Source organism: Streptomyces sp. H51, assembly GCF_035656535.1.
Lineage (GTDB): Bacteria > Actinomycetota > Actinomycetes > Streptomycetales > Streptomycetaceae > Streptomyces.
The window spans coordinates 282,733-340,403 of record NZ_JAYMHD010000015.1 but is presented as its reverse complement, the minus strand read 5'-3'; the positions used below and the strand labels follow the sequence as shown (position 1 = coordinate 340,403).

Genomic DNA, 57,671 nt, shown 5'->3' with positions numbered 1-57,671 from the left:
GAGTCGGAACGGCTGCCGCGCGGCGCCGACCCGAAGCTGCACACCAAGCTGGGACCGGGCGGCCTGTCGGACGTGGAGTGGACCGTCCAGCTGCTGCAGATGCGGCACGGGGCTACCGAGCCGGGCCTGCGCACCACCCGCACCCGCGAGGCGCTCGCGGCCGCGGCCGCCGCCGGCCTGATCGCGCAGGAGGACGCCGCCGTCCTCGACGAGGCCTGGGTGCTGGCGACCCGGGTGCGCAACGCGGTGATGCTCGTGCGGGGACGGGCCGGCGACACCTTCCCGTCGAACGCGCGGGAGCTGGCCGCGGTGGGGCGCTACCTGGGATACGGCCCCGGGCACGTCGGCGACATGCTCGACGCGTACCGGCGCACCGCCCGCCGTGCCCGGGGCGTGGCGGAGACGCTGTTCTACGGGGCGTGAGGAGCCGCGGACCCGCCCTCCGAGAACCCGCCCTCCGACACGACCCTGCCCTCCGACACGACCCTGCCCTCCGAGAACCCGTCCGAAGCCCCCGCCGAAGCCCCCCGCGAAGCCACCACCGCTCCCGCCGAGGCCCCCCGCGAAGCCACCACCGCTGCCGCGGGTACCGCCCCCGCCTCCGTTGGCACCACCCCCGCCGGTTCCGCCCCCGCCGGCACCCGCGAGAGCGCGTACGGCACGCTGCCGTACCACACCCACGCCACCGCGAAGCCGAACGTGAGGCACAGCAGGCCGCCCACCGCGTCGAGCCAGAAGTGGTTGGCGGTGGCGACGATGACCACCAGCGTCGCCGCCGGGTAGAGCAGACCCAGCACCCGCACCCACGGCAGCCGGGCCAGCGCGAAGATCGTCAGTCCGCACCACAGGGACCAGCCGATGTGCATCGACGGCATCGCGGCGTACTGGTTCGACATGTGCTTCAGGTCGCCGGAGGCCATCGAGCCCCACGTCTCGTGGACCATGACCGTGTCGACGAAGCCGTCGCCGCGCATCAGACGCGGAGGCGCCAGCGGATACAGGTAGTAACCGACCAGGGCCACACCCGTCGTCGCGAACAGGGCCAGCCGGGTCGCCGCGTACCGGCCCGGGTGACTGCGGTACAGCCACACCAGCACACCCAGCGTCACCACGAAGTGCAGTGTCGCGTAGTAGTAGTTCATGCCGACGATCAGCCAGGTCACCGAGTTGAGGCCGTGGTTGACGGAGTCCTCGACGGCGATGCCCAGCTGACGCTCCGTCTGCCAGATCCAGTCGGCGTTGCGCAGCGCCTCGGTCCGCTGCTCCGGGACGGCGTTGCGGATCAGCGAGTACGTCCAGTAACTCACCGCGATCAGCAGGATCTCGATCCAGATGCGGGGCCGGCCCGGAGAACGCAGCCGGCGCAGCCGGCCCGCCCGGTCGTCGCCCGTGACGGCCTGCGGAACGGCCACTTGCCCGCGGTCTTCCGGCCTGGTCACGAACGAGTCACCCATAGGCACAAAGTCTGCCAGAAACGCCTTCTGCCCCGATCATCCACCGGTCGGGTCCGCACCGCACGTTCTCCGCCCTGAGCACGATTCCGCCCTGAGACAGACCAAGGACCACCTGACGCATGCCAAGGACCACCTGACGCATGCCAAGGACCTGAGACACGCGCTACGAACGGTTCCGCTCCCCGGGCGCCGAAGCGGTCGAACCGCGCACCACCAGCTCCGGCATGAACACGAACTCGCTGTGCGGCGCCGGCGTCCCGCCGATCTCCTCCAGCAGCGTGCGCACCGCCGCCTGCCCCATCGCCGGGACCGGCTTGCGGATCGTGGTCAGCGGCGGGTCGGTGAAGGCGATCAGCGGGGAGTCGTCGAAGCCGACGACGGAGAAGTCCTTCGGGACCTCCAGGCCGCGCTGCCGGGCGGCCCGTATCGCGCCGAGCGCCATCATGTCGCTCGCGCACACCACCGCCGTGCAGTTCCGGTCGATCAGCGCGGTCGCGGCGGCCTGGCCGCCCTCCAGGGTGTAGAGCGAGTGCTGGACCAGCTCCGACTCGACCGTCTCCGCGCTCAGCCCCAGCTGGTCCTGCACGGCGCGCACGAACCCCTCGATCTTGCGCTGCACGGGCACGAACCGCTTCGGACCCAGGGCCAGGCCGATCCGGGTGTGCCCCAGCGACACCAGGTGCGTGACCGCCAGCGTCATCGCCGCGCGGTCGTCGGGCGAGATGAACGGCGCCTGCACCTTCGGCGAGAAGCCGTCCACCAGCACGTACGGCACGCCCTGGGCGCGCAGCCGGTCGTAGCGCTCCATGTCGGCGGTGGTGTCGGCGTGCAGTCCGGAGACGTAGATGATCCCGGCGACCCCGCGGTCGACGAGCATCTCCGTCAGCTCGTCCTCCGTCGAGCCGCCCGGGGTCTGGGTGGCCAGCACCGGGGTGTAGCCCTGCCGCGTCAGTGCCTGGCCGATGACCTGGGCGAGCGCCGGAAAAATGGGGTTCTCCAGCTCCGGGGTGATCAGGCCCACCAGGCCCTCGCTGCGCTGCCGCAGGCGCACCGGGCGTTCGTAGCCCAGGACGTCGAGCGCGGCCAGCACGGACTGGCGCGTGGTGGCGGCGACCCCCGGCTTCCCGTTGAGGACGCGGCTGACGGTCGCTTCGCTCACCCCCGCCTGAGCAGCGATATCGGCAAGCCGTGTGGTCACAGGACTCGACTGTAGCGGGCGCATGTCGCTCTGCGCGCCAATCGGACGCCGTGCGCGGCCGGTTGCACGGCTCGCTGCGGGCTGCTGCGTCATCGCGGTCCCTCGTGTTCGTCTTCGGCGTCCGTCTTCGGCGTCCGTCCGCAAGGGATGATTCCCCCGTCGGCAACATATGGCAAGAGCTTGCAGAGTCTTGCACAGGTGCCCCGCACCGCGCTCAACGGCGTCGATGGGGGGTTTCAAGGGGGTCGAGAGCAGGTCACGGGCGGGTAACTCTCGAATCGTCTTGCAGTTTTTTGCAGCAAGGTCTTTCGCTGCGCTTACATCGCTGTTACGTTCCCTGTCGCCCGGCCGCGGCAACGGCGCAGTCGGCAACACGGCAGGGAGCGGCAGACGGGGCCGCCCCCCGCACCACACGGGCTTTCACCCTCAAGGAGAACTCATGCGGCGTGGCATAGCGGCCACCGCGCTGGTGGCGTCCCTCGCCCTCGCGGCGACGGCCTGCGGCGGAAGCGACAGCGGCGACAACAAGGCCGACGGTCCGGTCACCATCACCTGGTGGGACACCTCCAACGCCACGAACGAGGCGCCGACGTACAAGGCCCTGGTCAAGCAGTTCGAGGCCGCCAACAAGGGCATCAAGGTCAAGTACGTCAACGTCCCCTTCGACCAGGCGCAGAACAAGTTCGACACCGCCGCCGGCTCCAAGGGCGCCCCGGACGTGCTGCGCAGCGAGGTCGGCTGGACCCCCGCCTTCGCCAAGAAGGGCTACTTCCTGCCGCTGGACGGCACCGAGGCCCTCGCGGACCGGAGCAAGTTCCAGCCCAACCTGATCGAGCAGGCCAAGTACGACGGCAAGACCTACGGCGTGCCGCTGGTCACCGACACCCTCGCGCTGGTCTACAACAAGGCGCTGTTCGAGAAGGCCGGCATCACCGAGGCCCCCAAGACCTGGGACGAGCTGAAGGCCGACGCCGCCAAGATCAAGACCAAGGCCAAGGTCGACGGCTACTGGGGCTCCACCCAGGCCTACTACGCGCAGACCTTCCTCTACGGCGAGGGCACCGACACCGTCGACGCCGCCGCCAAGAAGGTCACCGTGAACTCGGACGCCGCGAAGAAGGCGTACGGCACCTGGCTGAGCATGTTCTCCGGCAAGGGCCTGCACAAGGCCGACACCACCGCCGACGCCTACGCCCACATCCAGGACGCGTTCGTCAACGGCAAGGTCGCCGCGATCATCCAGGGCCCCTGGGAGATCACGAACTTCTACAAGGGTTCGGCCTTCTCGGACAAGTCCAACCTCGGCATCGCCACCGTCCCGGCCGGCTCCACCGGCAAGGCGGGCGCCCCGACCGGCGGCCACAACCTGTCGGTGTACGCCGGTTCCGACTCGGCGCACCAGAAGGCGGCACTGAAGTTCGTGAACTTCATGACCTCCGCGAAGACGCAGACGCAGATCGCGCTGAAGAACTCCACCCTGCCGACCCGCGACGACGCCTACACCGCCGAGGTCAAGGCCGACCCGGGCATCGCCGGCTACCAGACCGTGCTGCCCGCCGCCCAGCCGCGGCCGGCCCTGCCGGAGTACAGCTCCCTGTGGGGCCCGCTGGACACCGAGCTGCCGAAGATCGCCGGCGGCAAGGAGTCCCTCGACAAGGGGCTGGGCAACGCCGAACTGGCCATCGCCAAGCTGGTGCCCGACTTCAGCAAGTAAGCACGATCGGCCGCCGGGTCCCCCGCACACGGAAGGGGGGTCCGGCGGCACCGGCCTGTGCCCGGCCCGTCCCGTAGAACTTCCAGAAGGTGTCGAACATGACAGTCGCCATCGACCGCGCGACCGGCAGGCGCCGCGGTGACCGCGCGCCCGAGCCCGGGCTGGGCCGGCGCCTCAAGAACAGCTACCGAAGGCACTGGTACGCCTACGCGATGATCACCCCGGTGGCGGTCGTCCTCGGCGTCCTCGTGCTCTACCCCCTGGCGTACGGCCTCTACCTCACCCTCACCGACGCCAACAGCCTCAACACCGCGCGCACGATCGGCGTCAACCACATCGACGCCACCTACAAGTTCATCGGGCTCGACAACTACAAGGACATCCTGTTCGGCGCGACGTCGTACGACCGCTTCTGGTCGCACTTCATCTGGACGATCGTGTGGACCGCGCTGTGCGTCGCCCTGCACTACTCGATCGGCCTCGGTCTCGCCCTGCTGCTCAACCAGCGGATGCGCGGCCGTACCTTCTACCGGCTGATCCTGATCCTGCCCTGGGCCGTGCCGACCTTCGTCACCGTCTTCGGCTGGCGCTTCATGCTCGCCGACGGCGGCATCATCAACCTCTTCCTCGACGCCCTGCACCTGCCGGCGCCGGACTGGCTGGAGGACACCTTCTGGCAGCGGTTCGCCGCCATCATGGTCAACACCTGGTGCGGTGTGCCGTTCATGATGGTCTCGCTGCTCGGCGGCCTGCAGTCCATCGACTCCTCGCTGTACGAGGCCGCCGAGATGGACGGCGCCACCGCCTGGCAGCGCTTCCGTTACGTCACCCTTCCGGGCCTGCGGTCCGTCAGCTCCACCGTCGTCCTGCTCGGCATCATCTGGACCTTCAACCAGTTCGCCGTGATCTTCCTGCTGTTCGGCAACACCGCCCCGGACGCCCAGATCCTCGTGACGTGGGCCTACTACCTGGGCTTCGGGCAGCAGCCGCGTGACTTCGCGCAGTCGGCCGCGTACGGCATCCTGCTGCTGGCCATCCTGATCGTCTTCACCTCCTTCTACCGCCGCTGGCTGAACCGCGACGAGCAGCAGCTCGCGATCTGAGGCAGGAGCTTTCATGAGTACGACCACCGTCGAGACCTCCGCCGACGTGACCAAGAAGGACGCCGCGGCCGCCCCGCCGCGCGGGGCCCGCCGGCGCGGCGAGCGCAGCCCCGGCGCCGTGTTCGCCTCGCACGCCGTCCTGATCACGGCGAGCCTGATCGCCCTCTTCCCGATCGCCTGGCTGGTCTACCTGTCCCTCGGCCCGGACAAGGACGACTACCTCCACCCGGGTGGCATCTGGGCGAAGATGACGTTCGACAACTACTCGTTCGTCGTCCAGCACACCGAGTTCTTCAATTGGCTGAAGAGCTCCCTGATCGTCTCGCTCGGCACCACGGTCGTCGGCGTCCTGATCGCCGCGACCACCGGCTACGCGGTCTCCCGGATGCGCTTCCCCGGCTACAAGAAGTTCATGTGGGTGCTCCTGGTCACCCAGATGTTCCCGGTGGCCGTACTGATGGTGCCGATGTACCAGATCCTGTCGGACCTTCAGCTCATCGACAACTACCTCGGCCTGATCCTCGTGTACTGCTCGACCGCGGTGCCGTACTGCGCGTGGCTGCTGAAGGGCTACTTCGACACCATCCCCTTCGAGATCGACGAGGCCGGCCGCGTCGACGGGCTGACCCCGTTCGGCACCTTCGCCCGCCTGATCCTGCCGCTCGCCAAGCCGGGCCTGGCCGTCGCCGCCTTCTACAGCTTCCTCACGGCCTTCGGCGAGGTCGCGTTCGCGTCGACGTTCATGCTGTCGGACACGAAGTACACCTTCGCCGTCGGCCTGCAGACCTTCGTCAGCGAGCACGACGCGCAGCGCAACCTGATGGCCGCGACCGCGGTGCTGATCGCGATACCGGTCTCCGCGTTCTTCTACCTCGTGCAGAAGAACCTGGTCACCGGACTCACCGCGGGCGGCACGAAGGGCTGACGCCCCGGACCCCGGGGCGGCCGCGGCTTCTGTCCGGCCCCGCTGTCACCGCGGCCGCCTCGTCATCCGCCGCCGTATCCACCACCCGATCCTCGTCACCAAGGACGCCATGAGCCAGCAGCACTCCGCCGACCCGGCCCCGACGCCTTCCTCCCGAGCAGCCGTCGCCACCGTCGCCAAGCGCAGCGACTGGTGGCGGGACGCGGTGATCTACCAGGTCTATCCGCGCAGTTTCGCCGACAGCAACGGAGACGGCATGGGCGACCTGGAAGGCGTCCGCATCCGTCTGCCGTACCTGCGCGACCTCGGGGTGGACGCCGTGTGGCTCAGCCCCTTCTACGCCTCACCGCAGGCCGACGCCGGCTACGACGTCGCCGACTACCGCGCCGTGGACCCCATGTTCGGCAACCTCCTGGACGCCGACGCGCTGATCCGGGACGCGCACGCGCTCGGCCTGCGGATCATCGTCGACCTGGTGCCCAACCACTCCTCCGACCAGCACGAGTGGTTCAAGCGGGCGCTGCGCGAGGGCCCCGGCTCCCCGCTGCGCGACCGCTACCACTTCCGCCCCGGCAAGGGTGCCGGCGGCGAACTGCCGCCCAACGACTGGGAGTCCATCTTCGGCGGCCCGGCCTGGACCCGGGTCACCGAACCGGACGGCACCCCCGGCGAGTGGTACCTGCACCTCTTCGCCCCCGAGCAGCCCGACTTCAACTGGGAACACCCGGCCGTCGGCGACGAGTTCCGCTCCATCCTGCGCTTCTGGCTCGACATGGGCGTCGACGGCTTCCGCATCGACGTCGCCCACGGCCTGGTCAAGGCCGACGGCCTGCCCGACCTCGGCTCCCACGACCAGGTGAAGCTGCTGGGCAACGATGTCATGCCGTTCTTCGACCAGGACGGCGTGCACGAGATCTACCGGCAGTGGCGACTGATCCTCGACGAGTACGCCGGGAGTGAGCAGGGGCCCGAAGGGCCTTCCGCGGAAGAGCGGGGGCGGGAGACGGGTGGGCGGATCTTCGTCGCCGAGGCGTGGACGCCGACCGTCGAGCGGACCGCCAACTACGTCCGCCCGGACGAGCTGCACCAGGCCTTCAACTTCCAGTACCTGGCCACCGCATGGGACGCCGCGGAGCTGCGCGAGGTCATCGACCGCACGCTGGAGTCGATGCGCCCGGTCGGCGCCCCCGCCACCTGGGTGCTGTCCAACCACGACGTCACCCGGCACGCCACCCGCTTCGCCAACCCGCCCGGCCTCGGCACCCAGATCCGCCTCGCCGGCGACCGCGAACTGGGCCTGCGCCGCGCCCGCGCGGCGACCCTGCTGATGCTGGCGCTGCCCGGCTCCGCCTACGTGTACCAGGGTGAGGAACTCGGCCTCCCGGACGTCGTCGACCTGCCCGACGAGGTGCGCCAGGACCCGGCGTACTTCCGCGGCGCCGGCCAGGACGGCTTCCGCGACGGCTGCCGGGTGCCGATCCCGTGGACGCGCACGGGATCGTCGTACGGCTTCGGCGGCGCGGGCAGCTGGCTGCCGCAGCCGGCGGGCTGGGGCGAGCTGAGCGTCGAGGCCCAGACCGGCGTCCCCGGCTCGACGCTGGAGATGTACCGCTCCGCCCTCGCCGTGCGCCGCTCCCACCCCGACCTGGGCGCGGGCGACGCGGTGGAGTGGCTGCGCGCACCGGAGGGCGTACTGGCCTTCCGCCGCGGCGACTTCGTGTGCGTCGCCAACACCGCCGGCGAGCCGGTGACCACCCCGGCCTACGGCCGGGTCCTGCTGGCCAGCGGCGAGATCGCCGAGACGGCGGACGGCGAGGCGAAGCTGCCCGCCGACACCACGGTCTGGTGGACGACCGCCTGACACCCGGCGCCTGACGCGCGCGGCGGCCCGGTCACCGTTTCCCCGGTGACCGGGCCGCGTGGTGCGGGGTCCCGCCTCCGGCTGTCGCCGGTGCGGTCAGGGGCGCGTCGGGGTTCCGGAGAGCCCCGGAGGAACCTTCGAGAACGGGGGACGGGGTCCGTACGACTCCTGAGCGTGGGGTGTTTGAGCGATTCACGTCAAGGTCGGGGCTGAAAACTCTTGCCGTGATTTGCATGACTCTTGCTGTAAGTCTTTCGGCAGCGGTACGGTCACCGCCGCCCGGCAACGACGCCCGGCCGTCACCGCAAGGAGCCCCCACCGTGATACGGAGATGGTCCGTCACCGCGACCGCGCTCGCCGCCACGGCGGCAGCCGTCCTGGCCCCCGGAACCGCCCACGCCTCCCCACCCGGCACCAAGGACGTCACCGCGGTCCTCTTCGAGTGGAACTACGCCTCGGTCGCCAAGGAGTGCACCGGCACCCTCGGCCCGGCCGGCTACGGATACGTCCAGGTCTCACCGCCCGCCGAGCACATCCAGGGCTCGCAGTGGTGGACGTCGTACCAGCCCGTCAGCTACAAGATCGCCGGCCGTCTCGGCGACCGCACGGCCTTCCGGAACATGGTGAACACCTGTCACTCGGCCGGCGTCAAGGTCGTCGTCGACACGGTGATCAACCACATGTCGGCGGGCAGCGGCACCGGCACCGGCGGCTCGTCGTACACGAAGTACAACTACCCCGGCCTGTACTCGAGTTACGACTTCGACGACTGCACCGCGCAGGTCTCGAACTACCAGGACCGCTGGAACGTCCAGCACTGCGAACTGGTCGGCCTGGCCGACCTCGACACGGGTGAGGAGTACGTCCGCAGGACCATCGCGGGGTACATGAACGACCTGCTCACCCTCGGCGTCGACGGCTTCCGCATCGACGCGGCCAAGCACATCGACACTGCCGACCTCGCCAACATCAAGTCCCGGCTGACGAACCCGAACGCCTACTGGAAGCAGGAGGTCATCTACGGCAGCGGGGAGGCCGTCCAGCCCACCGAGTACACCGGCAACGGGGACGTGCAGGAGTTCCGCTACGCCTACGACCTCAAGCGCGTCTTCAACAACGAGAACCTCGCCTACCTGAAGAACTACGGCGAGGGCTGGGGCTACATGAGCGGCTCGGTGGCCGGCGTCTTCGTCGACAACCACGACACCGAGCGCAACGGCTCCACCCTGAACTACAAGGACGGCGCCAACTACACCCTGGCCAACGTGTTCATGCTCGCCTGGCCCTACGGCGCCCCGGACGTCAACTCCGGCTACGAGTGGTCCGATGCGGACGCCGGCCCGCCCAACGGCGGCCAGGTCGACGCCTGCTGGCAGAACGGCTGGAAGTGCCAGCACGCCTGGCCGGAGATCAAGTCCATGGTCGCCTTCCGCAACGCGGTGCGGGGCCAGTCGGTGACCGACTGGTGGGACAACGGCGGCGACGCGATCGCCTTCGGGCGGGGCGCCAAGGGCTACGTCGCCATCAACCACGAGCCGGGCGCGCTGAGCCGGACCTACCAGACCTCGCTGCCCGCGGGCACGTACTGCAACGTGCAGAACAACACGACCGTGACGGTGAACGGCAGCGGCCAGTTCACCGCCACCCTGGGCGCGAACACCGCCCTGGCGATCTACGCGGGCAAGTCGAGCTGCTGATCCACCGGGTGCGCGGTTGAAAGTTCTTACCAGTTCTTTCAGGACTCTTGCTGTAAGCGTTTCGACGGCGATACGGTCGCGCGGAATCGGACCCACCAGAGCCGTAAGCGCCAACAGGGCCGTAAGCGCAAGGAGTCCACGTCTGTGATACCGAGATGGCCGACGCCGTCGAGGCGCCGTACCGCGCATGCCGGACGAGTCGCTGCGGTCACCGTGACCGCACTGGCCGCAGCACTCGTCCAGCCCCTCGCCGCCAGGGCCGACACCCCGCCCCCGCCGCCGTCCGACGCGAGGCTCGCCGCCGAGCCCGCCCGGCACGACGACACCCGGGAGCAGTTCTACTTCGTCATGCCGGACCGGTTCGCCAACGGCGACACCGCCAACGACAGGGGCGGCCTGACCGGCAGCCGCCTGTCCACCGGCTACGACCCCACCGACAAGGGCTTCTACCAGGGCGGCGACCTCAAGGGCCTGACGAAGAAGCTCGACTACATCAAGGGTCTGGGCACCACCGCCATCTGGATGGCCCCGATCTTCAAGAACCGGCCCGTGCAGGGGACGGGCGACAACGCCTCGGCCGGCTACCACGGTTACTGGATCACCGACTTCACCCAGGTCGACCCGCACTTCGGCACCAACGCCGACCTGGAGACCCTCATCGACAAGGCGCACGCCAAGGGCATGAAGGTCTTCTTCGACGTCATCACCAACCACACCGCCGACGTCGTCGACTACGAGGAGAAGTCCTACAACTACCTTTCCAAGGGTGCCTTCCCGTACCTGACGAAGGACGGCGAGCCCTTCGACGACGCCGACTACGCGGACGGCACCCGCGGCTTCCCCGCGGTCGACGCCGACTCCTTCCCGCGCACCCCGAAGGCCACCGGCGCGGACAAGGTCCCGTCCTGGCTCAACGACCCGACGATGTACCACAACCGGGGCGACTCCACCTACGCGGGCGAGTCCACCACGTACGGCGACTTCTCCGGGCTCGACGACCTGTGGACCGAGCGTCCCGAGGTGGTCAAGGGGATGGAGAAGATCTACCAGCGCTGGGTGCGCGACTTCGACATCGACGGCTTCCGCATCGACACCGTCAAGCACGTCGGCATGGAGTTCTGGACCCAGTGGGCCACCGCCCTCGACGCCTACGCCAAGAAGCGCGGCCGGGACGACTTCTTCATGTTCGGCGAGGTCTACTCGGCCGACACCTCCATCACCTCGCCGTACGTCACCCAGGGCCGCCTCGACGCCACCCTCGACTTCCCCTTCCAGGAGGCGGCCCGCCAGTACGCCTCCCAGGGCGGCAGCGCGCGCAAGCTCGCCTCCGTCTTCGGCGACGACTACAAGTACACGACCGACAAGGCCAACGCCTACGAGCAGGTCACCTTCCTCGGCAACCACGACATGGGCCGCATCGGCCACTTCCTGAACCAGGACAACCCGAAGGCCACCGACGCGGAGATCCTGAAGAAGGACGAGCTGGCCAACGAGCTGATGTTCCTCAGCCGCGGCAACCCGGTCGTCTACTACGGCGACGAGCAGGGCTTCACCGGCTCCGGCGGCGACAAGGACGCCCGCCAGACGATGTTCGCCTCGAAGGTCGCCGACTACCTCGACGACGAGGAGATCGGCACCGACCGCACCCACGCCAGCGACGCCTACGACCGGGCCGCCCCGCTGTACCGGCAGATCGCGGCGCTGTCCAAGCTGCGCAAGGCCAACCCGGCGCTCGCCGACGGCGTGCAGACCGAGCGTTACGCGGCCGACGGCGCCGGCGTCTACGCCTTCTCCCGCACCGACGCCAGGACCGGCACCGAGTACGTCGTCGCCTTCAACAACGCCGCCGAGGCCAGGACGGCGACCTTCCCGACCGGCTCCGCCGCGATGCGGTTCACCGGCCTCTACGGCACCGACGCCACGGTCACCTCGGACGCCGACAAGAAGATCACCGTCACCGTGCCGGCCGGCTCGGCGATCGTGCTGAAGGCCGCGGGCCGGCTCGCCGCCCCGGCCGCGAAGCCGACCGTCACCCTGACCGCCCCGGCGGCCGGCGCCACCGGCACCGTCGAGGTCGGCGCCGACACCGACGGCGGCCGGCTGAACCGGGTCGTCTTCGCCGCCCAGACCGGCAACGGTCCCTGGCAGGTGCTCGGCTCCGCCGACCACGCCCCCTACAAGGTCACCCAGGTCATCGGCAAGGACGTACCGGCCGGCACCGCCCTGCGCTACAAGGCGGTCGTGATCGACTCGGCCGGGCACACCGCGAGCGCCACGGCGAGCAGCACCACCGGCACCCCGCCCGCCGAGGAGGTGCCCACCGCCTCCTCCCGCGACTACGCGGTCGTCCACTACAAGCGCGCCGACGGCGACTACGGCAACTGGGGCCTGTACGCCTGGGGTGACCTCGCCGACGGCGAGGCCACGAACTGGCCGGACAGCCACCCGTTCACCGGCCGCGACGCCTACGGCGCCTTCGCCTGGGTCAAGCTGAAGCCGGGCGCCTCCGGCGTCGGGTTCCTCGTCATCGACAAGGACGGCAACAAGGACGTCTCCGCCGACCGGTCCATCGACGTCACCAGGACCGGTGAGGTCTGGATCGAGCAGGGCAAGGCCGACGTGCAGACGCAGCGGCCCGACCAGCCCGCCCAGGACACCACCAAGGCGGTGCTGCACTACCACCGCGCTGGGGGCACCTCCCAGGCTTTCGGCTCTGGGGGAGGGGACTACGACGGCTGGGGCCTGCACGTGTGGACGGGCGCGGCGAACCCCACCGAGTGGTCGAACCCCCTGAAGCCGGTGAAGACTGACGCCTATGGTGCGGTCTTCGAGGTGCCGCTCAGCGACGGCGCCACCAGCCTCAGCTACATCCTCCACAAGGGCGACGAGAAGGACCTGCCCGCCGACCAGTCCCTGGACCTCAAGACCAACGGTCACGAGGTGTGGCTGTTGAACGGCCAGGAGAAGTACCTGCTGCCGCAGCCCGCGGGCAGCGCGGCCGCGCTCGACCTGACCACCTCCAAGGCGGTCTGGATCGACCGGAACACCGTCGTCTGGAACGGGTCCGACGCCGCAGCCTCCACCCAGCTGGTCTACTCCCGCGACGGCTCGATCACCGTCAAGGACGGTGCCCTCACCAGCGACGACGAGCGCTGGCTGCGGCTGACCAGGACCAGCCTCACCGACGCGCAGAAGGCGAAGTTCCCGCACCTGAGGAACCACACCGCCTTCTCCGTCGACCCGCGCGACCGCGACCGGGTCCGCGCGGCCCTGCGCGGCCAGGTCGTCGCCTCCCAGCGCGCGGCCAACGGCGCGGTGCTCGCGGCGACCGGTGTGCAGATCGCCGGCGTGCTCGACGACCTGTACGACGCGACGGCGGCGAAGCTCGGCCCGGTCTTCCACCACGGCAGGCCCACCCTGTCCGTGTGGGCGCCGACCGCGCGGTCCGTGAAGCTGGACCTGGCCGGAGCCACCGTCCCCATGAAGCGCGACGCCGCCACCGGCGTCTGGTCCGTCACCGGCCCGGCGTCCTGGAAGGGCAAGCCCTACCGGTACGTGGTCAGGGTGTGGGCGCCCAGCGTCCGCAAGGTCGTCACCAACGAGGTCACCGACCCCTACTCGCTGGCCCTCACCGCGAACTCGGAGCGCAGCCTGGTCGTCGACCTCGACGACCGGTCCCTCGCCCCGAGCGGCTGGTCGGCGTACACCAAGCCCGCCGCCGTGCCGCTCAGGGACGCGCAGATCCAGGAGCTGCACATCCGCGACTTCTCGGTCGCGGACCGCACCTCCGCCCACCCCGGCACCTACCTGGCCTTCACCGACAAGGACAGCGACGGCTCGAAGCACCTGCGCAGGCTCGCGAAGTCCGGCACCTCCTACGTCCACCTGCTCCCGGCGTTCGACATCGCGACGATCCCCGAGCGGAAGGCCGACCAGGCCACCACCGACTGCGACCTGGCCTCCTACCCGGCCGACTCCGACAAGCAGCAGGAGTGCGTGGCGAAGACCGCCGCGAAGGACGCCTACAACTGGGGCTACGACCCGTACCACTACACGGTCCCCGAGGGCTCCTACGCCACCGACCCGGACGGCACGGCCCGCACGGTCCAGTTCCGCAGGATGGTCAAGGCGCTCAACGAGGACGGCCTCCGGGTCGTGATGGACGTCGTCTACAACCACACCGCGGCCGGCGGCCAGGCGGACACCTCCGTCCTGGACAGGGTGGTGCCCGGCTACTACCAGCGGCTCCTCGCCGACGGCTCGGTGGCCAACAGCACCTGCTGCGCCAACACCGCCCCCGAGAACGCCATGATGGGCAAGCTGGTCGTCGACTCGGTCGTCACCTGGGCCAAGGAGTACAAGGTCGACGGCTTCCGCTTCGACCTCATGGGCCACCACCCGAAGGCCAACATCCTGGCGGTGCGCAAGGCCCTGGACGCGCTGACCCCCGCGAAGGACGGCGTCGACGGCAAGAAGATCATCCTGTACGGCGAGGGCTGGAACTTCGGCGAGGTCGCCGACGACGCCCGCTTCGTGCAGGCCACCCAGAAGAACATGGCCGGCACCGGCATCGCCACCTTCTCCGACCGGGCCCGTGACGCGGTGCGCGGCGGCAGCCCCTTCGACGCCGACCCCGGCATCCAGGGTTTCGCCTCCGGCCTCTACACCGACCCCAACTCCTCCACCGCCAACGGCACTCCGGCCGAGCAGAAGGCCCGCCTGCTGCACTACCAGGACCTGATCAAGGTCGGGCTGTCCGGCAATCTCGCCAAGTACCGCTTCACCGGCACCGACGGCACGGAGGTCACCGGCGCCGAGGTCGACTACGGCGGCTCGCCCGCCGGCTACGCCGACGCGCCCGGCGACGCCCTCGCCTACGTGGACGCGCACGACAACGAGTCCCTGTTCGACGCGCTGACCTACAAGCTGCCCGCGTCGACGAGCCCCGCCGACCGGGCCCGGATGCAGGTCCTGGCGATGGCGACGGCCGCCCTCTCGCAGGGCCCGTCCCTGTCCCAGGCCGGCACCGACCTGCTGCGCTCGAAGTCGCTGGACCGCAACTCCTACGACAGCGGCGACTGGTTCAACGCCATCCACTGGAACTGCGCCGACGGCAACGGCTTCGGCCGCGGGCTGCCTCCGGCGGCCGACAACGCCTCCAAGTGGCCGTACGCGAAGCCCCTGCTGAGCACGGTGAAGGTGGGCTGCCCGCAGATCGACGCGGCCTCCGGCGCCTACCGCGACCTGCTGCGGATCCGCACCACGGAGAGCGTCTTCTCGCTCGCCACCGCCGACCAGGTGCAGTCGAAGCTCTCCTTCCCGCTGTCGGGGAAGGAGGAGACGCCGGGCGTGATCACCATGGAACTGGGTGACCTCGTCGTCGTGTTCAACGCGACGCCGAAGGAGAGCACGCAGCGGGTCGACGCCCTCGCGGGCACGGCCTACCGGCTGCACCCGGTGCAGCGCGACGGGACGGACACGGTCGTCAAGTCCGCCTCCTACGACCGCCGGTCCGGGACGTTCACCGTTCCGGCCAGGACGGTGGCGGTCTTCTCCCGCGGCTAGCGCTCGGGCACTACCTTGGTGGGGCAGGCCGCCGCAGCGGTCTGCCCCACCGGTGCTGTCCAGGGGCTGATATGGACGTCGACGGCAAGCCGAGCGACATGACCGTGCTGGTCGTGGAGGACCCGGCCGCCGGCCGGTACGCCCTGGGCCGCGTGCTGCGGCGCGCCGGCCACCGGGTGGTCCCGGCCACCACCGCCGGCGAGGCGCTCGACGAAGTCGACGTACGGCTGCGCAAGGGCATCCTGCCCGACGTGGCCCTGGTCGACGTGGGCCTGCCGGACATGAGCGGTTTCGAGCTGTGCCGCCGGCTCAAGGCGCGGCCGCGCACGGCCGGCCTGCCCGTCGTGCACTTCTCGGCCTCCGCCCTGGCCCCGGGCGACCGCCACCGGGTGCTCGACGCGGGCGGCGAGGCGTATCTGACGGTGCCGGCCGAGCCGGAGGAGATCGAGGCGGTGGTCCGCTCCGCGGTGCGTGCCGCGCGGCTGCGCGCCGACGACCGGGCGGTCCTGCGGCGGCTGACACTGCTGTCGGAGGCGATCGTCACCGTGCAGACCGCGCGTTCCCTGCCGGAACTCGCCGACGCCGCGGCCGAGGGCACCGCCCGGCTGACCGGCACCCCCGCCGCCGTCTTCGTCCTCGGCACCGACGACGAGCTGTACCGCGGCCTGTCCCGCGACCGCACCTCGCTCGCGCTGCCGGACGAGGACGCCCACCGGGCCGTGGCCGCGGTGCTCAGGCGGCTCACCCGCGGGCAGGCCGGGGTGCAGCTCACCACCGTCCCGGCGCCGCTGTGGCCCGCCGGGTTCTTCCGGCCCGGCGTGCAGCACGACGCCCGCCTCGCGCTGGTCCTCACCGAGGAGGGCAGGGCGCCGGTGTGCCTGGCCGCGCCCACCCGGGGCATGCGCCGGCTCGGTCCCGAGGACGAGGCGCTGGTGGCCCGGCTGGCGCAGGCCACCGCCCTGGCCGCCGAGCCGCTGCTGATGTACCAGGCCGAACGGCACGTCGCCCTCACCCTCCAGCACAGTTTCCTGCCCCAGCCGCACCGGCTGCCGTCGCTGCCCGGCGTCGACGTCGCCGTGCGGTACGTGCCCGCGTCCCGGCAGACCGAGATCGGCGGCGACTTCTACGCCGTCCTGCGCACCGGGCAGGGCGTGCTCGCCGTGGTCGGCGACGTCGTCGGGCACTCGCTGGAGGCGGCCACCGTGATGGTGGAGATCCGGCACGCGCTGCGCGCCTACTGCGTGGAGGAGAGCGACCCGGCCGTGCTCGCCGGGCGGCTGGACCGGATGCTGCGGCACTACCACCCCGAGGTCACCGCCACCGTCTGCCTGGCGTTGATCGACCCGGACACCGGGCGCACCCGCGTCGCCAACGCGGGCCACATCCCGCCGCTCGTCGTCCGGGATGCCGGCAGCGCCGACTACGTCGAGGCCGCGGGCCCGCTGCTGGGCCTGGGTGTGCCCCATCCGCCGCCCACCGAGGTGCTGTTGGAGCGCACCGACCGGCTCCTGATGGTCACCGACGGCCTGATCGAGACCCGCGGCACCGACCTGTCGGTCTCCATGGAGCAGCTGCGGGCGGCCGCCGCCGGGTCGCTGCCCGGCCTGGACGCCCTGTGCGACACGCTCCTGACCTGCTTCGGTCACGACCGGGAGGACGACATCGCGATGCTGGCCCTGCGGTTGGGGTGAGTCCGCCGACCCGGAAGAGGAGCCCCATGCCGCAGATCACCGTCGACCACTCGGACCTCCTCGGGTCCGCCTGCGACCGGGAGGGCTTCGCCCGGGACCCGCACGCCGCGGTCGTCGAGACGGCGCACGCCGAGCCGGAGGCCTGCAAGACGCAGTTCCGCCCGTCCGCGCTCACCGCGTTCGGCCACGACGATCCCGGCGAGCGCGGTCACGCCGTCGTGCACGTCACCGTCGGACTGCTCGCCGGCCGCACCGACGAGACGAAGGCGAGGCTGACCGAGGCGGTGCTGGAGCCGCTGAGGAAGCACGTGGCCGACGACGGCCCGGTGCCGCACGCCTCCGCCGAGATCCGCGACCTGGACGCGTCCTACCGGAAGTTCGAGCGCTGACGGGTCGGGGCCGGGCAGCGACCGGCGCGGTCAGGACGCCAGCGCGATCAGCCGCGCGGCCAGCTCGCTGAACGGGCCGTCGCCCGGCTCGTCCTGCAAGGTTCGGCGCAGCAGCGCGCCCGTCTCCTCGTCGTGGACGGCGCTCACCGCGGCCAGCGCGGCGAAGTCGTGGACGAGCTGCACCTCCAGCTCGGCGCGCGGGATGCGCCGGCCGTCCAGCCAGATCAGCGCCGTCGACTCGGCGAGCGAGATCCAGGAGCGGACGACCAGTTCCAGTCGCGGGGGCGCCTCCTGGATGCCGAGGTGCGACAGGATCTGGTCGTACGCGGCCTGCCGTACGGAGTCGATGAGCGCGTTCGTCGCCGACGAGCCGACGGCCGGACCGCCGCGCATCAGCGCCGAGAAGCCGGGGCCGTGCTCCTCCACGAAGTCGAAGAAGCGGCGCATCACCCGCAGCAGCCGCGCCCCCAGCGGCCCTTGCCGCGGTTCCACGAACCGGCCCGCGAGATCGTCCGCGGCACGCCTCAACGCGGCCTCGTACAGGCTGAGTTTGCCGGGGAAGTAGTGGTACACCAGCGGGCGCGAGATGCCGGCGGCGGAGGCTATCTCGTCGATGGAGACGTCGTCGGGCGAGCGTTGGCTGAACAGTTCGAGGGCGACGCCGATCAACTGCTGCCGCCGTTCCTCGACTCCCATTCTGCGGCGTACCCCGGTAGTCATGCGCACACCTTACCGATCGATTCCGGCCCCGAACGGGCCGCAGCGACCAAAGACGTTCACATGTTCCGCACCGGACGATCACGGTGGGTCCACGGCATGTCGAGGGCGGGGCCACGGCGTTCAGCCGAGTCCGCTGACCTTCCGCCCGTCCTCCAGGGTTCCCCGCAGTTCCGCCCGGGCCCCCTGTGCGGCGGGCGCCGTCAGCAGGCCGCCCGGCGCGGTCGCGCGGACCCCGCCGGTCGCGCCGATCGAGGTCGTGTCCGGGCTCCCCGCGGCCAGCAGGTACCAGTTTCCCGCCCGCGACTTCCACAGCACCCCGGCCAGCACCTGCGGATCCCGCGGCCCGCATGCCGGGACGTCGTCGGCCTTCGCCGCCACCGCCCCCAGCCGCCCGCCCGGGGTGTGGAACTGGGCCAGCACCCGCGTGCCGCCGCCCCGCCAGGTCTCCGCCCGCGTGCACACCCAGTCCGCCGTCCCGCTCGCGTCGGGCAGCGGCTGCCGGGCGTACGCCCAGGCGTTGACGTCGCGCACGCCCGCGGAGCGCATCGCGGCCAGCGAGCAGGCGTACGGCGCCCACGCACGCAGCGCCTGCGTGCCGTCCGTCTCCTCGCCCGAGCCGGGGCGGCCCGTGGTCAGCCGGGCCGGGACCAGTTCGCCCAGGTCGGTCAGCAGCCGCGTGCCGGCGCTGTCGGTCACCTCCAGCACGCGCCACGACGAGCAGCGGCCGGTCTGCAGGGCGGGCCCGGCCAGCGGCCCGGTGACGCCGCCGGTCAGGCCCAGGCCGAGCGCGGCGGCGTCCGGCTCCAGCAGGTCCCGCTCGGCCGCCTTCTTCACCCAGGGCGCCGTCAGATAGCGGACGTTGCCGTCGGAGCGGCCCAGGACCAGGGCGCTCGCCTCGTCCCGTCCGGCGCCGTCGACCCGCGCGAAGTCGAGCGCGGCGCCCCGGTCGCCGGCCTTCGGCTCGGCGTAGCGGACGATGCGCAGACCGTCGTAGAGGATCACCACGTGCGCGCTGTCCACGGTTCCGGCGTACAGCAGTTGGGGAGGTCCGGCGGGGCCGCCGGACGGGGTGCCGGGGGTCGCGGAGACCTGGACGGACCCGCCGGGGCGCGCCCACACGGCGAGGGCGCGGCGCAGCAGGGCCCCGTCGCCGGTGCGGTCGCCGCGCGCGGGCCAGACGGAGAAGTCGGTGCGGCTCGCGGACTCCCAGGCGGTGGGGGAGACCTTGGTGAGCCGGGCCGGGTCGAGGGCGGTCTCGGCGGCCGGGTTGCGCGCGTAGGCGGGCGCCGCGGCGCCGTCGGGGCTCCAGCCGCCGTCGGGCAGCCCGAACAGCGCCCCGCACACCGCGAGCGCCGCCGCCGCGGCGAGCGCGGCCCGCGTGTGCTGCCTGCGCCGCACCAGGTCGGTGGGCCGGGCCTGCAGCGAACACGGGTCGAACTCGGGGGAGTCGAGCAGCGCGTACCGGGCCGGCACGCCGTCGGCCTCCCGCAGCGCCGCGTCCGCGTCGTCGACGCCGGCGGCGGCCAGGACCCGGCGGACCTGATCGTCGGCGAGCCCCTCCAGGCCGCGCAGCACGTACGCGGCGCGGGCCGGCCCGGACAGCGCGGAGAGCCGCTGGTCCAGGGAGAGTCCGTCGGCGCCGCCGGAGTGCGGGAACAGCCGCAGGCCGCACACCAGGGGCAGCAGCGGCGGCAGCTGGGACCGCTTCGGCCACGCCGCACGCTTCAGCGGCAGGCCCGCCTCCAGCGCCGTGCGCAGCACCTGGCAGCGGACATAGGCGTAACCGGAGTCGCTCTCGCCGCCGTCGCCCGCTCTCGACCGCGACCGGGCGTGGGCACCTCCGCTCTGGGCCGGGACCGCGGCTGCCCGCGCCCGGCGCCGCGGCAGGGCGCGCTGGGCGAGGGCGTGCGCCGTGACCACGCGCCGGTTGCGGCCCAGGCTCGGCGGCAGCACCAGGTAGGCGAGCCGGACCAGCCGCGGGTAGTGCTCGACGAGCGCGGCTTCGGCCCGGTCGACGTCGACGGACGGGCCGGAGCGGGACGGTGCGGTGGGCGGGGCGGCATCCTGTGACTGCACGTTCAGCGAAACGAGCCAGTCGTCGGATGGTCACCGCCACCCGGGTGAATCAGGCCCCGGGCTCCACCAGCAGCCGCGCGTAGTTCGCCATGGACCGCTGGTAGCGCGGCAGATGGCGGGCGAGTGCGCCGATGACGAGGGACAGGCCCTCGCGGTCCCGGCCGAGCGCGGACAGGCACAGCGCCAGAGTCGCCCGCACAGCGTCGTCCAACTCGTCCGATTCGGCTTCCAGTTCGGGCAGCAGCAGCTCGACGCCCGCCTCGGGCTGTCCGATGTTGCGCAGCGAACTGGCGAGCTGGATCCTGGTCCGCCTGCCCCTGTAGCGGCTGACGTCGTCCAGCCCGCGGGCGAGCGCCTCCCGGTACAGCGGCACGGCCCGGTCCGAGTGACCGGTGGAGTCCCAGGCGCAGGCCTGCTCGAAGGGCCCGAGCGGGCTGTCGGCGGGCAGTTCGGCGACCAACTCGTCGATCACCGCCCGGAAGGCGGCCCCGTCGTCCTCGGCGTAGTCCTCGAAGGTCGCCCAGGCGGCGGCCACGCGCTCTTCCCAGTCCTGGTTCACGGGCTACACCCTCGCACACCCGTACTCGTACGCGCGCGGGATTTGAGCGCCCCGCGCCCCGCAGCCGTATCGAAAGGGGAAGGGCCCCTCGCCGGGGCCGTGACGGGACCGGAGGAACAGATGAGGCTGACCCGACCGATGCTCGCGGTGGCCGGCGCCGCGGCCGTGGTGGCACTGGCGGGCTGTTCGGGCGACGGCGCCGCGGCCGCCAAGGTGCCGGCCACCGCCGGCGGCAGCCTGGAGAGCCTGGCCGCCCGGGTGAAGTGCAGGCCGGACATCCAGACGGACGCCGACGAGATCCGCCAGGCCATCTGCAGGGTCCCCGACGGCAGGTTCGTCCTCGCCACCTTCGCCACCGACCGCGGCCAGCGCGAATGGCTCGACGACGCCAAGGACTACGGCGGTCACTACCTCGTCGGCCGCAAGTGGGTCGCCGTCGGCGACGACGGGCTGGTCGAGGAGCTGCGCGGCACGCTGGGCGGCGACCTGGAGGCCGGCGCCGACCACTCCGGGCACGGCGGCCACGGCGGCCACGGCGGCTGAGCGGCAGCTCGGTGCCCCGGCACGACGGAGCGGGCGGTGGGAGAGGATTCCCACCGCCCGCTCGCCGGAATCCCGGTCAGTGCCTCGTCACTGGCAGCGTTGTCCGCTGTTGACGCAGTTGGCGATCTTGTTCGCCAGGCCGCCGGTCGTGACACTGATGAAGTCGTCGTGGTCGGTGGCCGCCTTGTGCAGCTGGTCCGGGAAGCCGTCCACCGCGTACGCGTTCTTCACCACGCCGTTCTGGACGGTCGGCGGCGTGATGTTGTACGTCAGGCGCATCGTCAGCTGCGGGATCGCCTTGAAGCCGCCCCCGCAGTTGCCGCTCGCGTCGGCGAAGGCCACGTGCGTGCGGTGGTTGGCGCTGTCGACGTTCTGCCCGTCCCAGCAGCTCTGGAAGGCGAACGTCCGCACCACCTTGCTGCCCTGCGGGCAGATCGGGTACTGCGTCGTCAGCTGGACCTTGTTCTCGAAGCCGGTGCAGCTCCAGTGGGCGTTGGCGTTCGCCAGGCCGTTGGTGGTGGTCTTCGCGTCACCGGTGATGATGCGCAGGAACTGCGGCATCGCGACCACCTTGCCGGTCGGACTGCCCACGTACTTGATCTGGGCCGACACCGGGGTCAGGATCCTGCCGACGTTGCCTTCCTTGCCGCCGCCGTCCTTGTTCTGGTCGAAGTCCTGCGTGCCGTCCTGGACGCGGACCACCGGCCAGTAGTACGACGACAGGTCGTTCCTGTTCTGGCAGCTGGTGCCGCCCTGCAGGAACGTCTGGTTGTCGGAGAACGCGTTGACCTTCTGGTTGCCGACGTAGTCGTGCAGGTGGTGCGCGCCGTTGGCCACGCCCGGCGCCACGATGACGTTGTCGGTGTTGTGGTTCTTGTTCGCGTTCACGCCGCACCGGGTGGTGAAGGTGCCGGTCGAGGCGTTGGCGGTCCGGCGCGGCTTCGCGGCGACGTTAGGCTGGACCTTCGTGATGTCCACGAAGTCGGCGGCGGTCGGGCCGTTGCCGGCCTGCCCGTTGCTGCCCTGCTGCTGACCGCCGTTCTGCTGACCGCCCTGCTGCTGTCCGCCTTGCTGCTGGCCGCCGTTCTGCTGTCCGCCGTTCTGCTGTCCGCCCGCCGTGGTCTGGTCGGCGGTCAGGGTGGTGCACGCGGCGAGCTGTGCCGGCGAGCCGTCGAAGGAGCCGCCCACCCGCTGGATGTCGATCCGGATGCGGTCGATGGTCGCGGCGCGCTTCTCCTTCAGCGGACCGACGATCGCGTTCTGCACGAAGTTCGCGTCATTGGTCTGCGCCTGGCGCGTGGAGGCGAGGCGTGCGTAGGCCTCGGTGATCTGCTTGTCGAGGTTCGCCAGCTCCGTGGCCACACCTTGCCGGGCCCGGGCCGGCACGTTCGTCAGCTTCTGGCCCACGTCCGGGCACGAGATGGTCACCACCTGTCCGGTGGCGGCCTTCGTGGTGTTCTGCACCGAGTTCGACTCATGAGCCGAGGCGTAGAAGTTCGCCCAGATCAGCCCGCCCCCACCGAGCGCTAGGGCCGCCGATGCGGCAATGACCTTGGTGGCCAGCGGCGTACGGCGTTTTCGTGTGTTGCGTCCCATGGAACTCCTCTGACTTCCTTGCGGGGCAGCTCGAGGCGCCCGACAGGAGTGAAGCGGCTCCCTCACATACGCAAGGGGTCCCAGGGGTGTTCACCGGACCCGCAGATTATTGCGTGTTCCGTCCGGCACAGAGGTTTCAACTGCACTGACAGCAGGGGCAGTTGTCGGCACTTCACCGGGTGTGGTCAGCGGACGGGGCCGAGCTGGGCCGGTACGGTCGAGCCGGGCCGGTACGGCCGGAAGGTGTCGATCGTCGCCGTCCGACACCTCGAGCCCCGGTTCCCCGGTCAGGGGGTGGTGCCAGGAACCCCTCCGGCCGCACCGAGCACCGCCGCCTCCGCCTCCGGGGCCAGCCCGGGAGCGGTCCGGCCCGGCCGCGTCGGAGCCGTGCCGCCGATGTCCCGGAGCCACGCCCAGGTGTCGGCGACGGTCTCCCGGACGGGACGGCAGGACAGGCCCGCGGCCACCGCCCGGGACACGTCCGCGGAGTGCAGCGCGTCGTGCAGGTCGCTGCCCGGCGGCACCCACACCGGCAGCTGGGTCCACGGCTCGATGCCCGCGGCGAGGATCACCTCCGGGTCCGTCCAGCGCAGCTCGGCCGCCGCACCGGTGACCTCCACGCACGCCTGGAGGAGCTCGCCCATCGTGGCGTGTCCCTGCGGGCTCATCAGGTTGTACGGTCCGCTCAGCCCGCGTTCGAGGCCGCCGACGATCCAGTCGGCCAGGTCGCGCACGTCGACGTACTGCAGGGGCAGCCCCCGCGGTCCCGGGGCGAGGACGGGGCCGCCGCGGGCGATCCGGTTCAGCCACCACGGCAGCCGGCCGACGTTCTCGTGCGGGCCGAGCAGCAGCCCGGCCCGGACCAGCAGGGCGCGATCGGCACCGAAGCCCTCCACCGCGGCCAGTTCGCCGCCCCGCTTGTCGCGGGCGTAGTCGGTGGTGTCCGCGTCGGCGCGGGCGCCCTCGACCAGCGGCGCGTCCTCGGCGTATCCGGCGGGCGGGGCCCAGGTGTACACCGAGCAGCTGGAGACGTACGCGTACCGGCCGGCGCGGCCCCGCAGCAGCCGCGCCGTGTCGCGCACCCGCCGGGGCGCCGCCGACCAGGTGTCGACGACGGCGTCCCAGGTGCCCTCTGCCAGCGCGGCGAGCCCGCCGGGCGCGGTACGGTCGCCCAGCAACGACCTTGCCCCCTCCGGGGGTTCGTGCCGTCCCCGGTGTAAGACCGTCACCTCCCAGCCGCGCCCGAGCGCCGCCCGGACGACGGCCCGTCCGGCGAATTCCGTCCCACCCAGCACCAGAAGTCTCATACCGGGGACTGTGCCCGGTGCGGCGGCGGGACGGAAGGCGGATCTGCCGTCAGCAGAGGATCAGCGGCCCGTCGGCGGCGCGTACTTGTAGCCGACCCGGCGGACCGTCCGGATCACCTGCCGGTGCTCGGTGCCCAGCTTGCGGCGCAACCGGGCGATGTGCACGTCGACCGTGCGTCCGTCGCCGACGTGCCCGTACCCCCACACCGTGGTGACCAGCTGGTCGCGGGTGTGCACCCGGTTGGGGTGCGCCACGAGGTGCGCGAGCAGCTCGAACTCCAGGTAGGTGAGGTCGAGGTCACGGCCGTCGACGGCCGCGGTGCGCTCCACGGGGTCGATCCTGACCAGCGGCTCGGCGGCGTTGTCAGCGACGTCGTCGGGGGCGTCGACCGGGGCGAGGCTCGGGTGGTCGGCGGGGATCAGGACCAGGTAGCCCACCATCGGCGGCCGGCCCGGCAGCGTGGGCAGGGTGTGCGGGGGCGCGGGCAGCCAGGTGGCGCCCGGCGGCAGGAACTCCGCGACGTCGATCACTTCGTCCCGGTCCACGGCGCGCAGCCGCTGCCGGGGCGCCGGGGACGGAGGGGAGGTGGGGAAGGCGGGGGAGGAGGAGTCGAGCGGGGCGGTGGGCAGGGAACGCAGGGTCGCCATGAGGGGTCAGCTCTTTTCGCGCGAGAGGTTCGTCGAGGGACGTACGCCGTTGCGCGCTGGCCTGGGGCCGGGGGTCGATACGGCTTCAGAGGGCCGGCGCGTTCGTCGCGCGGCAACACACTCGGTCGAAGTCGTGGTGCTGACGGGAGGGCCAGAAGGGCTCGAGGTCATGGCGACCCGTCGCGGTGCACTTCTGGAAGCTGGCCATGGGCCCATTGAAGCAGACACCGGCCTCCTCCAGGACCCTCCTCTCACTGCTCGGACGCTTTCCCGGCCGGAAGCCGCCGCCGCGCACGCCGCTGTCGTACAAGCCGCCGCCGCGCACGCCGCCGTCACACAAGCCGCGGCCGCGCACGCGGCGGCCGCCGGGACGCGGCGCGAGGGGGCGCCCGCCGTGGCCGTGACGGCGGGCGCCCCCTCGGAGCCGGGCGGCGGGGATCAGACCTGGCCGGCCTTCTCCAGCGCGGTGCAGCAGGTGTCCACGAGCAGGCGGGTCACGACGTACGGGTCGACGTTGGCGTTCGGACGGCGGTCCTCGATGTAGCCCTTGCCGTCCTTCTCGACCTGCCACGGGATGCGGACCGAGGCGCCGCGGTCGGACACGCCGTAGGAGTACTTGTCCCACGGGGCGGTCTCGTGCAGGCCGGTCAGGCGGTCGTCGATGCCGGCGCCGTAGTTCTTGACGTGGTCGAGCGGCTTGGAGCCCTCGCCGAGCGACTCGCAGGCGGTGATGATCGCGTCGTAGCCCTCGCGCATCGCCTTGGTGGAGAAGTTGGTGTGCGCGCCGGCGCCGTTCCAGTCGCCCTTGACCGGCTTGGGGTCGAGGGTGGCGGAGACGGCGAAGTCCTCGGCGGTGCGGTAGAGCAGCCAGCGGGCCACCCACAGCTGGTCCGCGACCTCCAGCGGGGCCAGCGGGCCCACCTGGAACTCCCACTGGCCGGGCATGACCTCGGCGTTGATGCCGGAGATGCCGAGGCCCGCCTTCAGGCAGTTGTCCAGGTGCGCCTCGACGACGTCACGGCCGAAGATCTCGTCCGCGCCGACACCGCAGTAGTAGCCGCCCTGCGGGGCCGGGAAGCCGCCCTTGGGGAAGCCGAGCGGGTAGCCGTCCTGGAAGAACGTGTACTCCTGCTCGATGCCGAAGATCGGCTCCTGGGCGGCGAACTTCTCCGCCACTTCCGCGAGCGCGGCCCGGGTGTTGCTGGCGTGCGGGGTGAGGTCGATGTTCAGGACCTCGCACAGCACCAGGACGTCGTCGCCGCCGCGGATCGGGTCCGGGCAGGAGAAGACCGGCTTGAGCACGCGGTCCGAGGCGTGGCCCTCGGCCTGGTTGGTGGAGGACCCGTCGAAGCCCCAGATCGGCAGCTCGGCAGCCGTGGCACCCTTGTCCGAGTCTGTGAGGATCTTGGTCTTCGAACGCAGCTTGGCCGTCGGCTCGGTGCCGTCGATCCAGATGTACTCAGCCTTGAAGCTCACGGGCCACATCCTTCGGGGTGGGTCTGGGCGCACTTGCGGGTGCCGCGGCGCTGCGGCACCGGAGCGCCGCGGTGTGATGCCGGGAGCCTGTCAACGGGCGATTTCCCGTCCGTTGCCCGACGGTGAACCCCGTGTTACCTGGTCGTGGTGTGTCCGGATTCACGGTGTGAGGACGCGGACGGGGGCGAGGGCACGTCGTTCGCAGTCGTGAGCGGCGGGGCGGGCGGCTCGTATGCGATGGGAGTGAGCGTCCCCGCGGCCGGGCACGAGCGGCCCCGGGCGGGGGGTGCCTCTATGTCCCTCGTCAAGCCGGAGGTGGTCATGCGATGGCTGCTTCGGGGACGCGTGGTTCGTAGAAGGTGCCGTCGCGGAGCATGGCGAACTTCAACTTCCCCGAACAGCTTGACAATCGGCTCGGTCCCCAAACTTCCCGGCATTGGGTCTTGGCCTCGCCGGGGTAGAGGTCGGCGGCGCGGCGCATCGACAGCCCGGGCAGACAGCGATCCGGCAGCCCGACGCGCGGGCGGCGGCGATCGGCAGGGCGCCGATGTCGGCGACCTGGTCGACGACGACCAGGACAGCGCTGAACTTCCCGGCCAGCTTCTCGAACAGCTCCCGCAGCTTCGGCTCGGTTTTGGGCAGCCGCCTGTCGTGGACGGTCTTGCCCTGCCCGGTCGGACCAAGGGCGTGGTTGAACTCCTTGCCCAGGTCAAGGCCGAGGCACAGATCCAGGCCGACGGTGTCGACCATACGCGCGTGCCCCCTCGACGTGCACTCGTGCCCGATCCTGGCCGTCCCTGCGGCACCACACGCCGACAACCACGTTACGCAGACATCCCCGCCCTCAACGGTCCGGCACTGCGTCGGGACAGGCGGTCGTCAAGCCCCTCATCAGCGATCATGCGGTGCCCCGAAGCCCGGCGGCAACACCCCCCAGGTCATCCCTTCGACAGGGGGCAGACAGCCGTACCGGGCCCGGGGGGCCAGGCGCCCCATTGCGGGGCCACCGAAAAGGTAACGGCGCTCGGGGCGGCGGCGCGTCGCGGGGCGCCGGTGTGTGACTGGCGAGGGTGAAACCTTTCCCCGAATATGTCCGGTAATGGAGTGCTGTAGAGCGCGATGGCGGGATCCCGACCCGCAGCGCCGAGCCCCGAGGAACGAACAGGTGGCGTCATGGGTGTGGAAGAGCAGCACCCACGGAGGGACAACCCCGAGGTAACACCGATCGAGGAGGTGCGGCTCGAGCTGCTGGCGGCCGCGGGCGAGGACCTGAGCCACCCCGAGATACTGGAACTCGCGCTGGCGCAGGCGGTGGCCGAGCTCGGGGGTCTGGGCGGTCTGGCCCGGCTGAGTGAGGACGCCGGGCACGGGGTGCCCCGGGTGGTGGCCGGCGTCGGGCTCACCGGCCCGCTCCTCGCCGAGGAGGAAGGCGCCACCGGGGAGGCTGCCGAGTTCACGCCCCGCGGAGCGTGCGACGTCCGCGTCCGGGCCGCCCGGTGGCCCGGCCCGGGCCGCCGCGCCGCCGCCGCACCTCCCGAGTCGGTACCGCCCAGGGCGACACCCCCCGAGGCACCGGCCCGGGCCTCCTCCGAGCAGCGCGGCATCGTGTCCGTGCCGCTGCTGACCGCGGACGGTCTGACGGGCTCCCTGTCGGTGCTGACGCCCGCCTTCGGCGGTCTCGACGACGCCCAGTACGCCTTCCTGGCGAGGGTGGCGAACTGGATCAGGGCGCACCTGCGACTTGCCCACACCACCGCGTCGGGGCGGCCCGAGGACCGCCGGGACGACACCCGCACGGTCCCCCGGCCGCCCGGGCCCGACGAGAACATCGTCCGCAGCGCGCTGTGGGAGATGAGCGACGGGTTCCTGGCGGTCGACCGTCAGGCGCGGATCACCTTCGCCAACGCCGCGGCGCGGCGCCTCCTCGGCCGCCCCGAGGAGGTGATGGGAACCGTCCTGTGGGACCTCCCGGTGATCCGGGGGACCGGGATGGCCACCCGCTATCGGGAGGCCGAGGCGGCACAGGCCCCGGTGGGCTTCGACACCGACTGGCCCGGCACCCCCCGCTGGTACCACGTACGGCTCGCCCCAGTCCCGGACGGGTTCACCGCCCACATCACGGACATCACCGAGCGCCGCGAGCGGGAGGTCGAACGGTCCGCCGCCGCGCGAGCCGCGGCGCAGCGCGTCACCCGTATGGGGGAACTGACGTCGGCACTGGCCGAGGCGCTGACCGTCCAGGACGTGGTGAAGGCGGTGGCCGACCGGATGCTTCCGCCGTTCGGTGCCACCGGTCTGCTCTGCCAGCTCATCGAGGACGGACGGCCACGCATCGTCGGCTCCGCCGGCTATCCGGAGGCGTTCCTGGACACCGTACGGAAGATCCCGTTCTCGCAGATGTCCGCCGTGGTCCAGGTGCTCACCACGCGCTCCCCGATCTTCCTGCGCAATCCGAAGGAGTACGCCGAGAGGCACCCCGACGCGATCGGCTACCTCTACGAGAGCGGCAAGCGGGCCTGGGCGTTCCTCCCGCTGATCGCCTCCGACCAGCAGATCGGGTACTGCGTCGTCTCCTTCAGCCAGCCGCGGCAGTTCTCCCAGGAAGACCGCTCCCTGCTGATCGCCCTCAGCGGCCTGGTCGCCCAGGCCCTGGAGCGGGCCCGCCTGTACGACGCCGAGCACACCCGCGCCCAGGAGCTGCAACGGGGCCTGCTGCCCCGCACCCTGCCCCTGCTGCCCGCCGTCACCGCCGCCGCCCACTACCTGCCCGCCGGCGAGGGCATGCAGGTCGGCGGCGACTGGTACGACCTCATCCCGCTCTCCGGGGAGCGGGTCGCCCTGGTCATCGGCGACGTGATGGGCCACGGGCTCTCCGAGGCGGCCACGATGGGCCGGCTGCGGACCGCCGTCCACACCCTCGCCGATCTGGAACTCCCACCGGACGAACTGCTCACCCACCTCAACGACCTGGTCGGCGACCTCGGCGACGACTTCTACGCCACCTGCCTGTACTCCACCTACGACCCGACCACCGGCGTGTGCACCTTCGCCAACGCCGGGCACCCACCGCCCGCCCTGGTCCGCCCCGACGGCACGGTCCGATTCCTGGACGTCTCCCCCGACCCGCCGCTGGGCGCCGCCTTCCCGCCCTTCGAGACCCATGAGATTCAGATCCCGGCCGGCAGCCTCCTGGTGCTCTACACCGACGGCCTGGTCGAGTCGTCCACGGTCGACATCAACGAGGGGATGGTCCTGCTCAGCCGGGCCCTCGCGGAGGCCGCCAAGCCCGGCGCGGACCGTCCCCGCCAGGCCCTGACCACCGCGGGCACCGAGTCCCTCCGCGACCTGGACCGCCTGTGCGACGCCCTGGTCACCGCGCTGCTGCCGGAGCAGATGGCGACCCAGGACGATGCCGCCCTGCTGATCGCCCGCACGCACTGCCTGGACCCCGAGCGGATCGCCTCGTGGTCGCTGCCGGACAACCCCATCGCCGCCGGCGAAGCCCGCCACCATGTCACCGACCAACTGGCCGCCTGGCAGTTGGAGGAGCTGTCCATGACGACGGAACTGCTGGTCAGCGAGCTGGTCGGCAATGTCGTCCGGCACGCCAAGGGGCCGATCCAACTGCGCCTGCTCCGCGGTCGGAACCTGATCTGCGAGGTCTCCGACGGCAGCCTCACCACCCCCCGCATCCGCCGCGCCGCCGAGACCGACGAGGGCGGGCGCGGACTCCAGTTGGTCGCGGCCATGTCCCATCGGTGGGGCACGCGGTTCACGCCGACCGGCAAGTGCATCTGGACCGAGCAGGCCCTGCCACCGCGCTGACCGGACGCCGGCCGGCGGCGCCGTGCGGCCCGGCGGCGGCCCGCCGTCCTCACCGCGGGACCAGTTCCGCCCACGCGGTCTTCCCCGGCGCTCCGGGATCAGGCCGTCGATCCGGTGCGGTGCGGGTACCGTCTCGAACGCAGCCAGCGCCTACCCCCGAACCGGGAGCACGACCGTGACCGCGCTGCACGCGCAGCCGCAGCCCGGCGAGCCGCTCACCCCCATGCCCGCCCTGACCCCCGACGCCCTGCGTGCCGCCGTCGAAGAGCTCACGCCGAGCCGTATGCCGGCGTTCGTCCGGGATCTCATCGGGGCATGCGCTCGTCATGTCGGCGGCGCAACCTTGTGCTCCCCGCACCCGCGGGGATGGTCCCTCGGGGGTTCCGCCTCAGAGGACGCGACCGTCCCGGACGAGCCGACCGGCGGGGACACCCTGGTCATCGCCCCGCTGGATTCGGCGCACCGCCGACGCCCCCACGAACTGTCTTGGCGTCCGTGATGGCGTACGAGTTTCCGCCGCTGACCCCCGGCGATGCGGCCACCGTAACTGCGCGGGTCGCCGCGGTACTTGATGACGCCTGGCAGCGTCTCGCCGACTACCAGGCCGCCGTGATCGCCGCGATCGACGACAACGAGCGCACCCGGATGGTCGGCCCCGCCCATCCACCACGGGGGAAGTGGACGGACGGGGCCGTCTTGGGCCCGGGCGTTGCCGGGTTACTGCCAGCCGTGCAGCGTCAGGGTGCTGGATGGGCCGATGCAGCCGTGCAGGCCTGCTCCGGGGTACTCGATGATGTCCTCGGGCAGGTCATGGTCGGCGAACCACTGGAGGGCGAGGCACTTCTCGGGCTCCTTGTTCGTGGGCGTTCCCTCCCACCGGGTGGCCACGAAGAAGAACCCGATGCGCTCGGAGCCGTCTTCCTGCCGGTGGTGCACGACGTGCCGGAGTTCGAGGTGGTCGGGGTCGGTCCTGACACCGGTCTCCTCGAACAGTTCGCGTGCTGCCCCGACGGTGAGGGGTTCGCCCTGGTCCAGCTTGCCGGAGGGCAGGTGCCACCGACCGTAGCCGTAGGGGCCGCCTCGCTGCGACAGGAGGATCTTGTCGCCGTCGCGGAGGAGGACGTGGGTGTCGATGATGGGCTGTGCCGGCTGTCCGCTCATGTTTCCTGTGGGGTCGGGGTGGTGGCTGAATTCCCCGACGCTAGCCGGACGGAGGGGACCGCGTCCGCGATTCGGTGCGCGACCTCCGATGGGGTGAGTTCGGTGGTGTCGATCACGAGCACTGTGGATCCACGGTCCTCGAGGAGGTTCGCGGCGTCGCGGTAGAGCTCGACTTCCAGCGCGGGCGCGTCAGGGTCGGCCCGGAAACGGTGGGTGATGCCCGACTGCGCGATGCGGCCTGCGATCGTGCCGGGAGCAGCGGTCAGGATGACCGCCAGGTCGGGCTTGAGCGCGTAGTCGTTGAGCAGCAGCAGGAAGTCCATCGGCACGCCGTCGGCCCGTTGCAGGACGAGTGTCGATGCCAGGTACCGGTCGGAGACCAGCAGCCGGCCGCCGCTGAGCGCCGGGCCGATGGTGGTCTCGATGTGCCGGTAGCGGGCGGCGGCGACGAGGCAGGCCAGGGCGAGGCCGTGGAGCTGCGGGCCGTGCGTGCGGGTGAAGTCCCCGAGGAAGTCCCCTCTGGGTGGCTCGACCGTCCACTGGGCGGGGATGTGCCGGGCGGACAGCACCGCGCGCAGCTCCCGACAGCGGCACCCATGAGTACTCGGTGGTCGGGACGTGGACGAACCAGTCGTCGTAGGCTCGGCGCGCGTAGTGCCCGACCTGCTCGGTGAGCCAGAACTGCAGCGAACCGCCCTTGCTGTGCCGCTCCCGGTAGAGGTCCATGAGCGAGTACACGGGCAGCATCAGCAATTGGGGGTCCGGGGTGCGGCCTGAGACCAGCCAGGACGAGTACTGCATGGCGATGCCTGCGCCGCCGCCGCGGCGCAGAAAGTACTCCCGCATGCGGTGATGGCCCTCCCGGCTGCCGGGATGACGCCGATTGATCTCGGCGAGGATCGGCCACGGCCCTGGGAAGGGCATCGTGGGGTCCTCCAGCCGGTCCCACGGTGTTGGGCGGGTATGGGCATGGGGGTCGAAGTGGTGTGCATCGAATGGGAGCTGCGTCAGATGCAGCAGGCAGATCCACGGCACCGGGCAGGCAGGCCACAGATCCGCCGCCTTCAGGCAGGCCTGCCGCGCGAGGCCTGCAGCGCGCGCCACCACCTGGTGATCGTCGTCGTTTCGGTAGGCATCCACCGCTGCCCGGGTGAGCGCTCGCGCCCACATCATTGAGGCGTGTGCGCTCTTCGGCTCTTCGTTCTGCCAGGTGAAGAAGACGCCTGCCTCGCCTGCGCCGACCGCGAGTAACTGACTGCGGCTCGTTCGCAGCGCCCAGTGCGAGCTGGTCCGGGACAACAGGTCGCGGGCGGCCAAGTAGCGCCCCAGCTTCAGATCCTCCAGCGCGGCGCGGAGATCGGAGTCGGCACCGACCGGGCTGACGATCAGGCTCATGCCGTCGGTGGAGGTCCCCGCCTCAGGGCGGCGGATAGAGGGGGCAGCGGTCGTTAAGGAATCGGGCATGGATGCCTCGTTGGTTGGGGAGGTGATTTGGGGGACGTGACGGCTGCCGGCGGTTATTCGCCCCAGCTCGTCGGCAGGATGACCTGCACGGTCTTCCCGATCGGCTCACCTTCGTCGTTGCGCTTGATGCACCAGGCCAGGCAGCCGCGGTAGTGGTGCACCCACCACAAGCCGTGTGGCTTCCCGCCCTGGGTCGGCGGCGTGCTGACCTTGTCGAAGCCGGGGAAGTCGGGGACCGCGTCATCCACCTCGATGACCAGGTCGTCGGAGTCCTGCGGCCACACGAGCCGAATGCCGATGACGTTTCCGTCGAGGGGCTTCGCGTGAACGAAAGCGTTGTCCGCGAGCATGGCGGCCACGCGTGCGGCGGCGTCGATGTTGCCGGGCCAGCGGACGGCGGTGAGCCGCGGACGGACCCGGATCCGTGTGTTGCCGCCGATCCACGGCTCAGCAGTCATGAACGCCGGCCACTGGTATCTCGGCTCGTTTCCGGTTACCAGGAACTCGTGGAGTGCAGATGCTTCGGGCGGGAAGGAAGACATGCGCGCGGATCTCCGTGGGTGCACAGACAAGTAAGGAGCAGGCGAGCGACGTCAGCCTGTTCTCTCCTGGGGCAACACAACTGCTCCCGAGGCTGAGATCGTTCGCTTTACTCGTAGAGGTAATCGCACGCTCACGGTCTGCGGGTACGGTGGAGACCAGGTGGGACCGCGAACGCCGTGAACGCCATGGAGCTGTCGGGAGTTGAGTACATGGCCACGAGAAAACGCACGCCCAACCCTGCCCTGGCCAGCCTGCTTGATCAGGCGCGATGGACACGCACGCAACTGGCACAGCAGGTCAATCGACTTGGCCCGCAGGCAGGATTGCAACTGTCGTACGACCGGACGGCCGTCGCGCACTGGATCGCCGGTACGCCGCCAAAACCCGAGGTCAGGCCGCTGATCCTTGAGGCATTCTCCTCGCGGTTAGGCCGGCCAGTTACGCACGCAGAAGCCGGGCTGCAGCCCGCCATGGTCAATGGCGGCTCGCAGTCGCTCGACACTGTGGAGGAGTTGATCGACCTAGGAAGGGCGGATATGGATCCATCCCGCCGAGCCATGTTGGGTGCGACCCTCTTCTCTGCCGCACTTGCCGTGCCTGCATTCCACTCCAGCGCACGCGCCGCTGATGACCAGATCACCCCAGGGAAGGCGACCACTCGCATAGGCGCCTCTCAAGTTGCCTCGGTGCGCTCGATGACTGAGCGGATCGCCGACATCTTGGACGAGTTCGGCGCTGGCCATGCGCGCCCCATGGCGGCCGCGTTCCTCGTCAACACCGTCGGCCCGTGGCTGCGGGCGGAGTCCTCTGGACGAGTGAAGAGTGACATGCTCGCCGCTGCGTCGGACCTCACGTATCTGACGGGCTGGATGGCAATGTACGAGAAGGCTCATGGCCTGGGCCAGACGTACTACGTGAAGGCGCTGAAACTGGCTGATGAGGCGCAGGACCACGTCACCTACTGTCGGACGCTGCGCGGCATGTCACTGCAGGCCGCCAACCTCGGACATGGCCGGATGGCGTTGGAACTTGCTGACTCGGCGGCGGAGGCGGCACCGTCGGCTGGCCCTCGCCTGGTGGCGTTCCTGCGCGGGCAACAAGCCCACGCGGCATCAATGGTCGGCGACCGGCGTCAGGCCCATGCGCGGCTGCAGGAGGCGGAGGCAGCGCTGTCGCAGGCCGACAACCGTCGCGACGCCATTGGCGGCTACGACCAGACTGCTTATCTGTTCCACGTGTCGCATGTGCTGATGGAGGAGGGAGATCTCCCCGGCAGCATCAAGGCGATGAAGCAATCGATCCGTGTGCAGCCCGCGCAGGAGCGGCAGGGCCGCGTCCACGCTTATGCGGTGCTGGCCCAGCGGCAACTGAAGTACGGCCACCTTGATGCCGCCTGCGAGTCCTGGCAGCGCTTCCTCACCGAGTACGAACACGTCTCGTCCGTCCGCGGTGACGACCACTTCTCCACGATGCGCAAGCAGCTAGCTCCGCACTCCAAGACCCGCTCCGTCAGGGCACTGGCAGAACGGGCCCGGGAAGTCGCGGCGGCCAAGGCCTGAATAACCAGGGTGCCTCCAGGGGAGCTGTCGGCAAACCCCGGAGGCACCGCCCACGATAAGGCCATCCCGTATCAGAGTGCGATGGCACGCGCTCGTCGCTCGTTGGCACAGGCCACCCGACGCCCGCGGAGGGCGAAGTGTCTGCGAATGCGGCTACACTTCACCGGGTTCCTGCGGCCCTGAGCCTCAGCCCACCTTCTCGATCAGCGCCCGGCGGATCAGGAACTTGCCGGGCTCCCGCACCTGCTCGAACGCCGCGTCGTTCAGCAGCAGGCAGCTGCCGGACACCGAAGCGACCTTCACCGTCGTGGACTTGCCGTTGTCCAGGTTGGTGACCTTCAGCGTCGTTCCGGCCGGGAACCGGTCGCTGGACGCGGCCGGCGCGCCGCCCTCGCCGGAGAGGGTGACGGTGGAGCCGTTGCAGACCTGCAGCCGGGCGGCGGCCTGTGACGGCTGGGCGGTGTTCCGCCCGTTCTGTGCCTGCTGTCCGTTCCGCGTCGGCTGCGTCGGCCGGGAGCCCTGAGCCGACTCCCCCACCACGCAACCGGACGCCTTCTGCTGGACCTTGATCTGCTCGATGACCGCCTCGCGGTTGGCGATCCGGGCCGCCGACCGGGCGTCTGGTGCGGCCCGTTGGCCTTCGATGAACCTCTGGTTGTTGCCGAGGGCGGTGGCGAGTCCCTGGCAGACGGCCGAGTCCGCGGCGGACAGGGTCCGCTGGGGCTGCGGCTGAGCGGCGTTCGAGGTGCTCGCCATGACGAAGGCACCGCCTCCCGCCACCGCCGCCGCGCTCACCAGCAGCGCGACCTTCTTCCTCGTGCCGAGTGTTCTCCTGCGCGACATGCGCGCCTCCTGAGAGGTAGGGGAGCGTACGGCGCTATGTACGGGATGCCGAACGAAACTGCTCAGCGACCGGGCGGATCACCGAAGTAATCTCCTTCACACCGGACTTGCGGCCGGCTCACAGTCCGGCGTCCCGGCCCTCCTCGTACGCCGCCACCTTGTCGTCGACGTACTTCAGCAGCCCCTCGGTCTCCGCGGTGAGCCGCGCCTCCCGCGTCTCGGAGCCGTCGCCCCACTGCCCGTTGGCGAACACCACGGACCGCACGGTCGCCTGCCGCCGGAAGACACCCGCCGAACCGGGCGGTACGGTCGGCAGCCCCGCCCCGGGCGGCGGATCGAGCGAGACCACCTGGTACGTCACCGGATCCGTCGACGCCATCCCGAACACCAGCCACGCGTCCTCGGGCCGCCGGAAACTCACCACGGTGACCGTCACCTGGGAACGCCGCGCGGCGTCCGTGAACAGCGCCGAGCTCAGCCGGAGGCAGCCCTGCCCGTGCGTCGCCACGGTCGCCAGTTCCTGCGACATGCCGTCCGCGCACTCGGTCGTGGTGGCCAGGTCCACCCGCTCGTACCGGGAGCCGTCGGCCAGGCGCACGGCCCGCTCCGGGAACGCCTGCTCGGGCCGGACCACGGGGAGCGCGAGCAGCGAGGGCAGGGCGGACGGGGCGCCGGAGGGGAGGGTGGCGGCACCCGGCGACGCGGACGCCGTCGTGCCGCCCGCGTCCGCCGAAGGCGCCGCCGCCGGGACGTCTCGGGCATCGACGGAGTACAGCACGAGCCCGGCCGCGACGGCGACGGCGAGTGCGACGCCCACCACGAGCCGGGTGCGCCGCCGCCTCCTGCGCAGGCGCTCTTGTTCGACCACCCACTGGGTGTAAGGATCATGGAAGACCATGGCCGCGGAGGGTAACAGGCGAGACGCCGTCAACTCCCGCCACCCGCCAAACCGTTGACTAACGGGACAGAGCGTCCCGTACGGCCTCCTCCGTGCGGGCGACGACCGCCGTGCCGTCGTCCGCGGTGATGATCGGGCGCTGGATCAGCCGGGGGTGCTCGGCGAGCGCCGCGATCCACCGGTCGCGGGAGGCGTCGTCCCGGGCCCAGTCCTTCAGCCCGAGCTCCTTGGCCTCGGCCTCCTGGGTGCGCGTGATGTCCCACGGTTCGAGGCCGAGGCGGGCGAGCACGTCCCTGATCTCGTCCTCGCCGGGAACGTCCTCCAGATAGCGGCGGACGGTGTAGTCGGCGCCCTCCGCGTCGAGCAGCCCGATCGCGCTGCGGCACTTCGAACAGGCCGGATTGATCCAGATCTCCATGCCGCCCACGGTACGCGAGAAGCGGCCCCCACGCCCTCTCCAGGCACCCGCGAAAGCCCTTGTGGCCAGGGGCTTTTGTCAGTGCCGGGCGGTAAACTGGTACCAGTGTTCGAGGGTTGGACCGGGGGCGCCGAGGTCCCCGGTCGTCACCCCGACCGCGACAGGAGGATGCCTGTGCCCGCTGCCGCACTGAAGCCGAAGCCGCTGCCCACCCAGTCGACCGCCAAGCGCCCCGTCCTGCTCGACCGGCCCTACGAGCCCGTGGAGAAGCGCCCGTTGCCGCCGGGCCGTCCGCGGGAGTGGTACGTCTCGCACAACCGCCGGCTGAAGGCGATGCGGCTCGCCATCGCCCTGCTCGACTCCGGCGTCCACGTGCCGAACCAGGCCCGCAACGAGACCATCCGCAGCACCGCCGAGACGATCGGCGTCCACCCGCCGTCGGACACGACGTGCCACATGGTGCGCGCGCTGATGCGCTACACCCGGTGACCGCATGACGCCGGGCGCCCCCTTCGGGCGGGCGCCCGGCGTTCGCACGCCCGCTTCCGGCGGGCACCCGATACTCGTGCGCCCGCTTCCGGCGGGGCGGCGCCCGGTGTTGGGATACCGCCTCGGGCCGGGCGACCGGCGTCTGTGAGCGTCTGCCGGTCGGCGACCGGCGTCTGTGGGCCTCTGCCGACAGGTGCCCGGCGTCTGAGGCCCGCCCCGGGCGTCCGGGGGCCCGGCGTCCGGCGTCCGGGGTCCGGTGGCGGGTGGTGCCCGGCGTCCGGGGTCGGGGGCGGGGGTCGGGACCGCCGCGGTTACCCCGCCAGCTCCCGCTCCAGCGGCGTCCGGAACCGCGGCGTCACCCGGGTCGTGCCGACCCACCCGCGCAGCCGCTCCGCCTCCGCCTCGATCGCCGCCTCCGCCTCCCGGCCCACGTCCGCGGTGGGCGACAGCCGCCATACGATCTCCCCGTCGTCCCGCTGGGCCCAGCCGCCCACCACCCGCCCGTTCCACCACACGGTCGGCCCCACGTTGCCGCTGCGGTCGAACAGCAGCGGCCGCAGCTCCGGCGCGAGGTACCAGTCCCGCTGCTGCCAGCCCATCGCCGTCGGGTCCAGCGCGGGCAGCAGCGCCGCCCACGGCTCCGCGGGCCCCTCGACCGGGTCGACGTCGCCGTCGACCACGTACCCCGTGCCCTCGTCCAGGGACACCGGCCGCGCTCCGATCGCCGCCAGCGCGCGCCGCACGTCGGTCACCCGCCACCCGGTCCACCACACCAGGTCGGCCTCCGTGGCCGGCCCGCACGCACGCAGCCGGCGCTCCAGCACGGCCGCCTGCGCCCCGGCCGCGTCCAGCTCGGGGTGGCCGGGGGCGACGGCCCAGCGGAACTGGCTCGACGTCCAGGAGCCCAGCGGCCGGCCCCGTACCACCTTGCCCTCCACACCCAGCACCCTCAGCAGCTGCGTCGAGACGGTGTGGACGCCCTCGTAGCTCTTGCCGGGCGCGTACACGAACCGCTCCTTCAGGCGCGGCTCGTCCGCGGCGAGCTCGGCCGCCGTCGCCTGCCCGCGCCGGGCCAGCGCGGCCAGCACCGACTCCTCGACCTCCTTCAGCCAGGCCGCGTCCGGCGCCCCGGCCTTCGCCATGTTCTTCAGCAGCGTGGCCCGCTCCCGGGCGGCGACGGCCAGCGAGGTCGAGGCGTGTACGGCCGCGGTGAGGTGGGTGGGGAAGACGAACACCGTGTGCCGCATGCCGTGCATGCGCACCAGGGTCCGGTCCCCGTACAGCGCCCGCTCGGTCTCCGGCACGGTCCTCGACGGGTCCGCGAGCCGCGCGCCCACGGCCAGGTACACCGTCGCGGGGTCCGAGCCGTGCAGGGCGACCAGCGCGTCGGCCACCTCCTCCGGCGTCCCGGCCCGGGCCGCCCCCGCCAGCCGCTGCCGCGTCGCGAGCCGTGCCCGCCGCTCCGGTGCCCCGATGTACCGCAGTCCGTCACCCATGCAGGCCTCCACCCGCCGGACCCCGCACCGGGGTCACCGTCCCACTGCCAGTGCGGTCATCCTCCAGGACGGCACTGACAACCGGGCCCACCTGGGCCGACCCGGGCCCACCTGGGCCGACCCGGGTCCGCCTGGGCCGACCCGGGTCCGCCTGGGCCGACCCGGGTCCGCCTGGGCCGACCCGGGCCCACCTGGGCCGACCCGGGCCCACCCGCGCCCACCCGTTCCGGCCCGGACCGGCCCCGCCCGGCCGTCACCCGAACGCCGTACCCGGCATGCGCCCGGCCGCCCGCCCGCCTTCACTGCCAACAGGAGGCGAAGGACGGCGACTCGACCGGAGGCGTGATGGGCAGCCATGGGGCGCGGCGGTGCCCGCGATGACCGCCCCGACAGACCGGGCCGACCGGGCAGACCGGGCCGACCGGGCCGCGAGCGGCAAGGCCGCCCGCGGCCGCGTCCCCCGCTCCGCGCACGCCGCGTGGGTCCCGCCCGTCGACCGGGGCGACCCCGTCGCCCTACTGGAGCGGCAGGGCCGCGACCGGCTGCCGGAGCTGCTGCCGGTCCGTCACGCGCGCATGGCGGCCTCGCCGCTGGCGTTCCTGCGCGGGGCCGCCGCCGTGATGGCCGCCGACCTCGCCGCCCGCCCGCACACCGGACTGACCGTCCAGCTGTGCGGCGACGCCCACCTGCTCAACTTCGGCCTGCACACCTCGCCCGAAGGCACCCCGCTGTTCGACCTGAACGACTTCGACGAGACCTTCCCCGGCCCCTTCGAGTGGGACGTCAAACGGCTCGCGGTCTCCGTCGCCGTGGCCGGCCGCGAGAACGGGCACGAGGACGCCGCGGTCCACCGCGCGGCGGCCGAGGCGGCCGCCGCCTACCGCAGGCACATGCGGCGGCTGGCGCGCCGGGGCGAGCTGGAGGTCTGGTACGAGCGCGTCGACGCCCGCAGCCTGCTGCCCCTGGTCCGCTCCGTCGCCCGGCACGGGCCCGAGGGGTCCGGCAGCCTGAACCGGGCCCGCCGCCATACCGGCCTGCGGGCCCTGCGCCGGCTGACCGAGGTCGTCGACGGCGGCCTCCGGATCGTCCACGACCCGCCGCTCCTCGAACCCGCCGGGATGCCGGACACGGCGTCCATCCGCAAGATCTTCAGCGACTACCGTTCGACCCTGTCCGGGGAGCACCGTCTGCTCCTGGACCGCTACCGCTTCGTGGACGCGGCCCGCAAGACCGTCGGCGTCGGTAGCGTCGGCACCCGCTGCTTCCTCGTCCTGCTCGCCGGGCGCGACGGCCGCACCGGCCGGAAGAACGCCGACGACCTGCTGTTCCTCCAGCTGAAGGAGGCCCGCAGGGCCGTGCTGGAGGACCACCTGAACAGCGGGCCCTATGACCACCACGGTCACCGGGTGGTGGCCGGGCAGCGACTGCTGCAGGCCGGCCGCGACGTCTTCCTCGGCTGGACGAGCGGACCGCAGGGCCGCCCCTTCTACTGGCGGCAGCTGCGCGACGCGACGGTCCTGCCGGACGTCGCCGGGATGCGGCCGGGCGACCTGCGGGCCTACGCCCGGCTGTGCGGCGCCGTGCTGGCCCGGGCGCACGCCCGCTCCGGCGACCGGGTCGCCATCGCCGCCTACCTCGGCGGCGCCGACACCTTCGACCGCGCCGTCGCCGACTTCGCGCTGAGCTACGCCGACCAGACGGCCGCCGACCACGCGGCCCTCGGCGCCGCGATCGCCGCCGGCGTGGTGCGGGCGGCCCCCGAGCCGTGACCCGGACCCGTCACCGGTGACCGTCCGCCGTCCCCCGTCCCGCTGTCCGCTGTCCGCTGTCCGCTGTCCGCCGTCCGCTGTCCGCTGTCCGCCGTCCGCCGTCCGCCGTCCGCCGTCCAGGATCCTGTCGCGTCAGCAGGTGGGGCGGTACGGCTGGTCCGGAATGTACGTGGTCCACTCCGTACGTGTGAGGGAGCCGAAGCGTGCGCACAACTCGGTGGCGAGGCGTTCGGGCGCGAGCGGGTAGCCGCGGAGGCGGGTGTGCGCTCCTTGCGCGTACAGGGTCCGACCGTCCGGGGAGAAGGCGAGTCCTCGCACGCTGTCGCCGCCTGTGGGCAGGGGGGCGCCGAGCGTGGTGCGGGAGGGCAGGTCCCACAGCCGGATACGGCCGACGGGGTTTCCGACGGCCAGCGTCCGCCCGTCCGGGGAGAACGCGAGGGCGGTGACGGGCAGGGGGTTGCCGTCCGGGCCGTCCGAGAGGCCGTCGCTCAGCACTCCCCGCGGGGAATTCGTCGTGCCGTCGTGGAGCAGGACGCGACCGGTCCGGTCCGCCGTGGCGAGCAGGTCGCCGCTGGGACTGTATGCCATGACCTGGCTGAAGTCGCGTTCCGATCGGCCGTGGAGAACTCGGCCCCGCGGCAGTCGCAGGACGGTCCCGTCGTCGAGCGCGAGCAGCGGCAGGTGCGGGTGCGCCGCGATCCCGGTCGCACTGGTTCCTTCCGAGAACCGCGTGAGCTGCCTGCCGTGCGTCAGGTCCCACACCGATCCGGAGACCAGGGCGTAGACCACCGGCGCTCCCGCGGAGTTCACCACCGCCAGGGAGTCGGGCGGTTCCTGCCCCCGTGCGAGCGCCAGGTTCGCCACCGGCCGTCGGGCCTCGACATCCCAGACCCGGACGGGTGACGTGTCACCGGGTTCCGTGGCCGAGAGCGTCATCCGGGCGGCCGTGAAGGCGAAGAAGCGGCCGTCGGCGCTGAAGGAGGCCGTCGCCCGAACGACGCCGCCGGGGCGGAAGTCCGCCTTCGGAGTCGTGCCCAGGAGCCTCCTGCCGCGACCGGTCTCGCGCACGTCGAAGGACAGATCCCGGCCGGTGGTTCTCGGAACCGCCATGGTGTTTCCGTCGGGGCTGAAACGCACGGCTTCCCCGCTCCTGTCGTCCCACGCCGCGCTGAGAACGCTGCGTGCGTTCACCGTCCGCACGGTGCGTCCCGCCGCGCCCAGGTAGCGGATGACGCCGGCGGCGACGTCGACCCGTACCGCGTAGGGCTTGTCCCTGGGCACGGACATCTTCAGCACGGGGAGGCCGGTTTCGTCGTCGGGTGCGTGAACCGGGTCGTGCGGGGCGCGGGTGTTGCGCCACAGGAGCAGCTCGTCGTTCGTGACACCGGCGACGAAACGCGAGTCCGGGCTGAAGGACACCTCCGTGAGCCCGCCTTGTACGAGCTGGTCCAAGGTGCGTCCGGTGACCGTGTCGATCCGTTCGACGTCGGTGTCCCTCAGTACGGACAGGGTCCGGCCGTCGGGGCTGAACTGAAGGGTGCCCTGCCGGCAGGAGGGTCTGGGGATCTCCTGCACGTCGAGGGGCACGAGGGGGAGGATCCTCCCGTCGGGTATGCGCCGGAGCTCGACGCGGTCTCCCTTTCCGCATCGGGCCAGCAGGCGGCCGTCGCGGCTCACGGCGACCGCGCCGTCCCCAGCCCGGCCGACCGGCAGGGTCAGAACCAGCCGCCTGCTCGGCAGGTCCCACAGTTCCGTGCGATCGCGCATCGCCAGGGCGACCCGACGGCCTTCGTCCGACAAGGCGATCTGCCGGAGCGTGTCCGTCCGCCGGCTCGGGAGTGTGCGGCGTGCTCCCGTCCGCACGTCCCAGACGGCAACGCCCGTACCGCCTGGGGCCACGTCGGCGGCCTGCCGGCCGTCCGGGCTCCAGGTCGCCAGGCCCGGATGCGGTGACATGACCTCTTCCAGGCGGGGCTCGACAAGGCCGTAGGTCATGGGGATGCCGCGCAGGGTGTACGCGCTCTCCTTCTTACGAGTCGTCACGTCCCATTCCCGCACCTTTTCGCCCTGCTGGACGCGCAGCGTGGTTCCGTCGGGGCTCAGCGACGCGTGTGAGGTCTCGGGGTTGCGGGACAGCGCGGTGAAGTCCGGTTCGGCCGCCTGCCCGAGGGCCGCGAGGAGGGCAGCCCGGCTCTCCCGGGTCCGGGCGAGGCGCCATGCCGCGATGCTGAGCCGTCCGGCCAGGGTGGGCGAGCTGGTTCGCAGGCTGTCGGCGACGGTGACGGTGCGGCGGGCCGAGTTCTGGGCCCGTTGCTCGTTCTTGGCGCGGTGCTGTTGCAGGGCGAGCGCCGTCCCCAGCACCGAGAGGACCACGAGGACGCTCAGTGCGGCGGTGGTCGCGCGCCGGAGCCGTGTCCGCCTGCGCCGGGCCGTCATGCTCCGTTCCAGGAAGTCGCTCTCGACGCCGGTGAGCGTTCTCCTGTGTTCGGGCGCTGCGAAGGTCTGGGCGGCGGTCGTCAGCGGGGTGCCGCGCAGGAGCGCTCCCGCGTCACGGCCCGAGGTGTCCCACTGACCGGCGGCCTCGGTGAGGCGGCGGTGGAGACGGAGGCGTTCTCGGTCTTCCTCGATCCATCGCGCGAGCCGCGGCCAGCCCCCGATCAGTGCCTCGTGGGCCAGGTCGACGCGTTCGTGATCGAGTGTGAGGAGGCGGCAGCGGCCCAGGTGGTCGAGGACCTCCCCGGCCTCGTGACCGGTGTCCTCGAGTTCGGCACGGGTCGTCGGGCGCCGGGTGTCCGGGGCGCCTTCACCCGGTGTGATCAGGCGAAGCAGGATTCCGCGGGCCGTCCGCTGCCGGTCGGCGTCGAGCCGGGCGAAGGCGGCTTCCGCGGTCTGCGCCATGGATCCCTGTAGCCCGCCGGCTCGTTCGTACGCTTCGAGGGTGAGGGTACGGGCGTGGCGTCGGCGCCAGGTCTCCAGCAGCACGTGGGACAACAGCGGCAGCGCACTGTGCTCGGCGGTGATGTCGTTGAGCAGACGGGCTGTCAGGGCGCGTTCGACGACCAGGCCGTGCAGGGCCGCCGGCTTGATGATCACCTGGCGCAGTTCCGCCTCGGTCATCGGCCCGACCGGCAGGGCTGCCGTACGGATCACGGTCGCCAGCTCCGGGTGTTCGAGGCAACGGGCGTAGAAGTCGGCCCGGACGCCGAGCACCACGCGCAGTCGGCTGCCGGCCCGCCGTGCCGTCAGCACGGTCTCGATGAAGGCCAGTTGCCGGGCCGCGTCGGTGCACAGGGTGAAGACTTCCTCGAACTGGTCCACGATCACCCAGGTCTCCCCCTCGCCGTCCGCGGGGACGAACGCGGGCCGGTGACCGTCCAGGGGGCCCGATCCGGGCGTGAGGATGCGCACCGCCGCCGGGGGCGGGCCGGGGGCATCGGTCCGCGAGGGCTGACGGAGCCGGGGAATCAGTCCGGCGCGCAGCAGGGAGGACTTGCCGCTGCCGGAGGGGCCGAGCACGGCGATCACACGATGCTCGTGCGCCAGGGCGGCGAGTTCGGCACTCAGCTCGTCGCGGCCGAAGAACAGTTCCTGATCGCCGGGCTCGAAGCGGGCCAGTCCGCGGTAGGGAGCCGGGGCGTCGTCCTCCTCGCGCTGCGACGCGGCCAGTTCCGCGGAGACGGCGTGCCAGCGCTCCTCCCACTCCGCGGGATCCGCGCCGCAGGCTGTCGCGTAGGCCCGTACGACCGGCAGCGAGGGCAACTGCTCACCCGCGGCGGCCCGTGACAGCGTCGCCACCGAGTAGCCCGCCCGGGAGGCCATCGCCGCGTAGGTCGGCCCGCCGGCCCGGCGGCGCAGTCGGCGCAGTTCGTGAGCGAACCGTGCCACCGGTCCCGCGTCAGGGTCCAACGGCTTCTCCTGGCGCCCCATCCCCCGCTCCTTGTCCGGGCGCCCCCGCCCTTTCCCCTGCTTGCTGTCTACGCACTCAACCGGGACCGGCGCGGGGCCGACAAGACGGTTTCACGTCGTACGACGGCGGGCCAGGCAGGTTTGTTTCATCTCCGAGCGAGGCTTACGCAACAACTTCCCGCTGCGAAAACTCGGTTCCGAGGGCCGAGCACCCGCGAATCCTCGCGAACCCTCGCCTTCGAACCCAGCTCCGAACCCAGACAGACGGGAGAACGTCATGCACCTGAGCGACGAAGAGGTGCGGATCCTCGAAGAGGCCCGCCGGCGCGCCGAGCGCGAGCACGCGGAGTTCCAGGCCAGGCAGGAGGCCGAGTACCAGGCGCGTGTCGAGGAGGCGGAGGCCCGCAGGCGCGCCGAGACGCCCCGCTCCGGCCCCACCTGGTAGGTCTCCGGACCTCACCGGCCGGCCCTCATGGGCCGGCCCTCATCGGGCGGCCCTCATCGGCCAGGCGGCCTCGACCGGCCCTCATCGGCCCGGGTGGCCTCGGCCGGGTGTCCTCGGCCGGGGGTGGGCCGGCCCGCGCCGACGCGGCTTCCGCCGGGCCGAGGGGCGGACGGGTGTGCGCACCCGTCCGCCCCGTCGCCTCGGCCGCCGACCGGGAGCGGGGTTCCGAGGGCGGCGTGGCCGACGCGTACATGGCCCGGGACCGACGACGAAGCAGGGAGTACATGCGCAACGAGAACGCATCCGCGGACGCCCCGGGCAAGGGGCTCGCGGAACACGTCTTCAGCGGGGTGGAGCGCTGGGGCTGGGAGTTCGTCCAGCCGCCGGAACCACCTCCGCACGCCGAGGCCGACCGGCCTCCGGTCTACCAGGAGCCGTCCCACGCCGAACTCCGCCACGCGCAGGAGCGGGCCACCGAAGGGCGCAGCGGCTTCGGGGGCGGCTGTGTCACGCTCGTGGTGGCCGCCGTCGCCTTCTTCAGCGCCGGCGTGCTCGGCCTCGTCACGGTGGCCGTGATCGTGGCCGTGATCATGAGTGCGAGTTCTCCCCAGGGCAAGGTGCGTGCGGCCGAGCGCCGCCTCGCGAGCCGGCAGGCGCAAGCCCGTGCCGCCCATGACGCGAACATGGCCGCGTGGCGGGCCCGGCTCGCCGCGCACCAGGACGAGCACCGGAGGCGGAACGAGAGCCTGGACGTGTGGTTCCCCGTGGCCCTCACCTCGCGTCCCAGCCGGATCGACGTGTTCGGCGGGACGGCGGACGGGTGGGCGAGTCTGCTCGCCACCGTCGGCGGCCCGCTGCTGAATGCCGGCCGTCCGATGGTCGTCCTCGACCTGACCGAGCAGGCCGTCGCCCTCGAACTGGCCGGTCTCGCCGTCCAGCACGAGGTGGCCGTCCGGCACGTCCCGATGCCCGGCACCCTCGTCCGCACCGACCTGGGCGCGGGAGCCTCGCCCGAAGAACTCGCCGAAACCGTCGCGGAGGCGTTGGCGACCATACGGCCGCCCGGCACCGACATGGATCTGCACAGCGTCGACGTGGACGTGCTGCGTACCGTGGCCGGTCGTCTGGAGGGCCGCGTCGACCTCGTCCGGCTCGCCGCCGGACTCCGTGTCCTGCTGCGGACGTACGACATCGCCTCCGACGGATCCGGTCCGCTGAGCGCCGCCGAGGTCGAGGCGATGACGCAGGCCATCGACCTCGTGGGGCAGACCGAGCGGGTGCAGAACGAACTGCGGTACGTGTGGTCCCAGCTGGAGCTGCTGACGCGGGCCGGGCAGGCGGAACCCGTGCGGTCCTCCGGTACGCCGGTGGCCGACTGGTGGCAGCCCGGTGCCCTCACGGTCGTCACCAGCGAGGACCCCATTCGCCGGCGCAAGGACCTCGCGGACCGTCTGGCCTTCTTCCACCTGCTGCACGCGCTGCCCGCTCTCCGCCTCGACGGCACGGCCACCCTCGTCATCGCCGGAGCCGACCACCTCGGCCGCGACGCGCTGGAGGCGATGGCCCGCCAGGCGCGGACCACCGGGGTGCGTCTCGTCCTGCTCATGGAGCACCTCAGGGAGGGACCGGCGCAGGTGGCCGGCGGTTCGGACAGTGCCACGGTGTTCATGCGCATGGGGAACGGCGAAGAGGCCAAGTCCGCCGCCGGGTTCATCGGGCAGGAGCACAAGTTCCTCGTGAACCAGGTGACCCGGCAGGTCGGGGAGACCCTGACCGAGGGGCGCTCCGACAGCTACACATACCAGCGCGGCGCATCGGACTCGCAGGGCTCCAACAGCGGTGGTGGTTCCGGCGGCGGCAGTTGGGGGCGTTCCTCCTCCTTCTCCACGTCCCTGTCGCGCAGCTGGCAGGAGTCGACCAACTCGTCGCTGGCGACTTCCACGACCGACGGCGAGACCCGCAGCCGGGTCTACGAGTTCGCGGTCGAGCCCACCCGGTTGCAGGCTCTGCCGGTCACCGGCCTGATCCTGGTCGAGGCCGGTCCCGGCGGGCGCCGGGTGGTGTTCGGCGACTGCAATCCCGGGATCAACCTCATGCCCCGGCTCTCCCGGCGGCCTCGGACGGTCCTGCCATGAGCCGGCCCGACACCCCGTGCGGCACCGCCGGCCCGCGGCTGGACGTCTACCGGTTCCACCAGTGGCTGACGGTCCCCCGCAGGGCCGACGGCCCGCAGGCCGAGGACCGCACGGCGGCTCAGCTGGCCGCCGCGGTGACGGCGATGCACGCCGTGCTCTCGCGGCACGGAGGGACGGGACCCGGCGAGGAGCCACGCCCGGCAGAGGGCGGGGCCGGTCCGGCGGGAGGCGGGTCCGGTCCGGGGGAAGCGGCGGGAGGCGGGTCCGGTCCGGGGGAAACGGCGGGAGACGGGACCGGTCCGGGGGAAGCGGCGGGAGGCGGGACCGGTCCGTCCGGCATCGCGGTGGCGTGGGTTCGCCCCGACCGCCGGCAGCCACTGCGCTTCCTCGCCGGAGGCGCCCCGTTCTTCCCGCCGGCCGGTGACGACGCGCCCTGTCCGGCCGGCGGGAGGCCGCTGCGCTATCCACCCGGGGCCACCGCCAGGGAACTTCCTCCCGGGGAGGCCGCCGCCGTGCTGGGACGGATGGCGTGCTGGATCCCCTGCCTCGGCTTCCACGACGCCCTGCGCATCGGGTCCGACGAGCGGGCCCTGCCGACGGAAGCACGCGCCTCGTTCGACGATGCCGTGGCCCATCTTCCGGACCCCTTCGCCTGGCTGGTGCTCGCCGAGCCCGTGCCGTACGAGCGGCTGGAACAGGAGCGGGCCGCGCTGTCCGTGCAGTTGCCCCGGCTGCGCCAGCGGGAGAACTCGGCGGCCGACCGGCTGGCCGCCGAACGGGCCGAGGCCCGCCACCGCGAGCTGACCAGGGCACTGGCCACGGGTGTGTGGAACGTGCGCGTGCTGGTCGGTGCCGAACGGCCCGAGTCGGCGCTCGCCTCGGCGGCGCTGCTGTGCGGATCGGGCGACCTGGACGAGCTGCCGTACGTGCTCGTGCCGACGAGACGCCCCGTGCCCCTCGCCGAGGCGCTGACCGCGGTGTCCCCGGCCGGCAGCGGGTACGGACCGCCCGGCGCCGTCCCCTTCATGGCCCCCGCGGAACTGGTCGGGGCGCTCGCCCGGCCGCCGAAGCGGGAACTCCCCGGGATCCGTACGGTGGCTCCGAACCGCTTCGACGTCACCTCCGACGACGCGGCAGCGGCCGTGGCCGCCGACGGTTTCCTGATCGGCGACATCCTGGACGAGTCGCTGTCGGCCGCGGGCCGGCTGCGCGTGTCGCGCTCGACGCTCAACCGGCACGCGTTCGTCTGCGGGGCCACCGGGTCGGGCAAGTCGCAGACCGTACGGAGCCTGCTCACCGCCCTGTCCACGCACGAACGGCCCGTTCCCTGGCTGGCGGTCGAGCCGGCCAAGGCCGAGTACGCGCGCATGGCCGGCCGCCTCGCTTCGGCGGGCGGACCCGAGGGCATGCGCCGGGTCACCGTCATCCGGCCGGGGGACGTGGACGTCCCGCCCGCCTCGCTCAACCCGCTGGAACCGGAGCCCGGCTTCCCCCTGCAAAGCCACGTGGACCTCGTACGAGCCCTCTTCCTGGCGGCCTTCGAGGGGCACGAGCCCTTCCCGCAGGTGCTGGCCCGGGCACTCACCCGGTGCTACACGGAGGCCGGATGGGACCTCGTCACCGGCGAGCCGCGCCCGGCCCACAAGCCGAAGTTCTCGCTGGACGAGCCGGACGAACCCCGGACGGCGGTCTACCCCTCCCTGGGCGCGCTCCAGGAGACCGCGCGGCAGGTGGTCGAGACGATCGGGTACGGCAAGGAGGTCACCGGCGACGTACGGGGCTTCGTCGACGTCCGCATGGGCTCGCTGCGGGAGGGCACCCCGGGACGGTTCTTCGAGGGCGGCCACCCGATGGACATCGCCCGCCTGCTGTCCGGGAACGTGGTCCTGGAGCTGGAGACGATCACGAACGACCAGGACAAGGCCTTCCTCATCGGGGCCGTCCTCATCCGCATCGTGGAACACCTGCGGGTCCACCACGGCGCGGGCGGGGTGCCCCTGCGTCACGTGCTCGTCGTGGAGGAGGCACACCGGCTGCTCAAGAACGTCGAGGACGGCCCCGCGGCCGCGGCCGTCGAACTGTTCGCCTCGCTCCTCGCCGAGATCCGGGCGTACGGCGAAGGTGTCGTCGTCGTGGAGCAGATCCCCAGCAAGATCCTGCCCGACGTGATCAAGAACAGCGCGCTGAAGATCATGCACAGGCTTCCGGCGGAGGACGACCGCCGGTCCGTGGGCGCCACGATGAACCTCCAGCAGGAGCAGAGCGAGAACGTGGTCGCCCTGCCGCCCGGACGCGCCGCCGTGGCCGCCGACGGCATGGACCGGCCCGTCCTGACCGCGATCCCGCACGGTGAACACGGGGAGAGCGCCGAGGGGGCTTGCACGGATCCGCCGCTGCTCGCCGGCCGCAGCCCGCTCTGCGGAGCCTCCTGCCGCAGCACCCCGTGCACCCTGCGCACGATGAACGACTCCCACCACCACTCCCTGGAGCCGCTCCTCGTGCTCTGGGTGGAAGCGGCCGCTTCCGCCCAGGCGATGGCCATGGTCGCGCCCGGCCCCGGCGAGAGGGTCCGGGGCACCTTGGCGGCGCTCCCCGCGCGGGACCTGGAGTGCACCCTCGTCTACGCGGTGGAACGCGCCGTCTCCGCGCGCCGGGCCCTGATGCGCGACGAGGTCGACCCCGCCGACTTCGCGGCCCGACTGCATGCCGTGCTGACGGCTGCTTTGCTCGGCACGGCCCCGCCGACCGCCGACAGGCGCCGCTTCGCCTACGCCAACTACCGCTTTCTGGACGTGCTGCAAGCCATCCACAAAGCCCGCCGGAACCGTCCCGACGGACCCCATGTGTACGACGACCGGCTCACGGCGCACTGGGCCTCGCGAGGACTCGTCCTGACCGGCACCTCCGGAGCCGACCACCGCCTTCAGGTTCGTGCCCTGCCGGGCTACGGGCCGCAGCGTGCACACGGCAGGGTCGGCGACGTCGTACGCAGCGGGCTTCGGGACGCCGTGGCCTCCGTGGCGGGAGGGACGACGGAAGAACACGTCAGACGCGCCTTCGCACTGGCCTGTGAGCCCGGACCGCGACTGGAGACCGTGGTGGACGAGACGGCGGAGCGGATCGCCCGCGAGTGCCGTGGGGAGGCACGAACGTGATGGACGAATTCCGTGCAACGGACGCGCCCCCGCCCCCTCCGCCGCCTCCGCCCCCGCCGGACACACTCCACGTGTCCGAAGGCGAGGCGCGAGACAGCCGGCCCGGGACCGCGGGGCCGGAAGGGACCGACGCCGGCTCCCGTCGCGGCGAGGTGCAGGACACCGACGACCACGAGACCGGAGACACGCGCACCCAGGACACGGCCGCCGACACCATGGCCGCCGACGCCGACGCCGACGCCGACGCCGACGCCGACGCCGATGCCGACGCTGCGGACCCGGCCGCGCGGGACGCGGGGGAGACGGGCGTCGAAGGCTCCGAGGACACCCCGGAGGCGGTCGACGAAGGGGACATCGACCCGCACTCCGACGGAAGGTACGACGGAGCGCAGGACGACTGGGGCCAGAGGGATCCGGACCGCCCGGACCGCCCGGACCGCCCCGACGAGTCCGGCGAGTCCGGCGAGTCCGGCGAGAACGACGAGGCGGACCGGCCCGACGTCCAGCGGGCCGCCGACGGGGAACGGCCTGAGAGCGGGCCCCCGCACGCCCCGGAGCAGCCGGCCGGGCCGGGGCCCGCGGACCCCGCGGAGCGCTCGAACGACAAGCGGTCCGCAGACCCCGCGGAGCGCTCGAACGACAAGCGGTCCGCAGACCCCGCGGAGCGCTCGAACGACGAGCGGTCGCTTCCGGACGACAGCCGCCGCCCACCCGCCCCGGGTCCGGAGGCCGAGCGCCCGTCAGAACCTGGAGCGGGCCGCGCCGAGCCCACTGATCAGGGCCCCGGCGAGGCGAACAGGACCGGTTCGGACCCGGAACTGCCCGGACAGGACCGGGCGGGTGAGCCCACACCCGCGGCACCCGAGTCCGTCGGGCCGGGTGCGCCTGCCCGCGAGGCCCGGGCGCCGGACGACACGGTGGCCGCGCCGCACGAGCGGAGCCTGCGGGAGGACCACGAGGAAGGCCGGAGCGACGCCCGGACCACGGACCACCACGATGCTCCGGCTGCTCTCCGCTCCGAGCCGCCGGGCACGTCCGAGCGGCCCGCCGCCCCCGAGCGCGAGGCCGGCCGGCAACCGTCGGCGGAACCCGCCCACCCGGGCCGGCCGGCCGACCGGTCGTCCACCGATCCGGCCGCATCCTCCGGCGACGGCGTGTCCCCGCCCATGGACGAGTCCGGCGAATCCATGGCAAGCGTCGGGGAACTGGTGGGCAAGGCAGTGGAGATGACGGTCGACGCTGTCGTCGGTGTGGCCGGCCGTCTCGTGGACAAGGCGGCCGAGGCATCCGCCGAGGCGGACTTCAACGCGAAGGCCGATGCCGGTGCCGACGCCTTCGACCGTGCCGCGACACGGGAAGCGGTCGGTGACACCCCGCTCAACCGCATCCGTGGCGAACGTTCCGAGCCGCGGACGGAAGAACGGCCTGCGGAAGGCGACGCGCCCCCCGACGCGCCCGCCGACGCGCCCCCCGACGCGCCCCCCGACGCGCCCGCCGACGCGTCCCCGTGGCGCAAGGAGTTGTCCGACGAGCAGTTGCGGACTCTGTACGCGGACAAGGTCCGGCCGCTGGTGTTCGGGGACGACCTCGACCGGGGGCCGCAGCCGGCGCGGACCCCGGACGGATCCGGCGCGGGCACCGACAAGCCGGTCGCGGCGTTCGTGGGCGGCCAGCCGGGGGTCGGCAAGAGCAGGGCCAGGGAGGCGGTCGCCGACGACATCCGCGAGCGGACCGGCACCGAGCCGGTACGGATCGACGGCGACGCCTTCCGCCAGTTCCACCCGGACTACGAGGACGTGATGGAGCGGTCCGCACAGGACATGCCGGAGGTGACCGCAAAGGCCGCGGGCCGCTGGATCGAAATGGCCATCGACGAAGCCCGCCGGAACAACCGGAGCGTCATCATCGAGGGGACCTTCCGCAACCCGGACACTCTCGTCGGAAGCTCGGATCTGTTCGCCGGGGAATACAGCCGGGAGGCGCATGTCGTCGCCGAACCCGAGGAGGTGAGCCGCCTCGGCACCATGAGCCGCGTCCTGAAGGAGGGGCGCCACACCCCCGCCAAGGCGCACGACGACGCGTACGCCAACAATCCGGTCACCGTCCGACGTGCCTTCGAAAGCGGCAACTTCGACCGCATCACCCTGTCCACGCGGAGCGGCCGGATCATGGAGAGCACTCGCGAGCCCGGCGGCGGGTACAGTCCGGGCGCCGCGGAATTCGGTGACCGCCTCCACGAGGTGCGCACGACCGCGCTGGGCGCGGGGAAGGGACACGAGCACCTGAAGGAGTACCGGAGCACGATGAGCGGGTTCATCGCCACGAACCGGGTCGACGCCCGCACCGCTCCCGACCTCGACAGGATCACCACGGACGCCATGAACGTGCGGTCCGGTCTGGCCCTCACCCCGCGGGAGCGGGACGCCTTCGCGGCGAGTGTCTACACCGGCCATCTGCACATCCAGTTCCCCGGCGAGACCTACAAGCGACAACTGCCGCAGGAAGGCTGACGACACGCGGCCGAGCCGGCCGCCGCCGGCAAGCGGTTCTCCTCCGGGACCCTGCCGTCCTGGTGCCGCGAGCCGCCGAAGATCTCCGGCGCGAGCCTGCCGCATCCGCGCGCGGCGGACTCGCGCCGGCCCTGCGGCCTCAGTCGGCCATCCCGGGGGCGCCCCACACCGGGAACCAGCGGTCGAGGTCCTGCTCCATCCGCAGGTCGTCGGCGAGCGCCGCCCGCATCTGCAGCTCCAGCGCGTTGTCACGCCGCCCGCCCGGGCCGGGCAGCGGCGCGAAGGGATAGAACGTACCGCGCTTGTAGAGGTAGACCAGGGCCAGCCGACGGTCGTCCTCGGCGCGGAAGGAGACGAGGGAACACAGCAGTTGCGGGCCGAAGCCGTTGGACTCCAGCGAGGTGTTCACCGCGTGCAGGTCGGTGACCAGCTCCGACAGCTGCTCGGGGGAGCGGCGGGAGACCAGCCACGAGTAGCCGTACTCGTCGCGCACCAGCTCCACCGGGGAGCCTGCCGCGCTCCCGGCCCCGCCCGCGCCGGGGGACCCCTGTCGGTCGGCGTCCGCGTCGAGCAGCTCCTCGACCTCGCGGTGCGTCTGCTCGAACGCCGCGCCCTCGACCGTGGCGAAACACACCGCGCCGGTGCCGGTCGGCGTGAAACCGGCCGCGACCTCCAGGGTCACGGCCGCCGACGGCAGACCGAACAGCCGGTCCAGGTCCGGCGGGACCGGTTTCGTACGGCCGAGGATGACGTCCAGCAGACCCATGTTCAGGCCCTTCCGGGGGTGGCGGCCTCACCCAGTTCGGCGGAGATCCGCCCGAGCTGGTCCAGCCGCTGCTGCAGGGTCGGGTGGGTGGAGAAGTACCGCTCGATGCCGGGCTCCCGGCCGGTGGCGGGGGTGAAGTAGAAGGCGTTGAAGGCCTGGGCGGTGCGCAGGTCCCTGGTCGGGATCCGCGCGATGTCCCCGGTGACCTTGGTCAGCGCCGACGCCAGCGCCGAGGGCCGCCCGGTCAGCAGGGCCGCCGCCCGGTCCGCCGCCAGCTCCCGGTACCGCGACAGCGCCCGTATGAGCAGGAAGCTGATCGCGTACACGGCCGCGGACACGGCCATCACGGACGCGAGCACTACGACGGTGTTCTGGTCCTTGCGCCCGCGGAACATCGACGAGTAGAAGGCGAACCGGACCATCAGCCCGGCGATCATGCCGAGGAACGACGCGATCGTGATCACGGCGACGTCCTTGTGCGCGACGTGCGACAGCTCGTGCGCGAGCACGCCCTCCAGTTCGCCGGGCTCCAGCCGGCGCAGCAGCCCGGTCGTCACGCAGACGACCGCGTTGTCGGGATTGCGGCCGGTCGCGAACGCGTTCGGCATATCCATGTCGGAGACGGCGACCACCGGCTTCGGCATGTCCGCCATGGCGCACAGCCGGTCGATCACGCCGTGCAGTTCCGGGTACTCCTCCCGCTCCACGACCCGCCCGTGCATGGCGAACAGCGCGATCCGGTCGGAGAACCAGTACTGGGCGGCGAGCAGCGCGGCCGCGATCACGACGACCAGCACCCAGGACTTCAGCAGCGCGATCAGCGCGGCGACGAAGACCACGTACAACAGCCCGAGCAGGAACATCGTGACCGTCATCCGCACGGTCAGCCGCCGGTCGCTCCGGAAGCGGCTCTGCATTTTTGATCACCCCGCAGTCAGGCACTCGTCCCACTGCAAGTGTGCACCCGGCCGCCGCAATGAAACGGTCCCGATCGGCCCCAGGAGCCGCAAAAGGTCCCTGTCAGAAGGCTGTGCGGGGCCCGCAACCGGTCAGTACGGGGCCCGGAACCGCGCCCAGCCCAGCAGCAGCACGATCCCGGCGACGCAGCCCAGCACGATCGCCGTCGACACCCACGACGACCGGCGCGGTCCCGCCGCGTCCGGGCCGGCGCGGAAGGGCTGTGGTCCGGGCGGGTCGTGCTTCCACCGGGCGGCCAGCATCCGGGCCCGCGCCGACGGCTCCTTGTGCTCGGCCTGGTCCGCCCAGCGGAGGTCGAACTCCCGCTGGAAGTCGTCCTGTCCCGACATCCCCGTATCTCCCCGTCACCCGCTGTCGAACAGTCGTGCCGGAAAGGATACGACGGCGTCGACGCGGTCGCGTGTCCACCGGGCGTCACCTTTCGGCCGCCGGTGGGCGAAGGACACGAAGGCCCCGCCGCTCACCGCTGGAGTTCCAGCGGTGAGCGGCGGGGCCTCGGCCACGACGGTTCGCGACGGTTCGCGGCTGCTTCCGGCCGGTCAGGGGGGCGATCCGGCGCTCGTCGGCGCAGCGCCGATCGGCGCCGGATCACCCCGCCTGTCACACGTCGAAGTACAGCTCGAACTCGTGCGGGTGCGGACGCAGCTGCAGCGGAGCGATTTCGTTCGCGCGCTTGAAGTCGATCCACGTCTCGATCAGGTCGGAGGTGAACACGTCACCGGCGAGCAGGAACTCGTGGTCGCGCTCCAGCGAGTCGAGGACGGCCGGGAGCGAGGTCGGGACCTGGGCGACGTTCGCGTGCTCCTCGGGAGCCAGCTCGTACAGGTCCTTGTCGATCGGCTCGGCCGGCTCGATCTTGTTCTTGATGCCGTCCAGGCCCGCGAGCAGCAGCGCCGCGAAGGCCAGGTACGGGTTGCCGGAGGCGTCCGGCGCGCGGAACTCGACGCGCTTGGCCTTCGGGTTCGAGCCCGTGATCGGGATACGCATGGCCGCGGAGCGGTTGCGCTGCGAGTACACCAGGTTCACCGGCGCCTCGAAGCCCGGCACCAGGCGGTGGTACGAGTTCACGGTCGGGTTGGTGAAGGCCAGCAGCGACGGGGCGTGCCTGAGGATGCCGCCGATGTAGTAACGGGCGGTGTCCGACAGGCCGGCGTAGCCCTGCTCGTCGTAGAACAGCGGCTCGCCGTTGCTCCACAGCGACTGGTGCACGTGCATGCCCGAGCCGTTGTCGCCGAAGATCGGCTTCGGCATGAAGGTCGCGGTCTTGCCGTTGCGCCAGGCGACGTTCTTCACGATGTACTTGAAGAGCTGGAGGTCGTCGGCGGCGGCGAGCAGCGTGTTGAACTTGTAGTTGATCTCGGCCTGGCCGGCGGTGCCGACCTCGTGGTGCTGGCGCTCGACCTGCAGGCCGGCCTTGGCCAGCTCCAGGGAGATCTCGGCGCGCAGGTCGGCGAAGTGGTCGACCGGCGGGACCGGGAAGTAGCCGCCCTTGTAGCGGACCTTGTAACCACGGTTGTCCTCGAGGGCGCCGGTGTTCCAGGCGCCCGCCTCGGAGTCGATGTGGTAGAAGGACTCGTTCTCGGACGTCTTGAAGCGCACGTTGTCGAAGACGTAGAACTCGGCCTCCGGACCGAAGAACGCGGTGTCCGCGATACCGGTGGAGGCCAGGTAGGCCTCGGCCTTCTTCGCCACGTTGCGCGGGTCACGGGAGTACTGCTCGCCCGTGATCGGGTCGTGGATGAAGAAGTTGATGTTGAGCGTCTTGTCGCGGCGGAAGGGGTCCAGCCGCGCGGTCGACAGGTCGGGGCGCAGCGCCATGTCGGACTCGTGGATGGCCTGGAAGCCGCGGATCGACGAACCGTCGAACGCCTGCTCGTCGTCGGGGTCGAACGCTTCGGCAGGCAGCGAGAAGTGCTGCATGACGCCCGGCAGGTCGCAGAAGCGGACGTCGATGAACTTGACGTCCTCGTCCGCGATGAACTTCTTGGCCTCGTCGGCGTTCTGGAACATCCAGCTCCTCCTACTCCCGACCGTCCTGCCGGGGTGGTAGTTCTTTCGTGCGGCCAGTGCGGTGGCACACGGTGCCCTCGACACTAGATACGGGTGATTTCTCAGGCGTGACCCATTTGTTTCGCACAAGTTAACCGGACTCGGGCTGCTCCGACCCCGCCTGTCCGGATCGCGAAACGTGGGCAGTACGGTGGACGCGTGGACAAGAGGGAAGTGATCGGATCCTGGCTCTCGGGCCCCCGCGCGGCCGCCGAGGACGCCGGAGTCGACTTCGGATACCGCGGCGAGCAGCTCGGCCTGCCGGAGGAGGGGCCGGGCTCGATCGCCCGCCCGGGACGGCGCCTGGGCGCCCTGGCCGTCGACTGGGGCCTGTGCCTGCTGATCGCATACGGCCTCATCACCCATGGCTACGACCGGTCGACCGGCAACTGGGCGCTGCTCGTCTTCTTCGTGCTGGGCGCGCTGACGGTCGGCACGGTCGGCTTCACTCCCGGAAAGCGTCTCTTCGGTCTCCGGGTCGTCGCGCTGGACACCGGCCGTGTACAACCGCTGCGCGCGCTGCTGCGCACGGCGCTGCTGTGCCTGGCGGTGCCCGCCCTGATCTGGGACCGCGACGGCCGCGGCCTGCACGACCGCCTGGCCCGCACGGTCGAGGTCCGCATCTAGCGCACCGGCGCATACGACGGGGCGCCGTGAACTGGCGGGACGCGAGTCGCACCACATCGTGCGCGCCCACCGGGACGGCGTGGACCCCCCGCGCGTTCCCCGTGATCGCCGGG

At 71.9% G+C, this 57,671-nt stretch carries 42 protein-coding genes (1 of these 42 running past the window's edge); 20 read left to right on the top strand and 22 right to left on the bottom strand.

Features of this window, described 5'->3' with window-relative positions; all coding sequences use genetic code 11:
* Positions 1-423: the final stretch of a bifunctional [glutamine synthetase] adenylyltransferase/[glutamine synthetase]-adenylyl-L-tyrosine phosphorylase gene (locus VKA29_RS04660; protein WP_324783869.1), read on the top strand. 2,580 nt of this gene lie to the left of the window's left edge; the window shows 423 of its 3,003 coding nt (coding positions 2,581-3,003); its start codon lies off the left edge, out of view; its stop codon occupies positions 421-423.
* On the opposite strand, the gene VKA29_RS04655 is transcribed toward VKA29_RS04660, so the two are convergent.
* Together VKA29_RS04655 and VKA29_RS04650 are read right to left on the bottom strand one after the other, a co-directional pair.
* Positions 411-1,454 (bottom strand): phosphatase PAP2 family protein, encoded by a 1,044-nt coding sequence (locus VKA29_RS04655; RefSeq protein ID WP_324783868.1) that lies wholly within the window; start codon positions 1,452-1,454, stop codon positions 411-413. The genes VKA29_RS04660 and VKA29_RS04655 overlap by 13 nt on opposite strands.
* Before the next feature lie 163 nt (positions 1,455-1,617).
* Positions 1,618-2,652 carry a LacI family DNA-binding transcriptional regulator gene (locus VKA29_RS04650; protein WP_324783867.1) on the bottom strand — a complete coding sequence of 345 codons (1,035 nt, stop codon included), beginning with the start codon at positions 2,650-2,652 and terminating at the stop codon, positions 1,618-1,620.
* 439 nt (positions 2,653-3,091) lie between these two features.
* Between VKA29_RS04650 and VKA29_RS04645 the strand changes: the two genes are divergently transcribed.
* The 8 genes from VKA29_RS04645 to VKA29_RS04610 all read left to right on the top strand — a co-directional run bounded on the left by VKA29_RS04645 (position 3,092) and on the right by VKA29_RS04610 (position 17,597).
* Positions 3,092-4,366: an extracellular solute-binding protein gene (locus VKA29_RS04645; protein WP_324783866.1), complete on the top strand. Its 1,275-nt coding sequence runs from the start codon at positions 3,092-3,094 to the stop codon at positions 4,364-4,366.
* A 98-nt stretch (positions 4,367-4,464) separates the two neighbouring features.
* Positions 4,465-5,469 (top strand): sugar ABC transporter permease, encoded by a 1,005-nt coding sequence (locus tag VKA29_RS04640; RefSeq protein WP_324783865.1) that lies wholly within the window; start codon positions 4,465-4,467, stop codon positions 5,467-5,469.
* Between the two features lie 13 nt (positions 5,470-5,482).
* Entirely contained in the window at positions 5,483-6,394 is a 912-nt protein-coding gene (locus tag VKA29_RS04635; RefSeq protein ID WP_324783864.1) for a sugar ABC transporter permease, read from the top strand.
* 109 nt (positions 6,395-6,503) lie between these two features.
* Positions 6,504-8,255, top strand: a complete 1,752-nt coding sequence (locus tag VKA29_RS04630; RefSeq protein WP_324783863.1) for a glycoside hydrolase family 13 protein — start codon at positions 6,504-6,506, stop codon at positions 8,253-8,255.
* A gap of 320 nt (positions 8,256-8,575) precedes the next feature.
* Entirely contained in the window at positions 8,576-9,952 is a 1,377-nt protein-coding gene (locus tag VKA29_RS04625; protein ID WP_324783862.1) for an alpha-amylase family protein, read from the top strand.
* Between the two features lie 144 nt (positions 9,953-10,096).
* Positions 10,097-15,517: a pullulanase-type alpha-1,6-glucosidase gene (gene pulA, locus VKA29_RS04620; RefSeq protein WP_324783861.1), complete on the top strand. Its 5,421-nt coding sequence runs from the start codon at positions 10,097-10,099 to the stop codon at positions 15,515-15,517.
* 71 nt (positions 15,518-15,588) lie between these two features.
* Entirely contained in the window at positions 15,589-17,208 is a 1,620-nt protein-coding gene (locus VKA29_RS04615) for a fused response regulator/phosphatase (RefSeq protein ID WP_324783860.1), read from the top strand.
* A gap of 26 nt (positions 17,209-17,234) precedes the next feature.
* Positions 17,235-17,597: an isomerase gene (locus tag VKA29_RS04610; RefSeq protein WP_324783859.1), complete on the top strand. Its 363-nt coding sequence runs from the start codon at positions 17,235-17,237 to the stop codon at positions 17,595-17,597.
* A 30-nt stretch (positions 17,598-17,627) separates the two neighbouring features.
* Here the strand turns inward: VKA29_RS04610 and VKA29_RS04605 are convergent, their stop codons facing one another.
* The 3 genes from VKA29_RS04605 to VKA29_RS04595 form a co-directional block, all read right to left on the bottom strand.
* Positions 17,628-18,317 (bottom strand): TetR/AcrR family transcriptional regulator, encoded by a 690-nt coding sequence (locus VKA29_RS04605; RefSeq protein WP_324783858.1) that lies wholly within the window; start codon positions 18,315-18,317, stop codon positions 17,628-17,630.
* A 120-nt stretch (positions 18,318-18,437) separates the two neighbouring features.
* A complete protein-coding gene (locus VKA29_RS04600; protein WP_324783857.1) occupies positions 18,438-20,393 on the bottom strand; it encodes a hypothetical protein in 1,956 nt (651 codons plus the stop codon).
* Between the two features lie 49 nt (positions 20,394-20,442).
* Complete coding sequence (locus VKA29_RS04595; RefSeq protein ID WP_324783856.1) at positions 20,443-20,952, bottom strand: tetratricopeptide repeat protein; 510 nt, start codon at positions 20,950-20,952, stop codon at positions 20,443-20,445.
* Positions 20,953-21,072: 120 nt separating this feature from the next.
* Between VKA29_RS04595 and VKA29_RS04590 the strand changes: the two genes are divergently transcribed.
* Positions 21,073-21,495 (top strand): hypothetical protein, encoded by a 423-nt coding sequence (locus VKA29_RS04590; RefSeq protein WP_324783855.1) that lies wholly within the window; start codon positions 21,073-21,075, stop codon positions 21,493-21,495.
* A gap of 87 nt (positions 21,496-21,582) precedes the next feature.
* Here the strand turns inward: VKA29_RS04590 and VKA29_RS04585 are convergent, their stop codons facing one another.
* The 5 genes from VKA29_RS04585 to VKA29_RS04565 form a co-directional block, all read right to left on the bottom strand.
* Positions 21,583-23,091 carry a DUF1996 domain-containing protein gene (locus VKA29_RS04585; RefSeq protein WP_324783854.1) on the bottom strand — a complete coding sequence of 503 codons (1,509 nt, stop codon included), beginning with the start codon at positions 23,089-23,091 and terminating at the stop codon, positions 21,583-21,585.
* A gap of 287 nt (positions 23,092-23,378) precedes the next feature.
* The gene (locus VKA29_RS04580) at positions 23,379-24,398 is read right to left on the bottom strand and encodes an NAD-dependent epimerase/dehydratase family protein (RefSeq protein WP_324783853.1); all 1,020 of its coding nucleotides are present in this window, start codon (positions 24,396-24,398) and stop codon (positions 23,379-23,381) included.
* A 60-nt stretch (positions 24,399-24,458) separates the two neighbouring features.
* Positions 24,459-25,046, bottom strand: a complete 588-nt coding sequence (locus tag VKA29_RS04575; protein ID WP_324783852.1) for a winged helix-turn-helix domain-containing protein — start codon at positions 25,044-25,046, stop codon at positions 24,459-24,461.
* Positions 25,047-25,484: 438 nt separating this feature from the next.
* Positions 25,485-26,522: a glutamine synthetase gene (gene glnII, locus VKA29_RS04570; RefSeq protein ID WP_324783851.1), complete on the bottom strand. Its 1,038-nt coding sequence runs from the start codon at positions 26,520-26,522 to the stop codon at positions 25,485-25,487.
* Positions 26,523-26,906: 384 nt separating this feature from the next.
* Positions 26,907-27,272, bottom strand: coding sequence for an IS110 family transposase (locus VKA29_RS04565; RefSeq protein ID WP_324783850.1), 366 nt, complete (start codon positions 27,270-27,272; stop codon positions 26,907-26,909).
* Positions 27,273-27,695: 423 nt separating this feature from the next.
* Between VKA29_RS04565 and VKA29_RS04560 the strand changes: the two genes are divergently transcribed.
* The gene (locus VKA29_RS04560; RefSeq protein WP_324783849.1) at positions 27,696-30,347 is read left to right on the top strand and encodes a SpoIIE family protein phosphatase; all 2,652 of its coding nucleotides are present in this window, start codon (positions 27,696-27,698) and stop codon (positions 30,345-30,347) included.
* A gap of 717 nt (positions 30,348-31,064) precedes the next feature.
* Here VKA29_RS04560 and VKA29_RS04555 read toward each other — a convergent pair.
* Both VKA29_RS04555 and VKA29_RS04550 read right to left on the bottom strand, forming a co-directional pair.
* The gene (locus VKA29_RS04555) at positions 31,065-31,508 is read right to left on the bottom strand and encodes an NUDIX hydrolase (protein WP_324783848.1); all 444 of its coding nucleotides are present in this window, start codon (positions 31,506-31,508) and stop codon (positions 31,065-31,067) included.
* Positions 31,505-32,086: a dTMP kinase gene (locus tag VKA29_RS04550; protein ID WP_324783887.1), complete on the bottom strand. Its 582-nt coding sequence runs from the start codon at positions 32,084-32,086 to the stop codon at positions 31,505-31,507. Before VKA29_RS04550 ends, VKA29_RS04555 begins: the two co-directional genes overlap by 4 nt.
* A gap of 391 nt (positions 32,087-32,477) precedes the next feature.
* Between VKA29_RS04550 and VKA29_RS04545 the strand changes: the two genes are divergently transcribed.
* Positions 32,478-32,684, top strand: a complete 207-nt coding sequence (locus VKA29_RS04545; RefSeq protein WP_324783847.1) for a hypothetical protein — start codon at positions 32,478-32,480, stop codon at positions 32,682-32,684.
* A 341-nt stretch (positions 32,685-33,025) separates the two neighbouring features.
* Here the strand turns inward: VKA29_RS04545 and VKA29_RS04540 are convergent, their stop codons facing one another.
* Positions 33,026-33,514, bottom strand: a complete 489-nt coding sequence (locus VKA29_RS04540; protein WP_324783846.1) for a hypothetical protein — start codon at positions 33,512-33,514, stop codon at positions 33,026-33,028.
* Positions 33,515-33,724: 210 nt separating this feature from the next.
* Here VKA29_RS04540 and VKA29_RS04535 point away from each other — a divergent pair, with 210 nt between their 5' ends.
* Positions 33,725-35,074, top strand: coding sequence for a hypothetical protein (locus VKA29_RS04535; protein ID WP_324783886.1), 1,350 nt, complete (start codon positions 33,725-33,727; stop codon positions 35,072-35,074).
* A gap of 186 nt (positions 35,075-35,260) precedes the next feature.
* Here VKA29_RS04535 and VKA29_RS04530 read toward each other — a convergent pair whose 3' ends face one another.
* The 3 genes from VKA29_RS04530 to VKA29_RS04520 all read right to left on the bottom strand — a co-directional run bounded on the left by VKA29_RS04530 (position 35,261) and on the right by VKA29_RS04520 (position 37,233).
* Positions 35,261-35,917: a hypothetical protein gene (locus VKA29_RS04530; protein ID WP_324783845.1), complete on the bottom strand. Its 657-nt coding sequence runs from the start codon at positions 35,915-35,917 to the stop codon at positions 35,261-35,263.
* A 118-nt stretch (positions 35,918-36,035) separates the two neighbouring features.
* Complete coding sequence (locus tag VKA29_RS04525) at positions 36,036-36,815, bottom strand: hypothetical protein (protein ID WP_324783844.1); 780 nt, start codon at positions 36,813-36,815, stop codon at positions 36,036-36,038.
* A 58-nt stretch (positions 36,816-36,873) separates the two neighbouring features.
* The gene (locus VKA29_RS04520; RefSeq protein ID WP_324783843.1) at positions 36,874-37,233 is read right to left on the bottom strand and encodes an arsenate reductase family protein; all 360 of its coding nucleotides are present in this window, start codon (positions 37,231-37,233) and stop codon (positions 36,874-36,876) included.
* Between the two features lie 174 nt (positions 37,234-37,407).
* Here VKA29_RS04520 and VKA29_RS04515 point away from each other — a divergent pair, with 174 nt between their 5' ends.
* Entirely contained in the window at positions 37,408-37,722 is a 315-nt protein-coding gene (locus tag VKA29_RS04515; RefSeq protein ID WP_324783842.1) for a hypothetical protein, read from the top strand.
* 311 nt (positions 37,723-38,033) lie between these two features.
* On the opposite strand, the gene VKA29_RS04510 is transcribed toward VKA29_RS04515, so the two are convergent.
* Positions 38,034-39,218: a winged helix DNA-binding domain-containing protein gene (locus VKA29_RS04510; protein WP_324783841.1), complete on the bottom strand. Its 1,185-nt coding sequence runs from the start codon at positions 39,216-39,218 to the stop codon at positions 38,034-38,036.
* 377 nt (positions 39,219-39,595) lie between these two features.
* Between VKA29_RS04510 and VKA29_RS04505 the strand changes: the two genes are divergently transcribed.
* The gene (locus tag VKA29_RS04505; RefSeq protein WP_324783840.1) at positions 39,596-40,987 is read left to right on the top strand and encodes a DUF2252 domain-containing protein; all 1,392 of its coding nucleotides are present in this window, start codon (positions 39,596-39,598) and stop codon (positions 40,985-40,987) included.
* Between the two features lie 132 nt (positions 40,988-41,119).
* Here the strand turns inward: VKA29_RS04505 and VKA29_RS04500 are convergent, their stop codons facing one another.
* Positions 41,120-44,914, bottom strand: coding sequence for a helix-turn-helix domain-containing protein (locus VKA29_RS04500; RefSeq protein WP_324783839.1), 3,795 nt, complete (start codon positions 44,912-44,914; stop codon positions 41,120-41,122).
* Positions 44,915-45,170: 256 nt separating this feature from the next.
* On the opposite strand from VKA29_RS04500, the gene VKA29_RS04495 reads away from it, so the two are divergent.
* The 4 genes from VKA29_RS04495 (at position 45,171) to VKA29_RS04480 (ending at position 53,138) form a co-directional block, all read left to right on the top strand.
* Positions 45,171-45,338 carry a hypothetical protein gene (locus VKA29_RS04495; RefSeq protein WP_324783838.1) on the top strand — a complete coding sequence of 56 codons (168 nt, stop codon included), beginning with the start codon at positions 45,171-45,173 and terminating at the stop codon, positions 45,336-45,338.
* A gap of 173 nt (positions 45,339-45,511) precedes the next feature.
* On the top strand, positions 45,512-47,473 hold the full coding sequence (locus VKA29_RS04490) for a hypothetical protein (RefSeq protein WP_324783837.1): 1,962 nt from the start codon (positions 45,512-45,514) through the stop codon (positions 47,471-47,473).
* The gene (locus VKA29_RS04485) at positions 47,470-50,628 is read left to right on the top strand and encodes an ATP-binding protein (RefSeq protein WP_324783836.1); all 3,159 of its coding nucleotides are present in this window, start codon (positions 47,470-47,472) and stop codon (positions 50,626-50,628) included. Before VKA29_RS04490 ends, VKA29_RS04485 begins: the two co-directional genes overlap by 4 nt.
* Positions 50,629-50,780: 152 nt before the next feature.
* Complete coding sequence (locus VKA29_RS04480) at positions 50,781-53,138, top strand: zeta toxin family protein (protein ID WP_324783835.1); 2,358 nt, start codon at positions 50,781-50,783, stop codon at positions 53,136-53,138.
* A 139-nt stretch (positions 53,139-53,277) separates the two neighbouring features.
* Here the strand turns inward: VKA29_RS04480 and pspAB are convergent, their stop codons facing one another.
* The 4 genes from pspAB to glnA all read right to left on the bottom strand — a co-directional run bounded on the left by pspAB (position 53,278) and on the right by glnA (position 56,892).
* The gene (pspAB, locus tag VKA29_RS04475) at positions 53,278-53,904 is read right to left on the bottom strand and encodes a PspA-associated protein PspAB (protein ID WP_324783834.1); all 627 of its coding nucleotides are present in this window, start codon (positions 53,902-53,904) and stop codon (positions 53,278-53,280) included.
* 2 nt (positions 53,905-53,906) lie between these two features.
* Positions 53,907-54,821 carry a zinc metalloprotease HtpX gene (gene htpX, locus VKA29_RS04470; protein ID WP_324783833.1) on the bottom strand — a complete coding sequence of 305 codons (915 nt, stop codon included), beginning with the start codon at positions 54,819-54,821 and terminating at the stop codon, positions 53,907-53,909.
* Positions 54,822-54,953: 132 nt separating this feature from the next.
* Positions 54,954-55,211, bottom strand: a complete 258-nt coding sequence (locus VKA29_RS04465; RefSeq protein WP_324783832.1) for a hypothetical protein — start codon at positions 55,209-55,211, stop codon at positions 54,954-54,956.
* 271 nt (positions 55,212-55,482) lie between these two features.
* Positions 55,483-56,892: a type I glutamate--ammonia ligase gene (gene glnA / locus VKA29_RS04460; protein WP_324783831.1), complete on the bottom strand. Its 1,410-nt coding sequence runs from the start codon at positions 56,890-56,892 to the stop codon at positions 55,483-55,485.
* Between the two features lie 198 nt (positions 56,893-57,090).
* Here glnA and VKA29_RS04455 point away from each other — a divergent pair, with 198 nt between their 5' ends.
* Entirely contained in the window at positions 57,091-57,558 is a 468-nt protein-coding gene (locus tag VKA29_RS04455) for an RDD family protein (RefSeq protein ID WP_324783830.1), read from the top strand.
* Positions 57,559-57,671: the final 113 nt, after the last annotated feature.

Excerpts from the sequence above, each read along its gene's own strand:
- VKA29_RS04655 (WP_324783868.1), bottom strand. The coding sequence starts at position 1,454 with ATGGGTGACTCGTTCGTGACCAGGCCGGAAGACCGCGGGCAAGTGGCC.
- VKA29_RS04645 (WP_324783866.1), top strand. The coding sequence starts at position 3,092 with ATGCGGCGTGGCATAGCGGCCACCGCGCTGGTGGCGTCCCTCGCCCTC.
- VKA29_RS04640 (WP_324783865.1), top strand. The coding sequence starts at position 4,465 with ATGACAGTCGCCATCGACCGCGCGACCGGCAGGCGCCGCGGTGACCGC.
- VKA29_RS04635 (WP_324783864.1), top strand. The coding sequence starts at position 5,483 with ATGAGTACGACCACCGTCGAGACCTCCGCCGACGTGACCAAGAAGGAC.
- VKA29_RS04630 (WP_324783863.1), top strand. The coding sequence starts at position 6,504 with ATGAGCCAGCAGCACTCCGCCGACCCGGCCCCGACGCCTTCCTCCCGA.
- VKA29_RS04615 (WP_324783860.1), top strand. The coding sequence starts at position 15,589 with ATGGACGTCGACGGCAAGCCGAGCGACATGACCGTGCTGGTCGTGGAG.
- VKA29_RS04610 (WP_324783859.1), top strand. The coding sequence starts at position 17,235 with ATGCCGCAGATCACCGTCGACCACTCGGACCTCCTCGGGTCCGCCTGC.
- VKA29_RS04605 (WP_324783858.1), bottom strand. The coding sequence starts at position 18,317 with ATGACTACCGGGGTACGCCGCAGAATGGGAGTCGAGGAACGGCGGCAG.
- VKA29_RS04590 (WP_324783855.1), top strand. The coding sequence starts at position 21,073 with ATGAGGCTGACCCGACCGATGCTCGCGGTGGCCGGCGCCGCGGCCGTG.
- VKA29_RS04585 (WP_324783854.1), bottom strand. The coding sequence starts at position 23,091 with ATGGGACGCAACACACGAAAACGCCGTACGCCGCTGGCCACCAAGGTC.
- VKA29_RS04580 (WP_324783853.1), bottom strand. The coding sequence starts at position 24,398 with ATGAGACTTCTGGTGCTGGGTGGGACGGAATTCGCCGGACGGGCCGTC.
- VKA29_RS04575 (WP_324783852.1), bottom strand. The coding sequence starts at position 25,046 with ATGGCGACCCTGCGTTCCCTGCCCACCGCCCCGCTCGACTCCTCCTCC.
- VKA29_RS04565 (WP_324783850.1), bottom strand. The coding sequence starts at position 27,272 with ATGGTCGACACCGTCGGCCTGGATCTGTGCCTCGGCCTTGACCTGGGC.
- VKA29_RS04560 (WP_324783849.1), top strand. The coding sequence starts at position 27,696 with ATGGGTGTGGAAGAGCAGCACCCACGGAGGGACAACCCCGAGGTAACA.
- VKA29_RS04555 (WP_324783848.1), bottom strand. The coding sequence starts at position 31,508 with ATGAGCGGACAGCCGGCACAGCCCATCATCGACACCCACGTCCTCCTC.
- VKA29_RS04545 (WP_324783847.1), top strand. The coding sequence starts at position 32,478 with ATGGGGGTCGAAGTGGTGTGCATCGAATGGGAGCTGCGTCAGATGCAG.
- VKA29_RS04540 (WP_324783846.1), bottom strand. The coding sequence starts at position 33,514 with ATGTCTTCCTTCCCGCCCGAAGCATCTGCACTCCACGAGTTCCTGGTA.
- VKA29_RS04535 (WP_324783886.1), top strand. The coding sequence starts at position 33,725 with ATGGCCACGAGAAAACGCACGCCCAACCCTGCCCTGGCCAGCCTGCTT.
- VKA29_RS04530 (WP_324783845.1), bottom strand. The coding sequence starts at position 35,917 with ATGTCGCGCAGGAGAACACTCGGCACGAGGAAGAAGGTCGCGCTGCTG.
- VKA29_RS04525 (WP_324783844.1), bottom strand. The coding sequence starts at position 36,815 with ATGGTCTTCCATGATCCTTACACCCAGTGGGTGGTCGAACAAGAGCGC.
- VKA29_RS04520 (WP_324783843.1), bottom strand. The coding sequence starts at position 37,233 with ATGGAGATCTGGATCAATCCGGCCTGTTCGAAGTGCCGCAGCGCGATC.
- VKA29_RS04510 (WP_324783841.1), bottom strand. The coding sequence starts at position 39,218 with ATGGGTGACGGACTGCGGTACATCGGGGCACCGGAGCGGCGGGCACGG.
- VKA29_RS04505 (WP_324783840.1), top strand. The coding sequence starts at position 39,596 with ATGACCGCCCCGACAGACCGGGCCGACCGGGCAGACCGGGCCGACCGG.
- VKA29_RS04500 (WP_324783839.1), bottom strand. The coding sequence starts at position 44,914 with ATGGGGCGCCAGGAGAAGCCGTTGGACCCTGACGCGGGACCGGTGGCA.
- VKA29_RS04495 (WP_324783838.1), top strand. The coding sequence starts at position 45,171 with ATGCACCTGAGCGACGAAGAGGTGCGGATCCTCGAAGAGGCCCGCCGG.
- VKA29_RS04485 (WP_324783836.1), top strand. The coding sequence starts at position 47,470 with ATGAGCCGGCCCGACACCCCGTGCGGCACCGCCGGCCCGCGGCTGGAC.
- pspAB (WP_324783834.1), bottom strand. The coding sequence starts at position 53,904 with ATGGGTCTGCTGGACGTCATCCTCGGCCGTACGAAACCGGTCCCGCCG.
- htpX (WP_324783833.1), bottom strand. The coding sequence starts at position 54,821 with ATGCAGAGCCGCTTCCGGAGCGACCGGCGGCTGACCGTGCGGATGACG.
- VKA29_RS04465 (WP_324783832.1), bottom strand. The coding sequence starts at position 55,211 with ATGTCGGGACAGGACGACTTCCAGCGGGAGTTCGACCTCCGCTGGGCG.
- glnA (WP_324783831.1), bottom strand. The coding sequence starts at position 56,892 with ATGTTCCAGAACGCCGACGAGGCCAAGAAGTTCATCGCGGACGAGGAC.